Raw genomic sequence first — 53,416 nt, forward strand, 5'->3', positions numbered from 1 at the left:
TAAGCCTGAGAGAGCAGCTCGGTCATCCCGTATTCGGAATGCACAGCATCCAGGTTAAAGGCATGCATCAGTGCTTCGTGTAATTCGCCGCGCACCATTTCCTTCCGGCGCCCTTTCATCCCTCCTGTCTCCATGACTGTGATGTTCCTTTCAAGGGACATGGGATGTTTTTCAGCCAGATCCAGCAAGGCAAAACTGACTCCCAGGAGCAGCGTGGGATGATGGTCATTGTTGCGTTTTTGCAGGATGGCCGACAATTCCTTCATTTGATCCAGGTAAAAGCCGCTATCGGAATGCTTCGACCAGCGGATCAGTTGATTCATCATATAGACCAGGGAGGAAGACTCCCGTTCCAGGTAGGAGGGCAGCAGGGCCAGGATGCATAGTTCTTCGGGGGAACCATAAGAGGCATTGAAGCTCCTTAAGAAGCTTTCCCGGTAGAGCCCGGTATCGGCTACATGATGCCTGGATGGCGACACACCTGAGGTCCCGCTGCTTTCAAAGATTACTTCTGCGTCCTTTCCTTCGGCAAGAACGGTATGAGATTTGAAGAATTCAATGGGAAGAAAGGGAATGTCTTCCGCTTTAATGATCTGGTAAGGATTTATCTTAAGTGCCGCCAGGTAATCCCTGTAAACAGGGGAATGCTTTGACTGGTAATGAAAAACCTCCAGGGCAGCGGCCCTGAAGGTCTCTTCATTATTAATCATAAATAGTCTTTCTCTTAAAGCCTGTTCCATTTCCTTTCTTCTCCAAATAGCACTTTGTGAGAAAATACCCCGGAGAAACCTGAGGAGTTTGTTAGCCCTTGATGGCTTTAATACCCGGCAGGATTTTGCCTTCAATATACTCCAGCATGGCTCCTCCGCCCGTGGAAACATAACTCACCTTATCGGCCAGTCCGAATTTATTTACAGCAGCCACAGAGTCACCTCCGCCCACCAGGCTGAAAGCTCCTTTGGCAGTCGATTCGGCAATGGACTGTGCAATGCTCACGGTTCCTTTCTGGAACTTGGGCATTTCAAAGACTCCCATGGGACCATTCCAGAGAATGGTGCGGGAGTTCATGATTACATCACTCAGTAATTTTACCGATTCAGGCCCGATATCAAGACCCATGAATCCAGCCTTTCCCTGGTCGATACCTGCCGCCTCTGTATGGGCATCATTGTCAAACTTATCTGCCAGCACCTGGTCAACCGGGAGGATCAGGTTCACCCCTTTTGCTTCAGCCTTTTTAACCAGCTCCATGGCTATATCCAGTTTGTCTTCTTCGCATAAGGAGTTTCCGATCTCACCGCCTCTTGCCTTGATAAAGGTGTAAGTCATGCCACCACCGATAATCAGGTTATCCACCTTGTCGAGCAGGTTCTCGATCACCAGTATCTTATCAGAAACTTTGGCTCCACCCATAATGGCTGTCATTGGTTTTTCGGCGTGATGCAGCACCTTGTCCATAGCTTCGATTTCTTTATTGATCAGAAACCCGAACATCCTGGATCCTTCATCGAAAAAATCGGCAATTACTGCTGTCGAGGCATGTGCCCGGTGCGCGGTACCAAAGGCATCATTCACATAGACATCGGCATAGGTGGAGAGTTTTTGTGCAAAAGCTCTGGTGGCAGCTATTTCATCGTCGGTCTTGACCTTGTTTTCAGCGGAGTAAAAACGCAGGTTTTCCAGCAGGAGGACTTCGCCTGGTTTCAGGGCATCCGATTTACGGACAGCTTCTTCACCGATACAATCGTTTGCAAACTGGATATCCACTCCCAGAAGATCAGAAAGTTCCGGAATAACATGTTTCAGGGAAAACTTCTCCTCGGGACCCGATTTGGGGCGACCGAGGTGTGACATCAGAATGGCTGCCCCGCCATCCTGAAGAACTCTTTTGATGGTGGCCAGCGCCCCGCGAATCCGGGTGTTGTCGGTCACTTCATACTGGGCACCCAGGGGCACGTTGAAATCAACCCGGATGATTGCTTTCTTTCCTGCAAAGTTATAATTATCAATTATTTGCATAGTAATAGATTTTAAGTAATAATATTCAGTTGAGGTAAGGAATCTCAAAGGTAAAAAAGAAATTCTACATTTACAGTTTGTAAGGACAATGTTGTTTAAAGAGATCATAGGGCAGGCGGAGGTTAAAAATAAACTTCTCAGATTGGTCAGGGAGGACCGTACCCCCCATGCTCTGATCCTGTTTGGGCCTGAAGGTACAGGCAAGTTGGCTCTGGCAATAGCCATGGCTCAATACCTGTCGTGTCTGGACAGGCGGGAAGATGATTCCTGCGGGGCCTGTCCTTCCTGCATCAAATTTAAAAAACTGGTTCATCCCGATCTCCATATGGTGGTTCCGGTGGTGAAAACGGGTAATATGACGACCCCTCCGGTGAGCGATGATTATGCCCAGTTATGGAGGGATACATTGCTTGCCGATTTTTATCTTACCGAAAACCAATGGTACGAATCCCTTGGAGCTGAGAATAAGCAGGGGATTATTAATGTCAGGGAGAGCGAAACCATCATCCGCAAACTGGGATTTAAGCCCTATGAGTCCGACTACCGGATGGTAGTGATCTGGTTGCCGGAGAAGATGAATCAGTCCGCGGCCAACAAGTTGCTGAAACTGATTGAGGAGCCACCGGGAAAAACATTGATCCTGATGGTCTCGGAACATACCGACAGAATCCTGGCGACCATCAGGAGCAGGGCACAGCTGTTTTTTGTTCCCCCACTTAGCGGCGAGGATATCCGGGGGGGCCTGATGCAAAAGGTAGTGGCAGATGAGCAGGCCATTGAAGATGCTGTGCTCAGGGCGAACGGGAACTTCAGCCTGGCTTTGCAAACCCTGCGTCAGGATGAGATTGAACTCCATCATTTTGAACTATTCACTGAAATGATGAGGCTCTGTTATGCCCGGGATATTATAAAGATCAATGCCTGGGTGGAACGTGTGGCAGTAATGGGCAGGGAGAGGCAGAAACAACTGATGGACTATTCCCTTCGTTTACTTCGGGAAAACTTCATGCTCCGTTTAGAGAACGATACGCTGAACTATATGTCTGTAAAGGAGTCTGAATTTTCAAAAAGGTTCAGCTCATTCATTCATGAAGGGAATGTACACGAATTAACAGAGAATTTTACACTTGCCGGAAATCATATAGAGGCTAATGGTAATCCAAGAATCATTTTAATGGATCTTTCCATCCATGTGATCAAATTGTTGATGCAGAAAGACCCGGCAGCTGGCTGAACCAGTTTTGTTTTAAGAAGCGAATCTCTATTTTTGCATTATGGAAAGCCTGAAAGCAAGAGGTTGTTGTAAAGAAAAGCAGTTGGAGATCAATGAAGATAATCTGGAGAGGATCGATTCCTATTTTGGGGGCTGTTCCAAGCTGGAATCCTACGACTGGTTAAGAGAAGTCACGGAACTGGATATCCCCGAAGTGCTTGAGGTGCGATTTAAAAATACCCGGAAGGGCTTTTACCGGAATGTCAATGAATTACGGCTGAAGCGAGGCGATATTGTAGCCGTTGAGGCTTCGCCCGGGCACGATATAGGGATTATTTCACTGGCCGGGGAGATTGTGGAAAAACAGCGGGAAAAGGCGAAATATTCCGGAAACAAGGAAGAGCTGAAAAAGGTTTACCGAAAGGCGAAGCAGGTGGATATTGATAAGTGGAGGGAAGCCATCAGCCAGGAGGATAATACCATGCTCCAGAGCCGGAAGATAGCTTCGGATCTGGGATTGAATATGAAGATTGGTGATGTGGAGTACCAGGGCGACAATACCAAAGCTATCTTCTACTATATTGCCGATGAACGTGTCGATTTCCGCGAACTGATCAAGGTGCTGGCTGAATCTTTCCGGATCCGTATTGAGATGAGACAGATCGGCGCCAGGCAGGAGGCTGGAAGGATCGGGGGGATCGGGACCTGCGGAAGGGAGCTTTGCTGCTCTACCTTTGTAACCAACTTTGTTTCTGTAAGCACCCACTCGGCCCGGGTACAGGAAGTGGCCCTGAATCCTCAGAAGCTTGCAGGACAGTGTGGCAAACTTAAATGCTGCCTGAATTACGAACTGGCCGGTTATGAGGATGCAAGAAAACATTTTCCGGATACGGGGATTCTCCTGAAAACAAAACAGGGAGATGCCTTTCACCTGAAAACGGATGTCTACCGTGGCATTATGTGGTACGGAACGGGAAGCGGAAGTGGACAGGCTCTGATACCTGTACCCACAGAGCGGGTTTTAGAGGTACAGGCAATGAACAGAAATGGAAATCTCCCTGATGGACTGATTGAGTTCACCATTTCAGACAGGCCGGAAAGACTGGAATATACAAACGGGGCCGGCCAGGGTTCTCTTACCCGTTTTGAAAAAGAGAAGCCGGTAAAGAAAAAGAATAAACAAAGATCCTCCAGGAATCACTCCAGGAAATGATGAGAGTTACCATCCTAATATCTACGATACTATTTCTTTTAATGGCTGTTTCGTGTGATTCTGAAATGGTCTACGACCAGTACCTGCATAATGAGAAAGGGATGTGGACCTGGAATGACGCCAAGGAGTTCAAAACGGAAATTTCCGACACCATATCGATGCACAACATCTACCTGCAGGTGCGCCATACAGTGGATTATCCACTAAGCAACCTCTACATGTTTGTCCATGTGAAAGGGCCTGGCGGACAGCATTTGACCGATACCATTCATATGATCCTGGCTGCCCCCGGAGGGGAGTGGACAGGTAAGGGAAACGGTCATATCAGGGAATTAATGTTGCTTTACCGCAAGCAGACCCGCTTTCAGAGACCTGGGACCTATACCTTTACCCTGGAACAGGCCATGAGGCACGAAAAACTCCCGGTAAGCGATCTGGGCATTCGAATCGAACGTATCAAGCCCTAAGTAACTTGGGAAAGAAGAAACTTGCCAGATTCGCTGATTTGGAGAGCCTTGAGAAGGTTTTTCAACCTTCTTTGGAAGAGATTTCAGACAGGGACTACCGCCTGAAAGGGAGGTGGAGTCCTGATGTTTTCGGGAATAACCGGCCATTGATCCTGGAGCTGGGTTGCGGGAAGGGTGAATATACCCTGGGACTGGCCAGGAAGTATCCGGACAGGAATTATATGGGGCTCGATATCAAAGGGGCACGCATATGGACGGGGGCAAAGGCTGCAGCGAATGAGAAAATGGAAAATGTGGCTTTTTTACGAACCAGGATTGATTTCATCAACTCCTTTTTTGCCAGGGATGAGATCGAGGAAATCTGGATCACCTTTCCCGATCCCCAGGGAAAGAGACGGAGGCGGAAAAAGCGGCTTACAGGAGTCTTTTTTCTGAATAAGTACCGAAGCTTCCTTAAAGACGAGGGCCTGGTTCATCTGAAAACCGATAATCGCCAGCTCTATCTGGATACCCTGGAGCTGCTCCGTTTTAATGAGTTGTCCGTGGAACTACACTCGACAGATATCTATAAGGAAAACTGGAGTGATGAGGTGGTTGGTATCCAGACCTATTACGAAAAGCGCTTTTTGGAAGAAGGAATGAAGATTAATTATCTCCGGTTCAGGCTTCCTTCCGGCAAGGAGATCAGGGATTAGATCGATGACTCAGAATAAGGGTTTCTTTGAACGTGTTTATGAAGTGACCAGGATGATCCCCTGTGGAAGGATTACCAGCTATGGGGCCATTGCCAGATACCTGGGTGCGCCTGGTGCTGCCAGGATGGTCGGCTGGGCCTTGAACCAGAGCCACAAAGCTCCCCGGTATATCCCTGCTCACCGGGTAGTAAACCGGGTGGGACTCCTGACAGGGAAGCACCATTTTGATGGTTCCACTCTCATGCAGGAATTGCTCGAAAATGAAGGCGCAATTATCGAGGAAAACCGCATCGTGAATATGGAAGATATGTTCTGGGATCCCATGGAAGAACGGGGTCTATAGCTACTTAATCTAAATAAAAAAAGCTATCTTTGAGCAAGAAAAAATTCAGTGAGTAATGGAGATACAGAAGGAGAAAATATTGGAAGTGCTGGAGAAAATCCGTCACCCGGAAACAAAAGAGAGTATTGTAGAATCTGGTATAGTGAATGAAGTGACTTACCGGGAAGGAGAATTATGGATCGGGTTGAAGTTTGGCCGGGCCAATGATCCTTTTATTCAGTCCCTTAAAAAAGCGTGCATGAGGGCCGTAAATGGCACCTTTGGTGATGATTCCCTGCAGAAAGGGCATATCCAGGTGCTGGTCCCCGACCCTCCGCCGAAGCGTGAGGTCCTCCCTGATGTGAAAAATATTGTTGCCGTGGCTTCCGGTAAGGGCGGGGTCGGGAAATCTACGGTGGCAGCCAACATGGCCGTGGCGCTGGCACAAACGGGAGCAAAGGTGGGCCTGATCGATGCAGATGTATATGGGCCTTCCATACCCAAGATGTTTGATGTGGAAGGCAAGCGGCCGTCGGCCCGTACAGAAGAGGGGGTGGAATGGATCATTCCCATTGAGAAGTACGGAGTGAAATTATTATCAGTTGGTTTCTTCGTGAAGCCGGAAGATGCGGTTGTCTGGCGTGGCCCCATGGCCACCAGCGCATTAAAACAACTGATTTCACAGGGCGACTGGGGTGAGCTGGACTATCTCCTTATCGATCTGCCTCCGGGCACAGGTGATGTACACCTGACTATGGTTCAGGAGGTTCCGGTTACAGGAGTGGTCATTGTCAGTACCCCCCAGGATGTGGCACTGGCCGATGTGGTTAAAGGAATTAATATGTTTGCCGGTGAGAAGATCAATGTGCCGGTCCTGGGCCTGGTAGAGAATATGTCCTGGTTTACTCCTGAGGAGCTGCCCGAAAACAAATACTACATTTTTGGAAAGGAAGGTTGTAAAAGACTGGCGGAGAAGATGGGAATTCCCCTGTTGGGACAGGTTCCCATTGTTCAGAGCATCAGGGAGTCGGGCGATTCCGGGAAACCGGTGGCCCTGTCAGAAAACCCCTCCGGGGAGGCCTTCCGTCTTCTCGCGGAAGAAGTAAAAAGCGCTCTGGTCAGGCGAAATGCCGAACAGGGCCCCACCCGGAAGGTAGAGATAAGCATAAAATAGGTATAAATAGCAAAGATATAATGGAAGCGATAAAAGAACGCGTCGAAAAAGCGCTGGAGAAAATAAGACCATACCTGGTCGCCGACGGCGGTGATATAGCTCTGGTGGATATCACCGATGATATGGTTCTCCTGGTGGAGTTGAAAGGGGCCTGTAATGGTTGTCCATTTAGTATGCAGACTCTGAAAGCCGGTGTGGAGATAGCGGTTAAAAAGGAGGTTCCCGAGATAAAAGAAGTAGTGGAGGTGAACAGTTAGGAGCTTTTTTACTCCGCTGATAAAATAACTTATATCAAAACCAGTTAATTATTTGTAAGAACCTGGCATTATACTGTAATAACTGGATTAAATTGCTTTCCCGGAAGACCATATATGGGGCGCTTTTGGCCCTGATTTCTGTTTACGGCCTGGTATCATGTTCCGTTGAAAAAAATACTTCACTGTCCAGGAACTATCACAATCTTACCTCACATTACAATGTCTATTTTAACGGGTATGAAAGTTATAAGCAGGGTATAGATAAGGCCAACAAGTCCATACAAAACAATTATAACCAGATTCTTGACTTGTTCCTTTATGAGAATGAGTCTGTGCATTCGGCAGCGTCAGGTGACATGAAGCGGGCCATTGACAAGGCTACCAAGGTCATCACAGTCCATTCCATCACTGCTAAACCCAAGGTTCAGCCGGGAAACCAATCTGCCAGGGACCGGGCATTTTACGATAAAAACGAGTACAATAAGTGGGCCGATGATTCATACCTCCTGATGGGAAAGGCCTATATGCACCAGGGCGAATTCTTTCTGGCTGCTGAAGCATTCAATCACATTCTGGTAACTTTTCCCGACGAAGAGATTCGTTACCTGGCCATGATCTGGCTGAGTCGCGCCTATCTGATGATTGATGAGGAGAGGGAGGCTGAACGGATTCTGACCGCCCTTTTGGATGAGGCCATTCTGCCCAGGGAGTATTTGTCGGCTTATTATACGACCAGAGCTCAGCTCCATCTTAAGAACCAGGAGTATTCGGCGGCGGCTGGGCAGCTTGAACTGGCATTGGGACAGAGGGGAGTCTCCAGGGAAGATAAAATCAGATATACCTATATTCTGGCGCAACTCTATGCATCCTCTGCACAGAATAATCTGGCCCTGGAAAAGTACAAACGGGTTACCAGGTACAATCCACCGTATGAAATGGCATTTAATGCCCGCGTAAGTATGGCCGAGGTGTTTGAATCGGGAGAGGTCGGCAGCGCCGATTTGAAAAAGTTGCTCGGGAAGATGCTCAAAGACAGTAAGAACCTGGAATATCAGGATCAGATTTATTTTGCACTGGGAAATATTTCCATGGAGGAGGGCGATCGGGAGAAAGCCATTGAGTATTACCGTTTGTCGGTCTCCGCCAGCTTACAGAACCAGTATCAGAAGGGTTATTCTTCCCTGACTCTGGCAGAAATCTTTTACGAAGAACCCGATTATCTGCAATCTGCAGCATACTACGATTCTGCTGTCACATTCCTGGACAGGGATTATCCCGGGTATGCCGGACTGGCATCACTTTCGGCCAGTCTTGATAACCTGGTGTATAACGTCAGCTCCTACGAGCTGGAAGACAGTGTACAGATGCTGGCCGCTCTTCCCGATGAGCAACGCCTGGCTGTTATTGACGGGATTATTGAAGAGCTGAGAAAGCAGGAGGAAGAGGAGCGGCTGGCAGAGCAGGAAGCCATGCAGGAGCAGGCTTTTAACCAGTCGATGTTATATGGGAATGATCAGAGATCCGGAGGAAGGTTTAACCAGCCGGGCGTTCAGACGGGCGGACAGTGGTATTTTTATAACCTGAATGCCAAAAGCTTTGGCCAGCCCGAGTTCAGAATGAAATGGGGAGAACGTGTACTGGAGGACAACTGGAGGAGAAAAAGCAAGCGCACACAATCGGAAATGAATCCGGAACAGGGGGCCGAAGCAGATACCCTGCTGGGAAATGGCGGCACTCCGGTTCTGGACAATAAAAGCAGGGAGTTCTACCTGATCAACATCCCGCTGACCGACTCAGCGAAGGAGCTGTCCCACCAAAGACTGGAAGAGGCGCTTTATAACATGGGAGTGATTTATAAGGAGCAACTGCTCGATTATGAAGAAGCCCTGGCGGTCTTTAAAGAATTAATCAGACGATATCCGGACACTGAAAACGGTCCTTCGGTGTACTATTATCTTTATGAATTAAGTAATAACCTTCAGAAACCCACGGAGGCACAATTCTATGCCAACCAGCTTTCGCTAAGCTATCCCGATTCGCATTTTGCCAAATTGTTAAACAATCCAAACTACCCGGCGGAGCTGCAGGAGGAGGAGATGAGGGTCGTACGTTTCTATGAAGGGATATACAGGCTCTATCAGGAGAAAGACTACGGTGGAGTGATTGCCGGCGCAGACAGCGCCCTGGTACTTTTTGAAGAAGATCCGCTCCTGCCCAAATTTAAGTATATACGAGCGATGGCCCTGGGAGCCGTGGGAGGAAAGGAAGTGATGAAAGTGGCGCTTGACTCGCTGATTGCACAGCATCCTTCCGCGGAAGAGAGCCTGCAGGCCAGGGAGATCGTAGAATATATGTATGTGGAGTTCCCGGAAATCATGGAAGCAGATCAGGCTGCTGAGGCTGAAGAGGTTTACGGAGCGATCGACTCTGCCGGGGAACACTACGTACTTCTTGCAGTCCATTCCAGTCAGAATGTGAACCAGGTGAGTTTCGATCTGCTGAACCACAACCTGGATTATTATAACCAGTATGATCTCTCCATTGAGCAAGTCCAGATGGCCGATTCCTATATCGTATTGCTTGTAAAGCCATTTCTAAATGCGGAGGCTGCATCCAGGTACCTGGCCGACATAGAGAAGAACAGGGAGGTAATACTTAAGGGAATTGCATTCCCGCAATACCGGATGATGATCATATCCCGGGATAATTTTGAAATCCTTTCTGAAAAGAAAGAGCTGGTACCTTACTACTTGTTTTTCCAAAAGCACTATTATCCATAATAATATGGGCAGGCAGATACATATACTATGGACCGATGATGAAATTGACCTGCTGAAGCCCTATATCCTTTTTCTGGAGGAAAGGGATTACAGGGTGACCACGGCGGCCAATGGAAACGATGCCCTGAACCTGGTAGAGCTTAACGACTTTGATCTGATCTTTCTGGATGAAAATATGCCTGGATTATCAGGGCTGGAGACCCTGGAAAGAATCAAGATTCTTACTCCTTCCACCCCGGTGGTCATGATTACCAAGAGTGAGGAGGAGGATATCATGGATGAGGCTCTGGGGGGTAAGATATCGGACTATCTGATTAAACCGGTAAATCCCAAGCAGATCCTGCTATCCATTAAAAAGAATATTGACACAAAAAGACTGGTTACCCAGAAAACCACTTCCGGATACCAGTCTCAGTTCGGCCGGATCGGTATGCAGATCAATTCGGCCTCTACCTTCGGGGACTGGACAGACATCTATACACGGCTTGTTTACTGGGAAAGGGAATTTGATGCCAGTGGGGCCGGGGGCATGGAAGAGGTGCTGCAAATGCAAAAGTCGGAAGCCAACAAGGAATTCTCCAGGTTTATCCGGAAGCACTATGAGGGTTGGTTTTCCGGGGATCAAGATGACAAGCCCCTGCTCTCACCGGGGGTCTTCAGAAAAAAGGTCTTCCCTCTGCTCCAGCAAGGAAAAGTGATGGTGGTTCTTATCGACAACCTTCGCTATGATCAGTGGAAAATCATAGAGCAGGAGATGAATGATCTCTACCGGACCGATGAAGAGCTTATCTTTTCAAGCATCTTGCCAACGGCCACCCAGTATGCCAGGAATGCCATGTTTGCCGGAATGATGCCAGGTGAAATTCAGCGTCAACATCCCGGTCTTTGGGTGGATGAAAATGAGGAAGGCAGTAAAAATGCTTACGAGGAGGAGTTGTGCAGGAAGCAGATGCAGAGACTTGGATTGGGAGCATCGTTCAATTATGAAAAGATCAGTAATCAGCGGGCAGGGAAGAAACTGGTAGAGAATTACAGCGATCTGCTTAATTATGACCTGAATATCGTGGTCTATAATTTTGTCGATATGCTCTCTCATGCCAGAACGGAGATAGAAATGATCCGCGAGTTGGCCTATGATGAGTCATCCTATCGTTCGCTGGTCCAAAGCTGGTTTCAGCATTCCTACCTCTTCGATCTGCTGAAAGAGATGAACCAGCATGATATTACCCTGGTCATTACAACCGATCACGGTGCGGTAAGGGTAAGCAATCCCGTTAAAGTGATTGGCGACCGGCAAACATCGGTCAATCTGAGGTACAAACAGGGTAAGAACCTGAACTATCCTCCAAAGGAAGTTTTTGATGTGGTTCAGCCAGAACTGGTCCAACTGCCCAGGAACCATATGACCACCAGTTACATTTTTGCCATGAACAATGACTATCTGGTTTATCCCAATAACTACAACCATTTTGTGAACCTCTACAGGAACACTTTCCAGCACGGAGGAATTTCCATGGAGGAGATGCTGATCCCTCTGTCCATTTTATCACCGGTACGTTGATATGAAAACCATTACCATTTCATCACTGAAGGAGATTGATACGGCTGCCGGGAGTTTCCTGGAAGCAGCCGGAGAGCATACTGTCATTGCCTTTTCAGGAGAACTGGGAGCCGGGAAGACCACTTTTATCCAGGCCATTTGCCGGAATCTGGGGATCGAGGTGGAAGTGAACAGCCCCACCTTTTCCCTGGTCAATGAATATTTTACTCCAAAGGGGGATTCGATTTATCATTTTGATCTGTACAGAATTGAATCTGCCGGGGAGCTTTTTGATATGGGATATGAAGAATATTTTTATTCAGGATCACTCTGCCTGATCGAATGGCCGGAAAAGGCCTCTGTACTGATTCCGCATGATGCGCTCAGGGTGAACATTTTGACAGGCGAAAATGAGACCCGGATCCTGCAATTCTGACGGTCATTTCGTGTAAAAATTGACATTCCTGACGAATTATCTTATTTTAGGCTATCCCAATAACAGGAGGAGAAATGGAAAAAAAAGGATCATCCGCATTTAATATCCATAAGGAGGGATTGATGCCCCAGGAGGAGATGCTGGAAATAGGGAACAAACACAATAGTCTGATCATTGGGATTCCTTCGGAAGACCATCAGGTGGAGAGCCGGGTGCCGTTGACCCCTGAAGCTGTGGAAATACTTACCGGTTACGGACATCAGGTGATCCTGGAACGAGGAGCAGGGAAGGCCGCGAACTATCTGGATACCGACTACTCCGAACGGGGTGGGTTTATCAGTGAGAACAGGAAAAATGTATTCAGTGAGAGTGATGTCATTTTAAAAATCAACCCTCCTACCGTAGAAGAGATCGATTGGATGAAGGAACGACAGATTTTACTCTCCTCTTTCCAGGTTTTTACCCATTGCAAGGATACTTACATCAGGGGCCTGATGAGAAAAAAGGTAACGGCCATTGCCTTTGAAAAGATCCAGGATGAACACAACTGTTATCCGGCAGTAAGAAGCATGAGTGCTATCGCAGGAACCACCAGTATACTCATTGCGGCTGAATATCTGAGTAACCAGAGGGGAGGTAAAGGTGTTATGCTGGGAGGATTAACAGGAATTACTCCCACCGAAGTGGTTATCCTGGGAGCGGGAACAGTTGCCGAATATGCTGTCAGGGCTGCAAGGGGAGTGGGCTCTGAAGTAAAGGTATTTGATAACTCCCTGCACCGTTTGCAAAGACTGCAGGGTGCCGTTGGATTTACAGTTCCAACTTCCATTTTCCATCCTAAGGTAATCTTAAAGGCCCTCAGGTCCGCCGATGTTGTAATTGGTGCAATTCGCAGGGAAGAGGGACAGCCGGAATTTTTTATCACCGAAGAAATGGTGAAAGAGATGAAGAAGGGATCGGTGATCATTGATATCAGTATTGACCGCGGGGGCTCTATTGAGACTTCTGAACTGCGCACCCAGGTGGATCCCGTATTTACGAAGCATGGCGTGATCCATTACTGCGTTCCCAATATCGCATCCAGGGTGGCCCGGACTGCTTCCATTGCCATCAGCAATGTTTTCACACCCCTGATACTGGGATTGGGGGGACTGGGTTCTACGGCCAGGCATCTGAAAGATAATGTGGGACTCAGGCATGGAGTCTATATATATAATGGCATTTTAACCAATGAGGCCATCGGTGACCGGCTGGGGATTTCTTCCAAGGACATTGATCTGCTGATGGCTGCGTTTTAATGGACAGAAAAGGAGGAAGAGATGAGGTACAGATTTGTGTTGTTGGTGGTCTTGGCCCTTACTCCGGCAGGATGCAAGATGTTTCTCGGGCCTGACAGAACCGGGGAATTTCACCTGAGTTCGGAGAAGTATCTGGCAGAGAGTTACTACTTGTTCGGGTACTCCTACGAAGACAGTGAGTTTTACAGATATCCTTTTGAAAAGAATCCCCTCCCCGATATCATCAATGAAGGCTTCCGCGTGCTGCAGGGAGATGAGACCATTGAGTTGCCCGGATTTAACACCCCCGGCCGCACAAACGGATTCGCCCTGGTGGGTGAGTTTGACAACCTGGATGATGCACGGGATTTCTACAGGGGATATACGAAGGTGGATGAAGAACTCCAGTTTTCTGTGGAAAGCGATATTGTAGAAGCGTTCCAGGTATGGATACAGAAGACCTCTGAGGGTAATTATGCGAAACTTCTGATCAGGGAGGCTGAATCCATGGAGGGGGAAGAGGGAAATAAATTCAGTGAAGTACTTATTGAATATACCTACCAGCCCAAGGGAACCAGGGATTTTCTCGATTGATCTCCCATGTTTTTTCTATATTAGGGCATGAATTTCGCCCTCTTCGGTTTTATGTTTTATCTGGTGGTGATCCTGGTGGTAGGATTCATCACCTACAACATAAACAAATCACATAAAGACTTCTTTATCGCCGGCCGGAAACTAAATCCCTGGGTGGTCGCTTTTTCGGAACGGGCTTCGGGCGAAAGTGCCTGGCTATTGCTCGGTCTGCCCGGAGCGGCCTTTGCTTCCGGCTTGCTGGAGTTCTGGACGGCGCTTGGTTGTGTGTCGGGAATCATTTTTTACTGGTTCTTTATTGCCAGGGCCCTGCGGGTGGAGACCGAAAAGCTGGAAGCCATCACCCTGCCCACTTTTCTGGCAGCCAGATTTGAAAAGGGTCAGCCTGCCATCCGGATCATAGCCACATTCATCATTATCTTTTTCTTTATTTTTTATCTTTCTGCACAGTTCAACGGTGCGGGAAAAATACTCAATGTCACTTTTGGACTGAAACAATCCACCGGGATGATCATCGGAGCCCTGGTCATCATCTTTTATACCATGATGGGAGGTTTTTTTGCAGTGGCCTGGACCGATATGGTCCAGGGCATTATTATGATCGGAACTTTGGTGGTGTTGCCGCTGGTTGGACTGGCAGAACTGAAAGAGATTCATCAGGGGACTCGTCCCCTTGCTGAATTGACCGCCATGGAAGGGCACCGGCTTCTTTCCTGGACAGGCGGCCAAACAGGATGGAGCGCTTTCGCTTTGATTATAAGCGGATTAAGCTGGGCCCTGGGGTATATGGGACAACCCCATCTGCTAACCCGCTTTATGGCTATCAAAAGTCCTGAGCAGATCAGGATCTCACGGCGCATTGCCATTGCCTGGGTGATTCCTGCTTTTACCGGAGCCTTGGTTATGGGGATTGTCGGAGCGGGACTCTATGAACAGGGAATGTTTGATGATATTGAGAAAGTCATGCCCCACCTGGCCAATGAGCTGCTGCCCGCCTGGCTGGCCGGCATCTTTGTGAGCGGTGCGATTGCGGCCATGATGTCGACCGCCGACAGTCAGCTGCTGGTTATCAGCTCCTCCATCATCGAGGACCTGTTTCACCGGACCCTGGGCTGGGATGTGGGCGATAAGGCCCTGCTGAAAGGCAGCCGGTGGATTACCATCGTGGTGGGACTGATCGGATTTGTAATTGCCCTGACCTCCGATAAACTAATATTCTCCATGGTCTCTTATGCCTGGGCAGGGCTGGGATCATCCTTTGGTCCCCTGATTTTGTTAATGCTAACCTGGAAAAGGGTGACCTGGCAGGGCACCATCGCCGGACTGCTTACCGGCTTTGTGACTACCGTGGTCTGGTCCGAGCTGACCATGCTCGACGCGGTGATCAGTGTCCGCTTTGTTTCCTGGGTGATCGCTTTTCTTGCGGTTTGGCTGGTGAGTCTTTATACTGGAAAACAAGTGTAAGTAATCTTCATGACTTTACTCTATAATATAGGGATCCGGATTTACTGGCTGATGGCCCTGATCGTCTCCCCCTGGAACCGGAAGGCCAAATTATGGGTAAGGGGCAGGAGACAGTGGTATGAAAAACTGAAAAAGGCCATGGATGGCGATCAGAAGATGATCTGGTTCCACTGTGCTTCACTGGGAGAATTTGAACAGGGCCGTCCGGTGATGGAAGAGATGCGGAAGAGACGGCCTTCCCATAAGATCCTGCTCACCTTTTTTTCTCCTTCGGGTTATGAAAAACGAAAAGACTATGCCGGGGCCGATTACGTTATGTACCTGCCGCTGGATACCAGGCGCAATGCAAAAAAGATGCTGGACCTTCTTCAGCTGGAGATGGTCTTCTTCATTAAGTACGAGTTCTGGTATCACTTTCTGCAGGGCATAAGAAAAAAGGAGGTTCCACTCTACCTGGCCTCGGGGAATTTTCGACCCGGTCAGTTATTCTTCAGAAGATACGGAGGATGGTACCGGAAATTCCTGTTTCTTTTCACCCACATTTTTGTGCAGAACAACGAGTCCGGGGAGCTGCTTTCTGGAATAGGACTGCACCGCTTCACCGTGGCTGGCGATACCCGCTTCGACCGTGTGTATGAATTGCTGAAGGATCCTTTCAGGCATCCGGCACTGGAGCGCTTTGCCCGGGAGAAGCCGGTGATCGTTGCGGGCAGTACCTGGGAGAAGGACGAACAGTACCTGGCTCAGGCTTTCGGGGAGCTTTCCGATGAACTGAGATGGGTCATTGCCCCGCACGAGTTATCGGAGAGTCATATTCGCAGCCTGCAGGAACGTTTTCCCGGCAGCGTACTCTACACGGAACTGGGAGAGATGATCCCGGAAGGAACCAGGGTCATCCTGGTAAACACCATAGGCACACTCTCCTATCTGTACAGATACGGAACCCTTGCATATATCGGGGGCGGTTTTGGCCGTGGAATTCACAATATTCTGGAAGCGGCTACCTACGGGCTCCCGGTGATATTCGGGCCGGAATATGGGAAATTTTCCGAAGCCCTTGAACTCAGTTCCCTGGGGGGAGCCTTTCCCATCGCGAATGAAGCCGGATTGTTATTCACAATTCGTCAACAACTGGAAAATCCAAAGCTGTTGAAAACCACTTCGCAAATCGCCGCAAACTATGTATCAGAGCGGGTTGGGGCGACTTCCGTTATTCTTGAAAAGTGTGTATAAATAGCGAAACGAATCTGCTTTAAAGTATCGTTTGGTGCTGTGATTTCTTTCTATTTTCGGGGTACCAAAATTGAAGTGGGTAATCTCAACAAAAGCTTAACCGTTTTTTAATGAGAATATCATTGTAATCACATAAATTCGCATTCCATATTTAAAACTAAAATCTATGAAACAAATGAAACGATTGTTATTTTCAATGGCAGTGGTATCCATGTCTGTGGCTATCATGGGTCAGGGAGTACTCAGGGGAACTGTATTGGAGGAAGAATCGGGAGGTCCTCTGCCCGGGGCAAATATTATTGAAGCAGGGACCACCAATGGTGCGATTACCAATGCGGAAGGGACCTTTGAGCTGAATACCACCTCCCAGTCAGGCCAGATAGTCATCTCCTTTCTGGGATATAAGCCTCAGACCATAAACTTTAACCTGGCCACTGCAACCGGCATTGGTGAGGTGACCATGACGATTGATGCCACCTCCATGGACGAAGTGGTGGTGACCGGTTACGGAGTCATTGACGTGGCCAAGGACCGGGAAACCCCGGTAGCTGTATCTACCATAAAGCTTCCCGAAATCGTAGCGAAGAGCGGTAACCTGGAATTTCCAGAGATCATGAAGAACACTCCTTCGGTCTACGTGGCCAGCCAGGCAGGTGGTTACGGAGACTCCCGGATCAATATCAGGGGGTTTTCCCAGGAGAACCTGGCCCTGCTTTTTAACGGTCAGCCCGTTAACGGGATGGAAGACGGCAAGGTATACTGGTCCAACTGGCAGGGACTCTCCGAGATTGCCACCGCTGTTCAGATCCAGCGGGGACTTGGTTCCTCCAAACTGGCCATTTCATCGGTTGGTGCGACCATCAACGTGGTTACCAAGGCGACCGATATGGTGGCAGGCGGGCGTGTCAGTGCCATGATGGGGAATGATAAGTATATGAAATATGTAGCCAGCTACTCAACCGGGCTGAATGAAAATGGCTGGGGAGCCAGTATCCTCTTGTCTCACTGGCAGGGTGATGGTTACAACGACGGAAATAACGGACAGGGGCAAACCTATTTCTTTTCTTTAGGTTACAAACCTTCCGATAAGCATCAGTTTAACTTCTCCATGACCGGTGCTCCCCAGTGGCACTATCAGAACTATACCAAGAACCTGAGTGCTTATGACCGAAACGGAGATGGTGAGATCAGCAACGACGAACAGCGCTACAACAGCAACTGGGGCTACAGAAACGGCGAGGTTTATTCATTCCGTGAGAACTTTTACCATAAGCCTGTTGCTAACCTGAACTGGGATTGGAACATGGGTAAAAAGTCCTCGCTTTCCACCGTGCTTTACGGATCGATCGGACAGGGTGGCGGTACCGGAAATTATGGCAGCAGCAGAAACATGTACCTCTTTGATGCGGACGGACAAATTGATTTTGATCAGATTATAGCCAATAACAGGGCCATTGTCAATGATGGATCCGAAGACTGGCATATTCCCGGAAAAACAATCGGTTCATATGGCGATGCTGCTATTCGCAGGGCTTCCATGAACATGCACCGCTGGCTGGGAGCTGTAATAAACTTCAACCATGAGATCAGTGATAAACTCTCCTTCAATCTGGGTACCGACTTCAGGACTTACTATGGCGAGCACTTCAGGCTGGTGGACGACCTCTGGGGACTGGACGGATACTGGGATAACAACTACAACGGGGCCGGATTCCAGGAACAATATCCCGGGGGCGTTGTGTACACCCAGGAACACCCTTCCAGCCCATATATGTTCTGGAGTGAAAGAAATGGGGTGAATTATGACAAGCTCGATTATTACAACAACGAGCGGATTTCCTACATGGGTGCCTTCGGACAGCTGGAATATAAGACACAGAAGCTTTCCACCTTTATTCAGGCAGCTGCCTCTACCCAGTCCTATACCCGTTTCGACTACCATTCCTACTCCGATCCCGATGATCAGATCTCTGAAACCCTCCATCATCCCGGATACAATGTGAAGGCAGGGGCCAACTACAACCTCACCGACAAGCACAATGTTTTTGTCAACGCCGGTTACTATTCGCGTCAGCCCTTCTTTGACGATCTTTTCCTGAACTATCTGAATGTTGTAAACGAGGATGTTGGAAATGAAGGTGTACTGGGACTGGAAGCCGGTTATGGTTTCAGGAGCCAGTACCTGGATGTGGACCTGAATGCCTATTATACCAAGTGGAGCGATCGTCAGATTCGCCAGGGTGGAGACTTTGACGGGGATGGCAATTACGATGATGTGGCCCTGTTTGAAAATGTGGCCGAGGTTCACAGTGGAGTGGAACTTGAATTCGAATCCAAACCCATCAGGAACCTGAGCATCCGTGGTTTTGCTTCCATCGGGAACTGGGTCTATGCCGGTGATGTGGATGCCAATATCTGGGACGAGGACCGCAATCCCATTGGAAGCGCCGACAACACCCTTTACCTGGACGGTGTAAAAGTGGGAGATGCTGCCCAGACCAGCTTCGGCCTGCTGGGAACCTATAAGATCATCAAAGGGCTCTCCGTGGACCTGGACTACCGTTTTTATGACAGGCTTTATGCAGCCATTGATCCGGAAAGCTTCGATGCAGAAGATAACGAAGGCTCCCTGGAGCTGCCCTCATTTGGCCTTCTGGACGGAGGGGTTTCCTACAATATTTACTTCAAACAGCAGAGAAGCCTGAGATTCAGGTTTAATGCCAACAACATTCTGAACAAGCAGTTTATCTCTCAATCGGATACCAACATTCATCCCGCTGCCGGCGATGATGAATGGAATGGAGTAAATATGAACAACCGGGTCTATTTCGGAAACGGATTTACCTGGAACTTCAGCATTGCCTATAAGTTTTAAAGGCCTATAGAAATTAGATTAAATCCGGGGGCGCTCCATCATCGTATGGGGTGCCCTTTTTAGTGGCCGGAAATTTGCCCCGAAAGGTTTTTTTCAGAGTCTGCAGGGTGATCAGCAATCCCGCGTGAACAGGGGGATTGCGAAAATAAACCCAGGGTGCGAAAATGCCACAATAATCAGTATATCAAGCAGATAAACCGATTTGCCTGACATGTATTTTTATCATTTTCTCATCTGTCTGCCATTCATGGAGTTAGCCCGAACGTTAATTTCTTGTTGATAAATGGAAATGAATTCGGTCCTTCCGCACTCGATTTCTTTATAATTTCATTTCCCGAAATCTGTATCAATTTAGGACCCCGTTTTCATTAGCTGTATTGTAAAGGAATTAAGTGATTCTTTTATCGTGAAAATGAGGATTTTTTCCCTCATTTTTTTGAGGACATTTTCATAATAATCAGATTTTAAATAGATTACGCGTTTGTTAATAGCTTTTAATAACTATGGATTGATAAGCGCAAACCCATTGACTAAATTGTGTGTTAAAGCAAGGCACAAGCCCTGAAGATTAAAACAAAAGAAGAGAATGGCAGAAAAGGCAGTACCACAAAAGAACCTGATGTTTGTTGATCAAGCGCTCAAAGGTGAGAAAGAGACCGTGAAAGCTGATGGAGCAAAGTTCAAACAAACCTTTGGTTTTGATGATGCCTTTAAAGCCTCTCTGGAGTATTTCAAGGGGGATGAACTTGCTGCACGAGTATGGGTCAACAAATATGCCCTGAAGGATTCCCAGGGACTTCTTTACGAACGTACTCCTGATGACATGCACAGAAGGCTGGCTTCGGAAATTGGGCGGATCGAGAAAAAATATCCCAATCCCCTTTTGGAAGAGGAGCTTTTCGAGCTGATGCAGGGATTCAAATACATTGTTCCCCAGGGTTCGCCCATGACAGGGATCGGGAATAATTTCCAGATTGCGAGTCTCTCCAACTGTTTTGTGATCGGACATGAAGGGAACGCCGATTCCTACGGAGGGATTTTGAAAATTGACCAGGAACAGGTCCAGTTGATGAAAAGGCGGGGTGGCGTGGGCCATGATCTGAGTCATATCCGGCCATCGGGCAGTCCCGTTTTAAACAGTGCGCTTTCATCTACCGGGGTGGTCCCGTTTATGGAGCGCTACTCCAATTCAACCAGGGAGGTGGCCCAGGATGGCAGAAGAGGGGCCCTGATGCTTAGCATCTCGGTGAAACACCCCGATGCCGAACATTTTATTGATGCCAAAATGGAATCGGGTAAGGTGACCGGTGCCAATGTTTCGGTGAAGATCAATGATGAGTTTATGAATGCGGTGGTTGAGGGAAGCACCTACACCCAGCAGTATCCCATCGATTCGGATGAACCCACCCACATCAATAAGATCGATGCCCGGACACTCTGGCAAAAAATTGTCCACAACGCCTGGAAATCGGCCGAACCGGGGATTCTTTTCTGGGATACGGTAAGCCGTGAATCGGTGGCCGACAGTTACTCCGAACAGGGGTTTAAAAGCGTTTCCACCAATCCCTGCGGGGAGATACCTCTTTGTCCTTACGACAGTTGCCGGCTGCTGGCCATCAACCTGTACAGCTATGTGGAAGAGCCCTTTACGGCAGAAGCCCGGTTCAACTGGGAAAAATTCCGCAAACATGTGGGCCTGGCCCAGCGTGTGATGGATGATATCATTGATCTGGAACTGGAGAAGGTGGAAGCCATCCTGGAGAAAATTTACGGAGATCCCGAGGATGAAGAGATCAAAAGAGTGGAGATCAACCTGTGGAAGAATATCAGGAAAAAAGCGCTGGAAGGCAGAAGGACGGGTGTTGGGATCACTGCAGAAGGGGATATGCTGGCCGGACTGGGCCTGCAGTATGGAAGCGAGAATGCCATTGACTTTTCTGTAGAAGTGCATAAGACCATCGCCCTGGAAGCCTACCGTTCCTCGGTGAATCTGGCCAGGGAGAGAGGACCCTTCGAAGTGTTTGATTATATTAAGGAAAAGGATAATCCGTTTATAAAGCGGCTGGGAAAAGAGGATCCCGAACTTCTGGAAGAGATGAAGCAGCATGGAAGACGTAATATCTCCCTGCTGACCATCGCTCCGACGGGGACCACCAGTCTCATGACACAGACCACCTCAGGAATCGAACCGGTATTTCTTCCGGCATACAAGCGTCGCAGAAAGGTGAATCCCAACGATAAAGATGCTAAAGTGAGCTTTGTGGACGAGGTGGGTGACAGCTGGGAGGAGTACAATGTGTTCCATCACAACTTCCTGACCTGGCTGAAGGTAAACGGGATGGACCCCGAAGAAGTCAAGAGTTTCAGTGACAGGGATGTGGAGGAGCTGGTCAAACAAAGCCCTTATCACAAGGCCACTTCCAACGATGTGGACTGGATGAAGAAAGTGAAGATGCAGGGAGCCATACAGAAGTGGGTGGATCACTCGATCAGCGTGACCATCAATCTTCCTTCGGATGTGAAGGAGGAGCTGGTGGGTGAACTCTATGTGAAAGCCTGGGAGAGTGGTTGCAAGGGAGTCACTGTTTATCGCGACGGTTCCAGATCCGGGGTGCTGGTGGCCAACGACAAGAAGAAAGAGGAAGAAACCCAGTTTCCCATTAAACGTCCTGCTGAACTGGAGGCGGAGATTCTGAGGTTTAAAAATAACGAAGAGGACTGGATTGCATTTATCGGTCTGCTCGATGGGAAACCCTATGAGATTTTTACCGGCCGTAAGGAAGAAGATACCTTCCCGATCCCCTCGAAGGTTAAGAAAGGTAAAATCCTGAAAATCAAGGGAGAGGACGGATCCAAGCGCTACGACTTCCAGTATGTGGATAAGTACGGGTACAAGGTGACCATGGGGGGTTTGTCGCACCAGTTTAACAGTGAATTCTGGAATTATGCCAAACTGATTTCCGGGGTCCTCAGGCATGGAATGCCCGTGGTGGATGCCATTAACCTGATCTCATCGCTTCGGCTGGATAATGAATCCATAAATACCTGGAGTACAGGGGTGGTGCGCTCACTTAAAAAATACATTCCCGATGGTACCAAAGCCAAACCGGGACAACAGTGTGAAGAATGTAATTCAAATAATCTCATTTACCAGGAGGGCTGTCTGATCTGTACAGACTGCGGGCACTCCAAATGTGGATAGATTTAAGCGCATTTGTGGAAAGAGGGAGGCTGTATCAAAAGGTACGGCCTCTTACATTTGTACCCGCTCGTCGCTTAAAATCTTTATTGCGTAAATATTTGTAGGCTTCCTCACGGGTATAACTTTCAAAGAGGCGCTTTTGTACAGCCTGTTTTTTAGTTTATGCTTACTTTCCAGACCTCTTGCCGGCCATCCGAAAAGGTGACCTGCAGGAGATAAATCCCATGGCTCAGATGGCTGACATCTATAGCATTTTGAGTATTACCCAACTGTCTCAGAATCACCCTTCCTCCCGGATCCATCAGGGAAATGGATACCACCGAAAGCCCCTCCCCGATTTTGATATGGATCCAATCAGAAGCAGGATTGGGATAAAGCTCCATCTGTATATGACAGGGGCCGGCAGTTTTATGTCCCTCATTCGAAACCAGGATCTTCCCGTTTCGGAAGCGTGGCATAAACTCCTGGTAATAGGCATTGGCAACGCCCTGGTCGTGGATGATCAGGGTGTTTTCATCATTCCTCAGTTCCGCTGAAGAGCTCCAGTTATGGGATCCGGTAAGCAGGAGCGGATCCGAAGCGGCAAAAGCCTGGTCCACGATCATGTATTTGTGGTGCATGATCCCGGGCTCCCCTTTCAGTCTCACATCCTCGCCCAGGTTCGATTTCAGGGCATTCATGATGGGCTCTCCGTACTGATCGTAATCATTGAGCAGGACCCTGGTATCCACACCCTGGTTCGATGACAGGATGAGTGTCTCTCCCAGGTCTTCCCTGGTAATCAGCATGGTAGCCACATAGAGCGAGTGCTCCGCCGTTCCCATACTGTTCAGAATCTGCTGATGGGTTCCGTCGGAGGGACTGAAATAACATTCCACCCGTTTGCCCCCGATCAAAAACTCGTGGGGGGTATTGTCCGTTTTATCCGGTCCGAAAAGAGCCCGGGAAGGGTCGGGCCGGGGACCGCTGCTTCCAAACATTTCATTAAACTCCAGGCGATAGGCTCTGGCCAGACTCTGGTCCTGGATGACCAGCACGTTATTTGGATCGGTATTTACCTGGTTGTAGGAGAAATTCGTGGAACCGGTCCATACCAGGGGCTTCAATGGATCTGAGGCGTCGGCGTCAATGATCACAAATTTATTATGCATGATGCCGTAATGGGGGTAATCGGAAGGGGGACTGGCAAGTTTGCCAATGTCTGCATGGAGGCTCTGCATGCCTGTGGCATTCACATCTCCATCGTATACAGCCCTGACGGTCACTCCCCTTTGATAAGCACGGTTCAACGCAGCACTGATATCAGAGATCCCCGAATTGTCCAGATTGTAAAGGGCCAGGTCAATGCTCTCTTCGGCCCGGTCGATATAAGCGATAAGTTCCTCATCCAGCTCCTCCGGGTAGTATTCCGCATCCAGGAGACCCAGGGACAAAGACTGATCCACGGGCCGGTTAAAAAGAGTCCGGATGCTTCCTGCCGATTCCGACCTGGTGATCAATACCTGGAGGGGAGCTTTGGCCGTGTCGGTTTCATGTACCGAAAAAGCCTGCATATAAAAGAGTTGCGCAGGGCTCAATCCATCAATCTCCACGGAATGGCTCGTGGTGGTTCCACTTTCTTTGACCGGGTCAAGTTCAAGTGCGGGAGTAAAACCGATAAGAGCCTCCGTGCTTCCCTCCACATCGCTGCCCCATTCCACGGTGAAGCCCCCGGTGGAGAGATGGGTCAGGATGGGCAGCCGGCTTATCCGGATGCTGCTGGAACTTGCCGTGGTATCCTCGATAATGCGGATGCTTCCAAGCTCTTCTCCATGGGTGATGATTCCGCTAATGGTCACACTGGCACCACTTCCCCTCTCCCTGGCACCGGCCATATCCTGCTGAGCGGAGAGGTGGATAAAACCGGCCAGGGCCAGTCCTGCGATCAGTCCAGTTTTCTTCATAGGATTTCTTATGATCACAAAATTGGCCAATTCCTTCAGAAAAAAAAGGGGTTTAATAAAAAAAGGCCCCCTTTGCAGAGAGGGTCATCAGAGGTTTGGAACCAGGCGGGAGATGCTTATTTCTCTTCCGCTTTTTTAGCGATCAGGAAGGCAGAAAACAGGCCGGCTCCTCCGAAGAACAGGGCTGAGGCAAAATAGGCCGGCTCTTCCTGGATGTTGGTATAGGTTTCCAGGACACTTCCGATGAACAGTCCGAATCCAACACCTGCCAGTAAAAGGGCCCATTTGAGGATGCCATAGGAATTGGGCCGGCGATCGGTCAAAAAATCCTTTGGATTTACTCCTTTTTCTATCATGGCCATTCGCTCGCGGTTCCTGGCAGAGGCAACTACGAAAACAATCCCGAAAATGGCGGCGAAAATAATCAGTACGATAAATACATCTTCATTCATAACAGTTGGAATTTGTGAAACATCTGTTTGTTGCATCTTTGACGCCGCATGAAGTCATCATGTTACATTTTAATTCCATATTTTTATTCTGAAGTTGTATGGCAATACGGCAGAGGCATAGAAAAGTGGTGAAAAACTGTAACGTTTTCATCCACCAGGCGTCTTATAGCTTGCATGGATATCCAAATGGAGAAATATTTGATTGAACGTGTGAAAGCAGGAGACAGGGAGGCTTTTGCCGGCCTGGTCGACTCCTACAAGGATATGGTCTATACCGTTTGCCTGAGAATGCTCAGAAATGAAGCAGATGCCGGGGAGGCGGCTCAGGATGTGTTTATGAAAGCATTTCGTTCCATAGGAAGTTTCCAGGCAAAATCAAAGTTCTCGACATGGTTGTACCGGATTACCTATAACAACTGCATCTCTGTGATCCGGAAAAAGGTGAAGATGATCGATTTGGTGGATGAGATTCCCGATGGCGAGGTGGATCAGAGCGAGATGAACGGACTGGAAAGCCTCTCTGCACAGGAACGGAGCAGATATCTCAACATGGCCATTGAGTCTCTTGCAGAAACCGATGCCGTGGTGGTTACCCTCTTTTATTTTGATGAACTCTCGCTGGAAGAGATTGCCGGGATCACCGGTCTTAGCAGCAGTAACATCCGGATAAAACTTCACCGGTCCAGGAAAAAGATGTACCAGGTCATCTGCGAAAAATTAAATTCCGAAGTATCCTCAATTTTATAGTATGAGACGAGATCCGAATATATCAAAGCTTATCAGGGAATCAGGGGTGTTTTCCGTGCCGGAAGACTTTACCGCGTCAGTGATGGATAAGATCAGGGCTGTTCCGGCCAGGAAATCTTATAAACCATTGATTGGCAGGGGTGGCCGCATTTTGATCATTCTTTTTTTCCTTGTAGTGATTATCTTTGCGGCGCTCTATACCGATCCTGCCGGGGAACTGTTCAGAATTTCCGTTGAATTGCCTCAGGTGGAGCGGCAATGGCCTCAATTAAATTTCAATCTGGAGTTCCTCCGCGGGATTAAAGTCTCTACCGGGGTGGTTTCAGCCCTGGTGGCACTCTTTATATTGGTCTTATCTGATGCGGGACTAAGCCGCCGCAGGTTTACTCAATAACTCCCAGTGCTTTTCCCACTTTTGTAAATCCTTCAATGGCACGGTCCAGATGCTCCCGGCTATGGGCAGCTGAGAGCTGGACCCGGATACGTGCCTGGTCGCGCGGAACGACCGGAAAGTAGAAACCGATTACATAGATTCCTTCCTTCAGCAGCCTGGAGGCAAACTCCTGGCTTAGTTTGGCATCGTAGAGCATGACCGCACAAATGGCCGATTGGGTCGGTTTTATATCAAAACCGGCCGACTGCATCTTCTCCAAAAAGTAGCGGGTATTCTGGTGGAGACGCTCCTGCAATTCGGAAGTCTCGTCCATCATGTCGAACATGCGGATCCCTGCTCCAACAACGGCTGGCGGAATGGAATTCGAGAAAAGATAGGGCCTCGATCGTTGGCGGAGCATTTCTATGATCTCTTTTCTTCCGGTGGTAAATCCACCAATGGCCCCCCCGAAGGCTTTCCCAAGCGTACCGGTGATAATATCTACCTGTCCCCGGATGTTAAAGAGTTCGGTGACTCCCCTGCCGGTTTCTCCAACCACTCCGGCCGAGTGACACTCATCGACCATGACCAGGGCATCGTATTTTCCGGCCAGTTCGCAGATCCGGTCCACCGGTGCCACATTTCCGTCCATGGAGAAAACCCCATCGGTCACGATAATACGAAAGCGCTGAGCCTGTGCCTCTTTCAGCTGCTGTTCCAGGTCCTCCATATCGGCATTTTTATACCGGTAGCGCTGCGCTTTGCAGAGTCTGACCCCATCGATTATCGAAGCATGGTTCAGGGTATCGGAGATAATGGCATCCTCCTCGGTCAGCAGGGGTTCGAACACTCCTCCGTTGGCATCAAAGCAGGCGGCATAGAGGATGGTGTCTTCTGTTCCGAAGAAGGAGGCGATCTTTTGTTCCATGCTAAGATGCAGGTCCTGTGTTCCGCAAATGAAGCGCACCGAAGACATTCCGAATCCATGGCTGTCCAGGGCATCTTTGGCTGCCTTTATCAGCTCGGGGTGATTGGACAACCCCAGGTAGTTATTGGCACAGAAATTCAACACCCTTTCGCCGCTCTCCAGTTCAATTTCTGCCTGCTGGGAGGAGGAAATAATGCGTTCTGCCTTGAAGAGGCCGGCATCTGCGATTTGCTTCAGTTCCCGGGCCAGGTGCTCTTTGATCTTACCGTACATATTTTTTTAATTAAGCTTGTTACGTATCTCCTTTAGCATAATCCCGGTCATTTTGGCCAGGTCGTAATTCTGTTTGAATCCCCAGTCTTCAATAGCCAGGGAATCGTCCACGCTTTGTGGCCAGGTAACGGCAATGGCCTGCCGGAAATCGGGATTATAAGTAATGGTGAAGTCAGGAATCTCCTTCCTGATTTCGCTGCAGACCTGGTCGGGTGTGATACTCATCCCCCCCAGATTGTATGAACTGTGAATGGAGAGTCTGGATCTTTCAGCCTCCATCAGCGATATGGTGGCCTGGATGGCGTCTGGCATAAACAGCATGGGAAGTGCCGTATTCCCGTTCAGGAAACAATCGTAACTACCCTTGCGGATGGCTTCGTAATAAATCTCCACCGCATAATCGGTAGTTCCGCCGCCAGCTTCGGTTTTATAACTGATCAGGCCGGGATAACGTATGCTTCTGACATCCACACCGTACTTATTGAAGTAATAGTCGCACCATCGTTCACCGGCCAGCTTGCTGATGCCATAGACAGTGACTGGTTCCATAACCGCCAGCTGAGGGGTGTTGATCCGTGGGGTGGTGGGACCAAAAACAGCGATGGAGCTTGGCCAGAAAACCTTCTTGACCTCTTCCACCATCCTGGCAACTTCCAGGATATTCATCAGGCTGTCCATGTTGATGTTCCAGGCCTGTATGGGGAGTTTTTCCGCATTACCAGAAAGCACTGCTGCCAGGTGATAAATCTGCGTGATTTTGTGTCGTATGATGAAGTGGATCAACTGCTTGTCATCCATGACGTCTAATATCTGAAAGGGCCCCCCTTCGGTCACATCCCTGGCTGCCACCTTAATATCAGTGGCAAAGACATGCTCATTCCCGTATAGTTTCCTTAATTCAACCACCAGCTCCGAGCCGATCTGCCCGGCAGCACCAATCACCAGAATATTGTCCATAGATAGCAGTATTCGTGTTTGCTTGCGAAATTAGCTCTTTCTGTCCCCCAAAAAAAATGATAAAAAACATCATTTCACCTATATTTGTGCAAATTGTTCAGCATAAAGTAATAAGCACTGTATGAATCAGAATGTCAGAGTCAGATTTGCCCCCAGTCCCACGGGCCCCCTCCATATCGGCGGTTTACGTACGGCTCTTTTCAATTATCTCTTCGCCAGGAAACATGGTGGTGTGTTTATCCTCCGCATTGAAGATACGGATCAAACCAGGTTTGTGGAGGGCGCCGAGGATTATATCGTGGAGTCGCTGGAGTGGTGTGGATTGTCACCGGATGAAGGCCCCCGCCAGGGCGGAGGGTTTGGGCCCTACAGACAATCGGAGCGAAAGAGCCAGTACGAAAAGTATGCCATGCAGCTAATTAAGAGCGGGCATGCTTATTACGCTTTTGATACGCCCGGGGAGCTGGACCACCTTCGCAGGGAATATGAAACACGCGGGGAAACTTTTGTATATGATGCCCGGGTCCGCAACTCCCTCCGCAACTCCCTCCATATGCAGTCCGGGGAGGTGGACGACATGATTGCCTCCGGCACACCTTACGTGATCAGGTTCCGGTTTGAACCCGGCGAAGAGATCATTATGCAGGACATGGTCCGGGGCGAAGTGTTGGTCAACAGCTCTACCCTGGATGATAAGATACTCTTCAAATCGGACGGCATGCCCACCTATCACCTGGCCAATGTGGTGGATGATAACCTGATGGCTATCTCTCATGTGATCCGTGGTGAAGAGTGGCTTCCTTCTCTTCCGCTTCATGTATCTCTCTATCGTGCATTTGGATGGGAACACCTGATGCCGCTGTTTGCCCATCTGCCCCTTATTCTTAAACCCACCGGAAAAGGTAAACTGAGTAAGCGAGACGGCGAAAAGGGAGGCTTCCCTGTCTTCCCGCTGGAGTGGAAAGATCCGCAAACCGGAGAGCACTCTCCCGGCTACAGGGAAGAGGGTTATCTTCCCGGGGCTTGCATCAATATGCTGGCTTTGCTGGGATGGAATCCCGGGAGCGAGCAGGAGTTATTCTCTCTGGAAGAGCTGATCAGGGAGTTTCAGCTGGAGAAGGTGGGAAAATCGGGATCCAGGTTTGATCCCGAGAAGACAAAATGGTTCAATCATCAGCACATTCAGCGGATGTCTGACCAGAAGCTGATCCCGTTGTTTCAGTCTGAATTGAGAGCCAGGGGAGTAGATGCCGGTAACAGCCGGATAGCTCTGCTTGTTCCGGTTATCAAAGCCAGGATCAATTTCCTTCATGAATTGTGGGAGGAGAGCTGGTTCTTTTTTCATGCGCCCGCAGATTATGATGAAAATGTGGTCAAAAAACGCTGGAAAGAGGCTACCCCCGGACAGATGGAGCAGCTGATTAAGGTCCTGGAGCAGTGTGAGCCATTTACGGCAGAATCTCTGGAAAATATAGTTAAGGAGGCCGTCAACAGGGAGGAGTGGGGCCTCGGTGCCGTTATGAATGTTTGGAGACTGTTGCTGGTGGGTGCCGCAAAAGGCCCCGGACTATTTGATCTGGCGGCATTCCTTGGGAAGGAGGAGGTCATTCACAGGATGCAAAAGGGAATCAGTGACATTCAGAAATCACATTAAGTAGGTGAAAATATATGGGAACAAATCAGAAAAGATATATCAATATTCACGGACACAGGCAGTCAAATTCTATGGAGGAGTGGGTGATGCAAAACCTGATGGCAAAAGATTTTCATCCCGATGATATTGAGAATGGTTACTATTCAGTGGGCTTCCACCCCTACAACATAGGCAAAGTGGACGAGCACGAAACCCTGGAGAAGGTCCGGTTGGCTCTGGATCACCCCCGTGTGCTGGCCCTGGGTGAAATTGGACTGGATAAATCACTGAAAATGAGCCTGGAGGAACAGCGAAAGATTTTTGAAATACAGGTGGAACTTGCGGAATCGGCCGGACTTCCGGTGATATTGCATGTGGTCAGAGCGTTCAACGAGATGCTCGGCTTTATGAAAGCAAATCAGCCAGTGGTTCCCATGATCATACATGGTTATAACGGGAGTGCTCAGATGGTTGAAGAGTTGGTAAAGGCCGGATTCCTGATTTCATTCGGGGAGGCTATTACCAGGGAGCATTCTAAGATAATTGAGGCCCTGCAGAAGGTTCCGGTGGAGATGATGTTCCTGGAGACCGATGAGGGCGATATGGATATCCGGGAGATCTACCAGTTCGCGGCGGAGGTAAAAGGAGTCTCCGTGGATCACCTCCGTGTCCAGATTTTTGAAAATGCCAGGATCCATCTTTCCAGGTTAAGCAACTTCATTTAACCTATTCTCTGATGATCCGAACCGGACCACATCCCGGGTGGCAGGAACGCAGCATTCTACTTTATGGAACGGAGAAATATGCCCGGCTTCAAGAGGCAAATATTCTGGTTGCCGGACTGGGAGGGGTAGGATCCGTAGCAGCTGAAATGATTTGTCGCAGTGGTGTGGGCAAAATGACCATTCTAGATGGAGATACGGTTCAGCCCGGAAACATAAACAGGCAAATCCAGGCAACACACAACAACCTGGGCAGAGAGAAGGCTGTTGTAATGGGCGAGCGCCTGAAAGATATCAATCCGGGTCTGGAATTAACAGTGATCAACGAATTTATCCGCGAAGAAAGGATCCCGGAGATTCTACAGAAACCCTATGATTATGTGGTAGATGCCATTGATACACTTTCCCCCAAGATCTATCTGATCTACCATACGGTAAAGAGTGGACTGAAGCTGGCCAGTTCCATGGGATCGGGAGGAAAGGTGGACCCCTCCCAGATCCGGGTGGCAGATTTTGGGGACACTTATAACTGCAGGCTGGCCTATATACTTCGTAAGAAACTCCGGAAACTCGATGTTCACGGAGGATTCAAAGTGGTCTTTTCCAGCGAACAGGTTCCCAGGGAACTGATTATCCCGGTGGAGGATGAAGCAAACAAGAAATCGACTGTCGGAACTAACTCCTATATTCCGGCCATTTTTGGATGCACTCTGGCATCCATTGTGATCCGGGAACTGACCGGTAAATAACTTTTTCCGGACTTTGTGCAACTCTTGAGGCTGTTTTACCGTTAAACAGCTAGAAAATGAGTTCAACCAAAATCAGATAATTATGAAAAAGCTGCTTTTAGTTTTTATAGCATCCATATTTATTTTCAGCGTGTCAAACGCCCAATTGTTCAATTACGGGATCAAAGCGGGAATTGGATTCTCCTCCCTGAAATTTGATGATATTACCGGTATTATCGACGGGGGGGATGTCTACGATCTGATCACCGGGGACGGAGTGACGGGTTACCACGTGGGTTTGCAGACCCGTATCAAAGTGGCCATGCTGGTCATTCAGCCTGAACTATATTTCAATGCGGGTGGTGGAACTCTGCAGCAGGTGGTTGACGGGGGTGCGAATGAGATATTAAATGTGAAATTTAGCCGGATAGATTTACCGCTGTTGGTGGGGGTTAAGCTGGGACCGGCAAGAATCAATGCCGGACCTGTGGGTTCTTTTGTAATAAGCGAAAACACCGATCTGTCGGAGATTGAACCGGATTTTGAGTTATTTTCCAATTCCATGACCTGGGGGTTCCAGGCCGGACTTGGATTGGATATAAGTAAATTGTCTCTGGATGTCAGGTACGAGGGTTCCCTGAGCCAGCTTGGAGAGTCATTTACGGTGGGAGGCACCGACTTCGCCCTCGATGCACGTCCCAGCCAATGGATCATCTCATTGGGTTTCTGGTTTAGATAAAACCAATTAGCAAAGACCTGGAAAAGAGGGTGTCTCAAAAGGGCACCCTTTTTCTATGGGGTGTTTTATCGTGAAGTGGTTATTGCTTCGCAAAAATCCCAGTTCACTTTCAAAACACCCCACAGAAGGGAGCCCTTTTATGAGGCCCCTCTGTAGGCTTTCTCACGGGTATAACTTTCAAAGAGGCACTTTTGCACCCTCTATTTTGTTCTATTCGAAAATGTTGGTTTTATGTATCCCCTTGATAGTGCGCCTTCGCAGGATAAGAAACAGGATCAGATGAAGAATCAGGAATCCACTCCAGATCAGCAGAGTGATGTGAACGATCCGGATGCTTTCATAGGCCGAATGAAATCCCAGGAGGAACCAGGCTTCAGAAGTGATTCCCCAGACGATAAAGGTGGTCAGGTTCCACCTGAACCCGGCGTCAAACAGAAAGTTATTTATTCCATCCCGCTTTCCCGTCATCCAGGCGCTTACAAAGATGATGGCTCCATAGGCAACGGAGATGAAAATAACCCAGATCCAGCGTTCAACGGCGAGCAGGCTGCTCAGTCCGAATCGAAAGAGCACCGTGTAAATGAATAACAGGAGCGCATACAGCAGCAGGTTGCGAGATACTATTTTCATGGTATTTATTTTTTAGTGGTTGTAGCTTTATCGGTTAAAAGTTCCTTCAGCGGTTCTTGAAAAAAGAGCAGGATATTTCTTTCCACAAAGGAGTGAAGCAGGGACTCCCCCAGGGGGGTAAGGTGATAGTATTTCCGGTCGGGACCTTTATGACCTTTCCCGGCACTGAAATCGACCATTTTCAGGTGATAGTATTTCCGCAGTGTTCGGTAGAGGCTCTGTTCCTCTGCATGTATGGTCCCATTCGAAAAGCGCTGAATAGACTCCTGCAATCCGGAGACATATTTGGGGCCTTCTTTCAGCGACAGGAAGATCCAGAGGGTTAGCTGGCCCTTTTTGTAAGTCTCTTCCCATGCACTTAGAAGCTCTTTGTGCATTTCATAATCGTTTTTCATATGGAGCAATTGGTATTAAACAAGATGTATAGTACAAATGTAATACTATTTTCCAATCCCGGGCAAATTTTTCAGGATTATTTTTTCATATACGAATTTATCATGCAGGAAAAGAGACCCTTAAAGCACCCACTTTTTTTCAGGAGTGGTGTAATCCAGCACTCTTATCTGCAGGGTATTTCCCAGGCGGAGCGCTTCTTCACTCATCTTTTTCAGGGACCCACTGCAGATCCCAATATACCGTTGCTCCCCCTCCACTACCAGGTTTACCTTGTAGGCCCTGGCCCCTTGTTTATCCTGGGGAACCACGAAGGGAGAGGGTCCGGTACGCCTGCTGGCCAGACTGATCCGTACCACGGTAACATACGAGGGGGGCGGGAGGGGCTTCCATGCGCCGATTCTTATCTTCAGAAAGCGATCATACTTCAGGTAGCGCCGGTTCGCCAGATCGATAAGCACCCCCTGATAAGAGAAGGCTGAAAGGCCTCCCAGCAACAGGCAGATGGATCCGCCTGTGTATGTTTCATGAACCAGGAAAGTAAAGCCCATCAGGGCCAGCAGGGGTGTGATTACCTTGAAGGAATACTTTTCGAACTGGTAGAACGGCGAAGGATTCATGGAATCAAGTTAGCAAATATTGGGTTATATTTAAGTCGGTAAAAACAACGCATATGAAACGTCTTATATCCATGAGTATCCTCCTGATCCTCCTGGCTTTTTCAAGCCTGACGCAGTACGCTCAGACTTCCGGAGCAGCACTCACGCTGGAAGATATTTATAAAAATGAGACCTATCCCACCCGTTCCTACAGGTCGGTTCGTTGGCTGGACGATTCCAGGTACTATACCACCCTGGAAAGAAACAGGGAAAAAGCCTGTTCAGAGATTGTCCGCTACCATGCCGGGACCGGAGAAAGAGTTGTTCTGGTGGGAGCGGGACAGCTGATTCCGGAGCAGGGCGTGGATCCATTGGATATCAGGGACTATCACTGGTCGGCAGACAACAACAGATTATTGCTCTTCACCAATACCCGCAGGGTATGGAGGTACCATACCCGGGGCGACTACTGGGTGCTGGACCTTATTTCCGGAAAGCTGCAACAACTGGGAGCTTCCCTGAAACCAGCCTCCCTGATGTTTGCAAAATTTTCGCCCGACGGCACCCGGGTGGCCTATGTGAGTGAGCACAATATTTTTGTGGAGGAGCTTGGGGATGGTGCGATTAATCCACTTACAAGTGACGGAGGAGAACGCTTTGTGAACGGTACCTTCGACTGGCTTTATGAGGAGGAATTCAGCTGCCGGGATGGATTCCGGTGGAGCAATGACGGGGAAAAGATTATTTTCTGGCATTCCGATACAGACGGGACCGGGACCTTCTATCTGATCAACAATCTCGATTCCCTTTATTCTGTTCCGTTGCCCTTCCCCTATCCCAAGGTGGGGACTGCCAATTCGGCCGTGAAGATAGGGGTGGTTTCCTCCAGCGGAGGTGTTATAAAATGGTTCGATGTTCCGGGTGATCCCAGAAATCATTACCTGGTGAGGATGGAGGTGGTTCCTGGAAAGGACCAGGTGATTTTACAGCAACTGAACCGTCTCCAGAACACCAACCGTGTCTGGATCGGAGATCTGGAAACCATGGAGATAGAGAACATCCTTACGGAAACCGATGAAGCCTTCCTGGATGTGCATGACGATCTGGTATGGCTCGAAGGGAACCGCTATTTTACCTGGACCAGTGAACGTGACGGCTGGAGGCATCTGTACAGGATTTCGCTGGATGGAAAGGAGATCAGGCAGGTGACCAGCGGGGCATTTGATGTGATATCACTGGAATGCGTTCATCCACGGTCCGGATTTGTGTACTACATCGCATCCCCGGATAATCCTACGCAGCGATATCTCTATCGCAGCCGGCTTAATGGAAAGGGGGATCCCGAAAAAATATCTCCGGCTGAACAGCAGGGACAGCACCACTATTTAATATCAGGCGATGCAAGCCTGGCGCTTCATACCTATGAGAGTGCTCAGACTCCGCCCGTAATTTCACTGGTGGAACTTGGGTCTCACCGGACAGTCAGGGTGTTGGAAGATAACCGGGAGGTCAGGGAGAAATATGCCGGGCTGAATCTGACTCCCAAAGAGTTTTTCAGAATAGATATCGGGGAGGTTTTGCTGGACGCGTGGATGATAAAACCTGCTGATTTTGACCCGGCAGGGAAATACCCGCTTATTTTCCATGTATATGGTGAACCGGCTGGATCCACGGTGCAGGACAGCTGGGGAGGAGGGGATTTGTGGCATCAGTACCTGGCGCAGCTTGGATATGTGGTGATCTCCGTGGATAACCGGGGAACGGCTGCTCCAAGAGGAAAGGCATGGAGAAACTCCATTTATGAACAGATCGGGATCCTGGCTGCCAGAGACCAGGCCGCAGCTGCGAAAAAGATTCTGGCTGCCTATTCCTTCCTGGATAGTGAGCGGGTGGGCATATGGGGCTGGAGCGGAGGAGGTTCCATGACCCTCAACGGCATGTTCCGCTATCCGGATATATACAAAACCGGTATAGCCATTGCTTTTGTATCTCACCAGAAGCTGTATGATACGGCTTACCAGGAACGTTATATGGGCCTCCCCGGAAAAAATGCGGAGGGCTACCTGCTGGGTTCACCCATTACCCATGCCGCAAAGCTGGAAGGGAAGCTGCTTCTGATTCACGGAACCGCAGATGATAATGTTCACTATCAGAGTTTTGAGCTGTTGGTCGATGAACTGGTCAAACAGGATAAGTTGTTCGACATGTTCTCTTATCCCATGCGGACCCATGCCATTCGGGAACGGGAAAACACCAGTCTCCATCTGCGCCGCACCATGGCGAGGTACTGGCTGGAGAACCTTTAAACAGAAGGAGAAAAGAAGTGACAAGTCATATTCCCAGCATATTCAATGATGTAGTTGGCCCGGTTATGCGGGGGCCATCCAGTTCTCACAGTGCAGCGGCACTTCGGATAGGGCGGATTTGTCGGGAGCTGATGCAGGGCGATCCCGGACGTGTGATAGTAAGCTATGATGCCAGGGATGCCCTGGCCACCACTCACAAGAGTCAGGGATCTGATATGGGTATTAAGGGAGGATTGTTAGGTTTCGAAGCCGATGATGAGCGTTTGAGGGATCCCGATCCTTACCTGGCAGAGGCAGGGATCGATCTTAGTTTCAGGGTGACCGATACCGGTTTTGGCCTTCCCAACCTCTACCTGGTTCACATGCAGCAAGGGGGTTTAAAAATGGAAGTGGTTGCCCTTTCCACCGGTGGAGGGATGATCGAAATCATCCGGATCAACCAGGTTCCTGTCTCCATTAAAGGGGACCGGCAGGTGGAGCTATGGTTTGCAGAAAGCGGCAAACTCCTTCTGCAGGGCCCGCCCCCCGAGGGAGCTGCAAAACGAGTGATTGCTCCTGTTTTGCCCCTTGCTTCTTTTGATCCTATAGGGGTACCCTTCAGCACCTGCCAGGAGATGATGCAATACAACGCCGAAAGAAATCTGCCTGCCTGGGAACTCGCTGCCGATTATGAATCCATGCAGGGAAAAATCACGGATGTGGAGGTCTTTCAGAAGATGCGGGAACTATACAGGGTGATGCGCGGTTCCATCAATGCGGGATTGAGAGGGACCAGCTATCAGGACCGGATTTTAGGGGCACAGTCGGCTGCCTACCAGAAAAGCCTGGAGTCGGGGATCCTGGCAGGAGGTGAAGCCCTGCATAACATCACTCTTTATGTATCAGCCATCATGGAAGTCAAGAGCTCCATGGGAACCATTGTGGCTGCTCCTACAGCCGGATCATGCGGAACCTTTCCCGGTGCGGTGATTGGAGTGGCCGACTCCCTGGGCCTGGATGAGGAGCGGATCGTCAAGGCTTTGCTGGCCGGGAGTCTGACAGGTATATTTATAGCTGCCGCATCTACCTTTTCAGCCGAGATCGGGGGGTGCCAGGCGGAGTGTGGATCGGGTTCCGGTATGGCCGCCTCAGCAATTGCCTGGATATTGGGAGGCAGTGTGGAACAGTGTATGGCAGCTGCCTCCATGGCCCTTCAGAATTCACTGGGGATGATATGCGATCCAATTGCTGCCCGGGTGGAAGCTCCGTGCCTGGGAAAGAACATCAGCTCGGCTGTTAACGGACTCACAAGTGCGAATATGGCAGTGGCCGGATATGATCCTCTGATCCCGCTGGATGAGGTAATTGAGACCATGGATAGGGTGGGCCGGAGCCTCCCCCGCGAACTACGTTGTACCGCTCTGGGCGGACTCTCTACAACGCCGACGGCCATGGAAATTGAGAAACGGCTGGAAATAAATGAAAATCAGGGGAATGCATCTGCCTAAGAATCACCTGTGGCTGGGCCTGGAGTTCATACTCCTGTTTTTCGGAATCCCCTTGATTATCTACCTGGATGAGAATTTTATCCACCCCAGCATCATCATCCTGCCGGTCCTGCTGTTTATCTTCCTTCTGCTGAGGCGCAATCCCGAATTCAGATGGAGAGAACTGGTCGCCTGGTCGGTTCCCCGGAAAATGCTGGCTGTAAACGGACTTGTGATTATTTCTTCTGCCTTGCTGGTGTGGGCCTATGTCTACTTTTTTGACCGGGAGAAGCTGTTTAACCTTCCCAGGACCAATCCTTGGATTTATCTGGCCCTGTGTGTTTTTTATCCGGTGTTTTCGGCCTATGGGCAGGAGATTATCTACCGGACCTTTCTTTCAAGGCGATATTCGGCGATCTTCCGGAAGAGCTGGCAATATCTGTTGGCCAGTGCCATCAGCTTTTCATTTGTGCACATCGTTTATTATAATCCGGTATCCATGATACTTACCTTTATCGGCGGACTTTATTTTGCAAGGATGTATCAGCGGACTCGAAGCGTACTTTTTACCGCTGTATTACACGGTATTTTCGGAATCATATTTTTTGGCATGGGTATGGGCCAGTATTTCTGGCTGGACATGCCCGCATAAACTTATCAAAACGGAGGTTATATGAAGGGTACAAACTGGAATCATATGTTACGGGCTGTTATCGCAGCTTGTTTCTGCCTTTGGGCAGCAGGTGTGAGGGCACAGGAGCCCGTGGAACTGATAAGCTACAACATCCGGATGAATACTTCCGGCGACGGGGAGCACGCCTGGCCCCACAGGAAGGAAAATGTGGCCGCTCTTTTCAGGTTCCACAGGGCCGATATTTTCTGTGTTCAGGAAGCCTTGCCTGAGCAGATGGACGATCTGGATGCGGCTTTCCCTGGTTTTACCTACGAAGGGCTTGGTAGGGATGACGGGAAGAGGAAAGGGGAGTTTTCGGCTGTCTTCTATAATCGCGATCGTTTTAAAAAGCTTGACGGGGGTACTTTCTGGCTTTCCGAGACTCCGGGTGAATGCAGCTTTGGATGGGATGCGGCCTGCCGCAGGGTTTGCAGCTGGGTAAAGCTGGAAGATAAGCTTACCGGCGAATCGCTGCATGTATTTAATACCCATTTCGATCACCGGGGAGAAGTGGCCCGCAGCCAATCGGCCCGGCTGATCCTGGATAAGATCGAGGAAATATCAAAAGGGGCGGGAGCGATCGTGTTGTGCGGCGATTTTAACCTTCCTCCTGCTTCCGCACCCATTTCGCTTATCAGGACGAAACTCAGGGATGCATTCCGGGTATCGGAGCAGCCTCCTTATGCTTCGGTGGCAACCTTTCACGGATTCACCTATGATGATCCGCCCGGAGAGAGGATCGATTATGTCTTTGTTTCAGGCGATCTGAAAGTCCTGCGCTACGGAGGGCTGACCGATTCCAGGGACCGCTCCTTTTTCTCGGACCATCTTCCGGTGCTGGTAACTCTGCAGTTGGTCAAATGACAGCAGACATTCCAGTAAAATTCGGAGGTTATTTACCAAAAGCTGGGCTCGGCTTATACACAGATTATCAGCTACTCTTATCAATGTCAATAACTGGTATTTAGTACCTCCCCTTGCTGCAGCTCTAACCGGCCTTCTGCTTCCTGCTCATCTTTATTCCTACCGATTTGATAGGACCTCCCATGGGGGGATTCAGCTTCCGGATCCTGATCGTGGCTTTCTTAACACCATCCATCTCTGCAAAGAGTGCATCCAGTATGCGCTTCCCGATGTTTTCCAGGAGCTTTGATTTGGTCCGCCGCATCTCATTTTTAATGATCGCGTACGCCTGCTGGTAATTCACCGCATCCTGGAGCTTATCAGAGTCAGCCGGTAAGGCCAGGTCGGCATCCATCTCCAGGTCAACCAGGAACCGGTTGCCAACAATTTGTTCCTCCTGGTAATGGCCATGGAAAGCGTAGAATTCCATCTCTTCTATGATTACTTTACCCATAAATCAAAATTAGCAATAAATAACTTTTAAATCTCAGGCGCATGCCATACTTTTAGGCATGTTTAAAAGTCTTGTTAAGAACGCATTCCGGAACATCACCAACAAGTTTGGTTACAGTTTTCTGAATATAATGGGGATGACCCTGGGGATTACCAGTGCCCTTTTCCTGATTCTCTATGTTAGCGATGAGCTCAGTTTTGACCAGTACCATGAAAAAAGCGACCGGATTTACCGGGTCCAGTCGCATATTACTGAAACCGATGATGAGTTCACATGGATCGTTGCCCAGATTCCCTTTGCCCCACAGGTGGATGAAGACTACCCGGAGGTAGAGAGTGTTACCCGGCTTTTCAATTTTCAGCAGGCACTTTTTAAGAACGGGGATATCGAATTCACCGAGGAGGAGGTTTATTATGCCGACTCTACCTTTTTTGACATTTTCACCTATAAGACCCTGGAGGGGGGGACCGGCGATGCTCTGGATAAACCCAACTCCATCGTATTAACCGAAACCATGGCGGACCGATATTTCAGCGGGGAACCTGCCGTTGGATCCACCCTGAAGGTGGGAGAAGAGATCTATACCGTCACGGCGGTTATCGAGGACGTACCCAGGAACTCTCATGTCCTGTTCGATGCACTGGTTTCCCGGAACAGCCTGCCTGCCCAGATGGGAAGCTGGGGCAACTTCGGGGTTTTTACCTACCTGCTCCTCCAGGAGGGTGAAGACGCCGCTCAGCTGCAGGATAAGATGAAGGAGATGTACGACCGCTATATGTCCACCATCTTCGAAAGTATGGGTATTAGCATCGAGTACGAGTTAATGAAGGTGACCGATATTCACCTGCATTCTGAAAATGCCGGTGAACCGCAGCCCACAGGGAGTATTCAATATGTGATTATTTTCAGTATTGTTGCTTTTTTCCTCTTATTGATAGCGACCCTGAACTATATCAGCCTGGCAACAGCCAGGTCTGCCAAGCGTGCCAGGGAGATCAGCCTGCGTAAGGTGATCGGGTCGAGCAGGCGTCTGCTGATTACCCAGTTCCTGGCTGAATCCACCCTGCTCACCTTCTTTTCCCTGGTGCTTAGCATCGGTCTTATCATGCTTTTGCTACCCCAGCTGAATATGCTCTCCGGCAAGGATTTTACTCTGGAAGTCCTGGGCAGGCCCGTGGCCATACTCAGTCTTCTTGCCGGTACCCTGGTGGTCATCCAGCAGCTCAATTACATGCAGAACAAGGATCAGGGCTGGAGCATGGAGGGGGTTGTTTCCATGCAGTTGCCGGATAATGAACCCATAAGCAACATGCGCCTGCTTAAGGAGAAACTGATTGAAAGTCCGCAGATTGAGCATGCAGCATTAACCAACACCAGGATCGGAAGTGGTTCCGGAAAAGTGATTTTCCAGATGGAGACTTCCAATGGGATGGAAACACGTGGAATCAATTTTGCCGTGGTCGATCACGATTTCGTGGAGACCATGGGTATACAGATGGTGGAAGGACGCGATTTTTCCAAAGACTTTATCGGGGATACCCTGACAGGTGTTCTGGTGAACCAGACTCTGGCTGCACGACTCAACTGGGAGGAGCCTCTGGGTAAGCGGGTCCAGCTTGGGGATGGAGCGCAAATCATGGGCCGGGTCATCGGGGTTTTGAAAGATTACCATCAGACTGGCATGTATAATGAGGTGGAGTCTCTGATGCTGCTGTATCGTTTGGATAGCCCCATCCTGTACATCAGGATGGCCCGGGAAAACGGGGAGGGCACCCTGGGATTTATCCAGGAGAACTGGGAGGAAATCTTTCCCGGCAAACCCTTCAACTATTCTTTTCTGGAGGATGACTTTATGGACCAGTTCAGTAACGACAGGAACCGCAGGGCCGTCTTTGCAGCATTTACCATCCTGGTTATTATCATTGCCTGCCTGGGCCTTTTTGGACTGGCCACCTATACCACAGAACGGCGTGCTCCTGAGATAGGAGTCAGGAAGGTATTCGGAGCCAGCATTGAAAGAGTCCTGCGAATGGTTCTCTGGGAATTCATGCTGCTGGTCCTGGTTTCCTATGCGATTTCCATCCCGGCCGTATGGTTTATGATGAACAACTGGCTCGAGAATTACGTATACCGAATCGAGATCAGCCCGCTTATCTTCCTGTGGTCCGTGCTGCTGATCCTGGTGCCGACCATACTGACCGCGAGCTACCAGTCTTACAAGGCGGCCACTGCCAATCCGGCCGATTCCATATTTCAGGAATAAAATTCCCGCAGCCCTGCCGGATTCCTTTTAGTTCGTCAGAATTACTAATTTTGTGAACTTTAAGAGGAAGAAAAATGACAGAGCATAAAGAAGATACCGGAGAAAAGAAGAGCCTGAACTTTATCGAGGCTATGGTGGAGGCGGATATCCGCAGCGGAAGGGATAATGGCAGGGTGCATACGCGTTTTCCGCCGGAACCCAACGGTTACCTCCATATCGGTCACGCCAAGGCCATTTGTCTCGATTTCGGGATCGCTGAAAAATACGGCGGGAAATGCAACCTCCGCTTCGATGATACCAATCCCACCAAGGAGGATGTGGAATATGTGGACTCCATCAAGGAGGACATTCACTGGCTTGGATTTGACTGGGAGGACCGGGAGTATTTTGCCTCTGATTACTTTGGGAAGCTCTACGATTTTGCCATTGAACTGATTAAAAAGGGGCTGGCTTATGTGGACGACCAGTCGTCCGTGGAGATCGCGGGCCAGAAAGGCACACCCAGCGAACCGGGAACAAACAGTCCTTTTCGGGATCGATCCTTGGAGGAGAACCTGGACCTGTTCATGCGGATGAATACCGGGGAGTTTCCCGAAGGTTCCCGGGTGCTGCGGGCAAAAATTGATATGGCCTCTCCCAATATGCATATGCGCGACCCGGTGATCTACCGGATCCTCTTTCATCCCCATCATCGTACCGGCGAGGCCTGGAAGGTATACCCCATGTATGATTTTGCCCATGGGCAATCCGACTACTTTGAGGGTGTAACCCATTCCTTATGCACCCTCGAGTTTGAAGTCCACCGGCCGCTTTATGACTGGCTCGTGGAGCATCTGAAAACGGGCGATTACAGGCCCCGTCAAACGGAATTCAACCGGCTGAACCTGAGTTATACCGTGTTGAGCAAGCGAGTTCTGCTGAATCTGGTCAGGGAAGGGCATGTGAAGGGCTGGGACGATCCGCGGATGCCAACACTTACCGGATTGCGCCGGCGGGGATATACCCCGGAATCGATCCGGAACTTCAACGACAGCATCGGCTACACCAAGGTAATGGCCCAGAACGATGTGGGACTGCTGGAGTTTGCAGTCAGGGAGGACCTGAATAAGAGGGCTCCCAGGGTCATGGCCGTCCTGAATCCCCTGAAGCTGATCATTAGCAATTACCCCGAAGAGAAGACCGAGGAAATGGAGACGATCAATAACCCGGAAGATGAATCCAGGGGCAGCCGTACCATTCCTTTTTCCAGGGAAATATACATTGAGCGGGAGGATTTTTTGGAAGACCCCCCCGGCAAGTTTTTCCGCCTGGGTCCCGGGCGGGAAGTCAGATTGAAATCGGCCTACATCATTAAATGCGAAGGGTTTAAAAAAGATGAAAACGGGGAGATTTCAGAGGTTTACTGCAGCTACGATGAAGCGACCCGAAGCGGAGGTCCCGAGGCTGACCGGAAGGTAAAGGGAACTCTGCACTGGGTATCGGCCCGGCACGCAGTGGAAGCCGAGGTGAGGCTTTACGACCGCCTCTTCAGCGATCCCGATCCGGCCGGACACAAAGACAAGAACCCGGTCGATTTCCTGAACCCCGATTCGCTGAAGGTGATCACCGGCTACGTGGAGCCCTCCCTGAAAGAGGCCGGGCCCCTGGATCAATTTCAGTTCCAGAGGCTGGGTTATTTCAATGTGGATCCCGATACGACTCCGGACAGGCTGGTGTTTAATCGTACGGTCACCCTGCGGGACAACTGGACAAAGAAAACCTGAAAAGCATTCCAGCTATAACACAGATAGGATCAATGTACCGTAAAAGGCTCCCTTATATCCTTCTTTTTCTTTGTTTCATTCCGCACTTGCTACTGGCACAAACGGAATCGCCGGTCCGGCCCAAAATCGGGTATGTGCTTAGTGGCGGGGGTGCCAAGGGGATGGCCCATGTGGGAGTGCTGAAAGTACTTGAAGAGCTTGGGCTGGAGCCCGATTATATTACCGGCACCAGCATGGGAAGCATCATGGGGGGGCTCTATGCCATCGGTTATTCAGCCGATGAGATTGCGCATATCATTGAGACCATTGACTGGAGCACTGTGCTGACCAACGAGATCCCGTCCAGCGAGGTAATCATGCGCAGAAAACATGAGTATGGCCGCTATATACTGGAAATACCCATTTATGATGGAAAACCCGAACTTCCAGCCGGACTGATCGAGGGGCAAAAGCTTTCTGAGCTTTTTTCCGAACTCTCCTGGAGAGTGGCCGGTGTGAATGATTTTCATGACTTTCCCTATCCCTTTACCGGCATTGGCACTGATATTCTCAGGGGGGAGAAGGTGCTGATGAGAAGCGGGGACCTGTCATCCGCCATGCGTGCCAGCATGGCCATTCCCAGTGTATTTACCGCTGTAGTAAGGGATTCCGTGCACATCCTGGTGGATGGAGGGGTGATGCGCAATTTCCCGGTCCAGGAGGCCATCGACATGGGAGCCGATATTATCATCGGTGTTTATGTGGGCTTTGACAGTCAGATGGAAGCCAGACAACTTCGCTCCTTAACCAGCGTGATCACACGCACCTCCTTGTTATCCGGGGCCCAGGATGTGGCATCGCAGGTTCCTCTGGTGGATTACATGATCGTGCCCGACCTGGAGGGATACTCCCCCGCCAGCTTTGGCAGCGGGGTGGAGATCATGAACAGGGGGGAGGAGGCTGCCAGGGCCCGGATCGGTCTCCTGAAGGCACTGGCCGATTCGGTTAACAACCTGGGGGTTCCACCCAAAAGGAGACAACTTCCGGCCAATGATTCTGTTTTTATAGGAGACATAAAGGTATTATCAGTGAGTCCGGCTCTTGAAAGCTTTGTTGTATCCCGTTCGGGGATTGAGACCGGCCAATGGATCCATCCGGATCTCTTAAACAAAGGGATTGATAAACTGTTTGGCACGCTCTTTTTCGAAAAAATCGAGTATTATTTTGAAAAGATGCAAGAGGGATACCGTTTGGTCTTCAGGATCAAAGAGAAAGCACATTCTTCCATCGGGGCAGCCCTGCATTATGACAACACCTTTGGCCCCGGCCTGATTCTGAATTATACCCTGATCAACTCGCTGGTGGAGGGATCCAGGCTGGGTCTTAGTATGGATATCAGCGAGAATATGCAGCTGAAGGCTTATTATGATCTGCACCTGGGCAAAAAGAGGAATTTCATAGCCTCTCTCTTTGTCACCTCGGAAAGAGAGGTACTTCCCTTTTTTTCCAATGATGTGGATATCGGGAACTATCATCACGGCCTGACCAGGGCAGGGCTTGGTCTCAGGCAGAGCCTGGGTATTAACAGCCATCTTGGTACCGATTTTTATTATCGTTATTCCAACCTGAAACTTTCCAGGAACATTAAGGAGGTTAAACCAGAACTGGAGTTTCTGGATAATTTTATTTTCCGGGGCCCGGAACTGGCCTTGTTTTACCAGTTAAATACCTTTGATAACAACCTCTATCCCACCAGGGGCAGCAGGATGTATATTACTTACAGACAGGCATATAGCACACAATTTATCACGAAACTTGATTTTCCGGACAGCCTGGATATTCAAAACAGAAACACCAGTTCCAGGGATCCTTACTGGCACCTGACCGTCGATTTGGAAAGTTTTATTCCATTGGGAAAGAAAATGTCGTTCAACTCGGAGTTTGCCATTGGATTATCCGCCAATGATAAACCCTTTCCCGATAACTATTATGTGGGGGGCTATCGCTATAACCAGAGAAGCAGCCAGGTGGCCTTCGTGGGTCTGCAAAGTCACGAATTACTGCAGGGCAATTATGTGAAAGAAAAATTCGCCCTCCAGGTTGAGGCCATTCCAAACCTTTTCTTATCCGCACTATATAACCTTGTTTTTGTCTCCAATGACCATACGACCTTCCTGGATGACATTATATCCTGGAACAACGAGGCACGTTATATGGGTGTTGGAGCAGGATTCACCTATAAGACTCCTATTGGTCCCGTTTCGGTCTTCCTGGGGTCGCGAACCGATCTCTGGAATCCCGCCTGGTATACCAATATCGGATTTACCTTCTAGAAAAGAAAGCTCCGGAAAACAGAATGGGACCACCCTGTTAAGGTGATCCCATTCAAAGGTTTAGCACATTATGCTAACCTTTGTGATTGTAGAGATGCACATCCTGCTGCGGGAAGGGGATGGAGATACTGGCACCATCAAACTGCTTTTTCACGTTTTCGGTAATATCAAAGAAGAGACTCCAGTAATCCTCCGATTTTACCCAGGTCCTCAGCTTCAGGTTTACGGAGCTGTCGGCAAGCGCTTCGACCATGACCTCAGGTGGATTTTCCTCCTTCAGAACGCGTTCATCCTTTTGTGCCATTTTCAACAGAATATCCTTGGCCTTATCAATATCGTCCCCGTATCCAATTCCAAACGAGAAGTCGATGCGCCGGGTGGGCATGGCTGAAAAGTTGGTAATGGACCCAGTGGCCAGGGGGGAATTGGGAATGATCACCTTACGGTTATCGGGGGTAGCTAATACCGTGGTGAAGATCTGTATCTCCTTAACAGTACCCATAAATCCCTGTGCTTCGATGAAATGTCCCACTTCGTAGGGTTTGAAAAGCAGGATCATTACGCCACCGGCAAAGTTCTGAAGCGTTCCCTGAAGAGCCAGACCCACTGCCAGACCGGCCGCACCCAGTACGGCAATAAAAGAGGTCATCTGGATTCCCACCATACCCATGACACTGATTACCAGCATCACCTTCAGCAGGATATTGATGGATGTTTTCAGGAAGGGGATCAATGATTCGTTCACCCTTCCCTTCCTCATGCCTCGGATCAGGGCCTTGGTGATCCACCTGATTACAATAAGGCCTACGATCAGGACCACAATGGCCATGAAAAATTTCATTCCGTAGGTGACGGCCAATTCATAAATCTGCGCAAGAATTTCCTGGAATTTTTCCATAGTTGATTATTTAGGGTTAAAAATGTTTCATTAACAGGCTCAATGGGTAATTGTTGAAAACAAGGTAGAAATTCTGAGCTGAATTTTAAAATGAAAAACCAAGCCTCTGTAAGCCCGCAGCTATTTCAGGAGCAGACATAAAGAGCTCCCACAGCAATCCGGACCGGTAATTTTCGATCATAACCACAATGGGCCCCTGGTCGATGGCCAGGTAAGAATCGGCCCACCAGTTCTCGGTCTGGTTAAAGGCATCGTGGAACCCATACACACCCCACAGCTTATGGCCCAGCTCATAATAGAAGTGTCTGATGGCAGAGAGGGAGTGTTCAGGGGTGTAGGGGATGGATGAAATGGCAGCTGTGGGAGTGATGACTCCCAGGTCGTTGGTGGGCGAGTGTGCATTGTAAAACTGGTGGTTATCACTCGCGGTAAGCCCCCAGCACTGGGCACTGTACCCTTTGTAATTCTTTGGATTCTCTATGCAATACTGACGGTTGATCAAAGTGTGGTTCATATTCTGCTGCCAGTAACTGGCATACTGGTCCTTCAGGTTCCTTGGATCGAGCCCCAGGAAGGAATAGTGTGAGAAAAAAAGCGGGCCGCCCAGCTCTTCCCCCAGGGGAAGTTTGATGCCATAATATTCGGAGCCATTCACGATGTCCCCGGCCCGGGCATATCCATTGTGGTAGGCCATGGAATCTATCGGATGTGTCGGTGAGGAAGCCGCCAGCACATAAGTAATCAGGGTTTCATTATGTCCCCGGATGGCATGATTCATCTCCCAGCCAAAGTCGGGCGACCAGTGCCAGTAAAGCACCTCCTCCCCTCCCCGGGTAAACCAGTCCCACTCCACCGACTGCCAGAGGGTATCAATGCGGTTTTTTAACGCCTTCTCTCTGGCATCCGTTTTAAACAGATACTCTCTCATGGTGAGCAGGCCCTGCACCAGAAAAGCGGTTTCCACCAGATCGGCCCCATTATCTTTTTCGCTGAAGGGGATCACTTTTCCGGAGGATCCGCTGAGCCAGTGTGGCCATACTCCGTGGAACCGGTCGCAGCTTTCCAGGAAGTCCAGAATTTTTTCCAGATGGGCGATCCCCTCCTGGCGTGTCACAAATCCCCGTTCCATTCCCACAACCAGGGCCATGATTCCGAATCCGGTGCCTCCGGAAGTCACTGTATCCAGAGAACTGTTTCGCTCCCTGGCCATCCCGGAAGCCGGATCAGCAAAATCGTAAAAGTATTTGAAGGTCTGATGTTGTACCAGATCAAGCAGTTTTTCATCGGTCAGCTGAAGCTCAATTTCCGGTTTGCATCCTGTGCCGGGACCGGCCACCAGCGCGGTCCCCACTATCGTCCAAAAAAGAATTTTTTTCATAGCAATAAAGTTAAACAATGAGCGATAGAAAACCTATGTTCTATATGAATTGTTACAGGGATATCATCAGAACTTAATCAAATGTCTAAACACCCAATAAATAGCATGGTCCGATTGCAGGCGGAAGCAGTCGCCCTGGCAACTTTTGCTTTTTGGGGCTATCACCAATCAGATACGAATCTGAGGATCTTTCTGGCGGTCCTTCTCCCACTGCTGTTCGCCATTCTGTGGGGTGTCTTTGCAGTCAGGGGAGACCCCAGCCGTTCCGGTAAAACAGTTGTTCAAACCCCGGGGATCGTAAGGCTTTTGCTGGAGCTTGGATTATTCGGGGCAGCAATATGGATGATGCTGGACCTGGATCACTCCCTGATCGCTTTGGTTTTTGGATTGGCTGTAGCGATACACTATTTCATCTCCTTCGACCGTATTGCCTGGCTGCTGAAACAAAAATGAGAATTTTTACTAATTTTGCCGTGAAATCCGCAGCGGATTTGACAAGATTGAAATTAAATTATGGTCGGTTTGCCGAGTGGCTAGGCGCTGGTCTGCAAAACCAGTTACAGCGGTTCGAACCGAGCCGCTACCTGCGGCGAGCTCACCGAACGCAGTGAGGTAATCCGCAGCGGATTTGACAAGATTGAAATTAAATTATGGTCGGTTTGCCGAGTGGCTAGGCGCTGGTCTGCAAAACCAGTTACAGCGGTTCGAATCCGCTACCGACCTCACTATAAAAACCGAACTTTCTGATAATAAAGAGGTTCGGTTTTTTGTTTGCCCTGTTTTGGCGTACAGTTGGCGTATTCTCATTTCACCAATTCATAATTCGTACTTCTCCCACCTGCAGCTTCTTTTCGTAAAATGTTTTTATTGATCAAGTCATTAATGTCTCTGATCGCAGTATCCTTTGAACATTTGGCAATTTTCGCCCATTTAGATGAAGTCAGTTTCCCGTCAAATCCATCTAATAGTTTGTTGATCTGCTTTCGCTGCCTTTCATTTATAATGGTCTTCGAGTGTTTATTCCAAAAATCAGCTTTGAACAATACTTGCCTGAGTATTGAATCAGTGGATTTTAGTGCAATTATCAGGCAGTTCAAAAACCATGTTATCCATTCAGTGATATCAAGATTACCCTTTTGTGTTTTTTCGAGTATCTCATAATATCCTCTCCGTTCTTTTCGGATTTGGGCTGACATACTATAGAATCGTTGATTACTTTTGTCTGCCCTTGCTAAAATCATATCCGACAGTGCCCTTGTTATTCTTCCATTTCCATCTTCAAAAGGATGAATGGTTACAAACCAAAGGTGGGCAATCGCAGCTTTTATTACCAGATCTGTTTTATCGTCACTATTGAACCAATTCAGGAAACGAAGCATTTCATTATCTACTAATCCAGAATCTGGTGCCTGGAAATGCACTTTTTCTTTTCCCATAGCTCCTGATACCACTTGCATGGGACCTGTTGTATCCTTTCTCCAATCTGCAACCCTAATCTTATACATTCCACTTCTGCCTGTTGGAAATAATGCTGCATGCCAATCAAAAAACCTTTCTGCTGATAGAGGTTCGAAGCAGTTTTGTGTGGCATCAAACATCATTTCAACTATTCCATCAACATTTCTATCAGATTCGATTGAACCTGCAATATCCATTCCTAATTTCCTGGCGATGGATGAGCGAACCTGGTCCGGATTTAGAATTTCTCCTTCGATTTCTGACGATTTTAAAACATCCAATGTTAAGGTATCCAGGAGTGCCTCATTTCTCAGATCAAATCCCAATAACTCCATTTTACCTATCAGGCGACCCTGAAGATTTCTTGCCTCACTAAGCAGACTGATAATTAGATCTGTATTCCAGGTAAAGTGTGGCCAGTTATCTTTTTGATATATATAGACGCTCATTCGTCGCATAATATACAACGAAAATACGCCTTATTCGTTGCATCTCAAAATTTTCCGTTGCAAATATTGCATCAAATAATTAGTTTATTCGTTGCATCATGGCTCAATAGGTCTTTTTTACTGACAAGTAAATTGGGCGTACAGTTGGCGTATAATATTTGTTTTTGGTTGGGTTTACTTACTTCTACCTGGGTTGAAAAAGTTTGTAATTCTCTGCAGGAGATATGATTAAGGATAAAAGGGAGTAATAAGAATTGACTGAATCCAAACGCTACCGACCTCAATGAAATCCCCTTTCGCGAAGCGATTGGGGATTGCTTGAAAGGCCCCCTCTCCTGGATCATGAGTCGCATCCACAGTGCGATGAATATCCCGCTACCGACCTCAAAAAATCACTGAATATCAAGGGAATATAAGTTTTGCCGTTATCTCATTCTTGTCACATTTTTGAGAATATGCAGATTTTGATTTCCATTGCTTCTTATATGGTTTCAACGATAACACAGAATAGGCTCGATTTGCAAAACTTACCATATGTGAGGTATTGCAACTCATCAGCATGGCATCATTTGATCGAACATCAATTTGTACCTAAAATGGGAATGCAGCATACCGGAATATCAGTCAATAAAAATAGTTCCTAATTCTGGCTATGTCTCATCTCAAAAGAAAAATAAGGAGTACAACGACCAGGCATCGTACCCCTGAGGAAATTCTGTAGTAGATTCTCTATTATTTTTCCGGCAGGAAATTCTCAAGCACCCATAATTCGGAATCAGTTGAGGCTCCTCCTCTGCCCGCGAAGGCGAGTTTTCGCCCGTCAGGACTGATCGTAAGGTTATATATGCCCCAGCTTTTTTGCAGTCCGGTCTTCTCGGGTTTGCCACCCTCTACAGGCACCCGCCACAGATCAAAGTTCCTCATATCATTCAGATCAGGTGCGGCAAACAGGATATATCGTCCATCCGGTGACCATGCTTGATGAATTCCGGGCGTTCCCCATTTTATTTCTCCGAAACTCCATATCTCCTTTACTTCTCCACCAGAGGCCGGCATGATATTCAGCGACCTTATCCCACCCCAGCCTGCATTTGAAAAGCAGAGCCAGTGAGCATCCGGAGATAGCGCAATTCTGATTCCTCTTTCAACCTGCGGATAACGAAACAGTTCCTTCTCTTCACCGGACCGAAGGTCACGAACGACGATTTGGGAGATGCCGGCATCTAATTTAGCACGTGCAAAGAAACACTTCTCATCAGGGCCGTATGCCCCTCCCGTAAGACGCTCATCCGGGCCGCAGAGATAAACCCGGTTGATCTCACCTGTTTTCAGTTCGATACGGTATATACTAAAACCCGAAATACCTGTTGAACCCCCGAAGGTTATAAATCTGCCATCAGGGGACCAGTCAGGCCCACCAATATATCTGAGCCCAAGCCGCCAGATCTCTCTGTAGAAAACCTGCTCCTTTCCTGTATCGAGTGATCGAATGCACAGGGCATTGCCAACGTTGGTAGGATATGGGGAGTTGCCGCGTCTGGATACATAGGCCAGATATTTCCCATCGGGGGAGAAGGATGGGGTAAAATTGCCTCCTTCATAGGACTCTACGAACTTCCTGGGAGGGCTGGTGACATTGCACGTTGTGGGATCGAGGTCGACAGCAAAGACGTCTTCCGTTACCCTGACCACGCCATAGTACAGAGCTCCTTCGTGTGTTAAGCTTACGGGTTGAATGCGTTCAATACCAGGCTTGATGAGGGTCGGTTCATTCTGGATTTCTGTGCCGGAGAGCTCACCAACCCACAGGCTGAGATCACCCGTCCTGTCACTGGCAAAAATGAGCCATTGGCCATCCATGGAACAGCCGAGAAGATAATCGTCAGCGGGATGTTTTATCAGCGATGTTTCCTGGCCTGTTTCAATGTTCATCACGAAGATGTCTCGCTCAGGATTCAGATGATCGGTAAGCCGGTCGTAGATGATATGGCGGCTGTCTGATGAGAAGCGAAGAGTTGTAGGATATATCTGTCGTCTAAGCTCGGAGAGAATACGGATTGATCCATTCTTAGTGGAAACCAGCACGATCTGATCCGGCTCATTTTTTTGAGAAACCAAGGCTGCAATGTGCCTCCCGTCGGGAGACCAGGACAAGCTCCACATTTCATTGGCTTTAGCGATCTGAGTAATCACTCTTGGTTTGCCACCCTCGAGCCCAACCATCTCGATCTGATCGGGATAAGTGTTAACCAGCTGGGTGAAATATTCAGTGGCTTTTTGTTTGCCCATTTTCTCATTGATCAATCCGAGATGGTAAAGTGCTTTTGCAGCCACCGGTCGGTCATCCGGGTAGTTCTCAAGAATATCCAGGCAGAGTTCAGCTGCTTTTTCAAGGTCGCCCGTTACTTCTTCTTCATATATAGCTGCTGTTAATGCTACCGATGCCTTGTTTTCCTGTGCGGATAGGGAACAGGTCAGAAATCCTAAAAAGATCATCAATAAAATCCGTGTTTTCATGGTTCTAAGTCTTTTGTGTACAAAAGTACCATGGGTCAGTGTTAAGCCGCTGAAGCTGCCGTTAAGTTTGGTTAAGACCGGGTGAAGAACCATGGGTATTGAATCTATATCCCACCCCCCGAATGCCTGTTATCCAGTGCGACTGATCCGGATCATCTTCTATCTTCCTGCGCAGATTGGCAATATGTGTATCCACGGTCCTGGATGTAACATAAATATCATCGCCCCAGATGCTGCTGAGAATATTATCGCGTTTGAGTACATGTCCCGCATGCTGCATCAGCATTTTCAAGAGGGCGAATTCGATAGTAGTGAGCTGAACAGGTACGCCATTTTTTGTGAATTCATATTTCGAAGGATCCAGTTCAAACGGACCAACCTGGATTGTTTTAGCAGCGGTCTGCTGATCCCTGATCTCCGACCGGCGCAGTAAGGCTTTTACACGGGCATGAAGCTCGAAGGTACTGAATGGTTTAGTTATATAATCGTCTGCCCCGAGCTCAAGGCCCAGCACCTTGTCGAATTCCTGGCTCTTGGCCGTCAACATGATGATCGGAGTTCCGATATTTCGCCGCCGTAATTCCTTGCATATCTCCAGGCCATCGAGCTCCGGCAGCATGAGGTCGAGGATGATGATACCCAGGTTCAAATCCAATGCTTTTTCAAGTCCTTCCGGACCCGTGGAAGCAGTTTCCACCCTG

The 53,416-nt window shown here is 48.9% G+C and carries 45 protein-coding genes and 1 tRNA gene (1 of these 46 only partly in view); 31 read left to right on the top strand and 15 right to left on the bottom strand.

What is annotated here, in order from left to right:
• Both P1P86_01970 and P1P86_01975 read right to left on the bottom strand, forming a co-directional pair.
• Nucleotides 1-710 carry the 5' portion of an acyltransferase gene (locus tag P1P86_01970; GenBank protein MDF1573946.1) on the bottom strand. It extends 250 nt beyond the left edge of the window, so the window shows 710 of its 960 coding nt (coding positions 1-710); the start codon lies at nucleotides 708-710; the stop codon falls past the left edge of the window.
• Nucleotides 711-801: 91 nt separating this feature from the next.
• The gene (locus P1P86_01975) at nucleotides 802-2,019 is read right to left on the bottom strand and encodes a phosphoglycerate kinase (GenBank protein MDF1573947.1); all 1,218 of its coding nucleotides are present in this window, start codon (nucleotides 2,017-2,019) and stop codon (nucleotides 802-804) included.
• 88 nt (nucleotides 2,020-2,107) lie between these two features.
• Here P1P86_01975 and P1P86_01980 point away from each other — a divergent pair, with 88 nt between their 5' ends.
• From P1P86_01980 to P1P86_02055, 16 genes are all read left to right on the top strand, one after another.
• Nucleotides 2,108-3,253, top strand: a complete 1,146-nt coding sequence (locus P1P86_01980; protein ID MDF1573948.1) for a DNA polymerase III subunit delta — start codon at nucleotides 2,108-2,110, stop codon at nucleotides 3,251-3,253.
• Between the two features lie 40 nt (nucleotides 3,254-3,293).
• Entirely contained in the window at nucleotides 3,294-4,445 is a 1,152-nt protein-coding gene (ricT, locus tag P1P86_01985) for a regulatory iron-sulfur-containing complex subunit RicT (protein MDF1573949.1), read from the top strand.
• Nucleotides 4,445-4,912, top strand: coding sequence for a gliding motility lipoprotein GldH (locus P1P86_01990; GenBank protein ID MDF1573950.1), 468 nt, complete (start codon nucleotides 4,445-4,447; stop codon nucleotides 4,910-4,912). Before ricT ends, P1P86_01990 begins: the two co-directional genes overlap by 1 nt.
• A gap of 5 nt (nucleotides 4,913-4,917) precedes the next feature.
• Nucleotides 4,918-5,607 carry a tRNA (guanosine(46)-N7)-methyltransferase TrmB gene (trmB, locus tag P1P86_01995; protein ID MDF1573951.1) on the top strand — a complete coding sequence of 230 codons (690 nt, stop codon included), beginning with the start codon at nucleotides 4,918-4,920 and terminating at the stop codon, nucleotides 5,605-5,607.
• A 4-nt stretch (nucleotides 5,608-5,611) separates the two neighbouring features.
• Nucleotides 5,612-5,950 (top strand): MGMT family protein, encoded by a 339-nt coding sequence (locus tag P1P86_02000; protein MDF1573952.1) that lies wholly within the window; start codon nucleotides 5,612-5,614, stop codon nucleotides 5,948-5,950.
• Between the two features lie 55 nt (nucleotides 5,951-6,005).
• On the top strand, nucleotides 6,006-7,103 hold the full coding sequence (locus P1P86_02005; protein ID MDF1573953.1) for an Mrp/NBP35 family ATP-binding protein: 1,098 nt from the start codon (nucleotides 6,006-6,008) through the stop codon (nucleotides 7,101-7,103).
• Nucleotides 7,104-7,123: 20 nt separating this feature from the next.
• Nucleotides 7,124-7,360, top strand: a complete 237-nt coding sequence (locus P1P86_02010; GenBank protein ID MDF1573954.1) for a NifU family protein — start codon at nucleotides 7,124-7,126, stop codon at nucleotides 7,358-7,360.
• 92 nt (nucleotides 7,361-7,452) lie between these two features.
• Nucleotides 7,453-10,140: a tetratricopeptide repeat protein gene (locus tag P1P86_02015; GenBank protein MDF1573955.1), complete on the top strand. Its 2,688-nt coding sequence runs from the start codon at nucleotides 7,453-7,455 to the stop codon at nucleotides 10,138-10,140.
• A 4-nt stretch (nucleotides 10,141-10,144) separates the two neighbouring features.
• Nucleotides 10,145-11,701, top strand: a complete 1,557-nt coding sequence (locus tag P1P86_02020; protein ID MDF1573956.1) for a bifunctional response regulator/alkaline phosphatase family protein — start codon at nucleotides 10,145-10,147, stop codon at nucleotides 11,699-11,701.
• A gap of 1 nt (nucleotide 11,702) precedes the next feature.
• Nucleotides 11,703-12,116, top strand: coding sequence for a tRNA (adenosine(37)-N6)-threonylcarbamoyltransferase complex ATPase subunit type 1 TsaE (tsaE, locus tag P1P86_02025; protein MDF1573957.1), 414 nt, complete (start codon nucleotides 11,703-11,705; stop codon nucleotides 12,114-12,116).
• A gap of 74 nt (nucleotides 12,117-12,190) precedes the next feature.
• Entirely contained in the window at nucleotides 12,191-13,414 is a 1,224-nt protein-coding gene (locus P1P86_02030) for an alanine dehydrogenase (protein MDF1573958.1), read from the top strand.
• 21 nt (nucleotides 13,415-13,435) lie between these two features.
• Nucleotides 13,436-13,987, top strand: a complete 552-nt coding sequence (locus P1P86_02035) for a hypothetical protein (protein ID MDF1573959.1) — start codon at nucleotides 13,436-13,438, stop codon at nucleotides 13,985-13,987.
• A gap of 27 nt (nucleotides 13,988-14,014) precedes the next feature.
• Entirely contained in the window at nucleotides 14,015-15,448 is a 1,434-nt protein-coding gene (locus P1P86_02040) for a sodium/proline symporter (GenBank protein MDF1573960.1), read from the top strand.
• 9 nt (nucleotides 15,449-15,457) lie between these two features.
• On the top strand, nucleotides 15,458-16,681 hold the full coding sequence (locus P1P86_02045; protein MDF1573961.1) for a glycosyltransferase N-terminal domain-containing protein: 1,224 nt from the start codon (nucleotides 15,458-15,460) through the stop codon (nucleotides 16,679-16,681).
• Between the two features lie 175 nt (nucleotides 16,682-16,856).
• Nucleotides 16,857-19,556 (top strand): TonB-dependent receptor, encoded by a 2,700-nt coding sequence (locus P1P86_02050; protein MDF1573962.1) that lies wholly within the window; start codon nucleotides 16,857-16,859, stop codon nucleotides 19,554-19,556.
• 586 nt (nucleotides 19,557-20,142) lie between these two features.
• Nucleotides 20,143-22,758 (top strand): adenosylcobalamin-dependent ribonucleoside-diphosphate reductase, encoded by a 2,616-nt coding sequence (locus P1P86_02055; protein ID MDF1573963.1) that lies wholly within the window; start codon nucleotides 20,143-20,145, stop codon nucleotides 22,756-22,758.
• A 155-nt stretch (nucleotides 22,759-22,913) separates the two neighbouring features.
• Here the strand turns inward: P1P86_02055 and P1P86_02060 are convergent, their stop codons facing one another.
• Nucleotides 22,914-24,701, bottom strand: a complete 1,788-nt coding sequence (locus P1P86_02060; GenBank protein MDF1573964.1) for a phospholipase D-like domain-containing protein — start codon at nucleotides 24,699-24,701, stop codon at nucleotides 22,914-22,916.
• Between the two features lie 116 nt (nucleotides 24,702-24,817).
• The gene (locus P1P86_02065; GenBank protein MDF1573965.1) at nucleotides 24,818-25,153 is read right to left on the bottom strand and encodes a hypothetical protein; all 336 of its coding nucleotides are present in this window, start codon (nucleotides 25,151-25,153) and stop codon (nucleotides 24,818-24,820) included.
• 186 nt (nucleotides 25,154-25,339) lie between these two features.
• Between P1P86_02065 and P1P86_02070 the strand changes: the two genes are divergently transcribed.
• Nucleotides 25,340-25,900 (top strand): sigma-70 family RNA polymerase sigma factor, encoded by a 561-nt coding sequence (locus P1P86_02070; GenBank protein ID MDF1573966.1) that lies wholly within the window; start codon nucleotides 25,340-25,342, stop codon nucleotides 25,898-25,900.
• 1 nt (nucleotide 25,901) lies between these two features.
• Nucleotides 25,902-26,294, top strand: a complete 393-nt coding sequence (locus tag P1P86_02075; GenBank protein ID MDF1573967.1) for a hypothetical protein — start codon at nucleotides 25,902-25,904, stop codon at nucleotides 26,292-26,294.
• Here the strand turns inward: P1P86_02075 and kbl are convergent.
• Both kbl and P1P86_02085 read right to left on the bottom strand, forming a co-directional pair.
• Nucleotides 26,284-27,474 (bottom strand): glycine C-acetyltransferase, encoded by a 1,191-nt coding sequence (kbl, locus tag P1P86_02080; GenBank protein MDF1573968.1) that lies wholly within the window; start codon nucleotides 27,472-27,474, stop codon nucleotides 26,284-26,286. The two genes, P1P86_02075 and kbl, sit on opposite strands and share 11 nt — an antisense overlap.
• 6 nt (nucleotides 27,475-27,480) lie before the next feature.
• The gene (locus tag P1P86_02085; protein ID MDF1573969.1) at nucleotides 27,481-28,431 is read right to left on the bottom strand and encodes an NAD-dependent epimerase/dehydratase family protein; all 951 of its coding nucleotides are present in this window, start codon (nucleotides 28,429-28,431) and stop codon (nucleotides 27,481-27,483) included.
• A 121-nt stretch (nucleotides 28,432-28,552) separates the two neighbouring features.
• Between P1P86_02085 and gltX the strand changes: the two genes are divergently transcribed.
• The 4 genes from gltX to P1P86_02105 all read left to right on the top strand — a co-directional run bounded on the left by gltX (nucleotide 28,553) and on the right by P1P86_02105 (nucleotide 32,253).
• Nucleotides 28,553-30,085: a glutamate--tRNA ligase gene (gene gltX / locus P1P86_02090; protein ID MDF1573970.1), complete on the top strand. Its 1,533-nt coding sequence runs from the start codon at nucleotides 28,553-28,555 to the stop codon at nucleotides 30,083-30,085.
• Nucleotides 30,086-30,099: 14 nt separating this feature from the next.
• Nucleotides 30,100-30,789, top strand: a complete 690-nt coding sequence (locus P1P86_02095) for a TatD family hydrolase (protein MDF1573971.1) — start codon at nucleotides 30,100-30,102, stop codon at nucleotides 30,787-30,789.
• Nucleotides 30,790-30,800: 11 nt separating this feature from the next.
• On the top strand, nucleotides 30,801-31,535 hold the full coding sequence (locus P1P86_02100; protein ID MDF1573972.1) for a tRNA threonylcarbamoyladenosine dehydratase: 735 nt from the start codon (nucleotides 30,801-30,803) through the stop codon (nucleotides 31,533-31,535).
• 82 nt (nucleotides 31,536-31,617) lie between these two features.
• Nucleotides 31,618-32,253: a porin family protein gene (locus P1P86_02105; protein MDF1573973.1), complete on the top strand. Its 636-nt coding sequence runs from the start codon at nucleotides 31,618-31,620 to the stop codon at nucleotides 32,251-32,253.
• Nucleotides 32,254-32,463: 210 nt separating this feature from the next.
• Here the strand turns inward: P1P86_02105 and P1P86_02110 are convergent, their stop codons facing one another.
• The 3 genes from P1P86_02110 to P1P86_02120 form a co-directional block, all read right to left on the bottom strand.
• A complete protein-coding gene (locus P1P86_02110; GenBank protein ID MDF1573974.1) occupies nucleotides 32,464-32,883 on the bottom strand; it encodes a hypothetical protein in 420 nt (139 codons plus the stop codon).
• A gap of 5 nt (nucleotides 32,884-32,888) precedes the next feature.
• Nucleotides 32,889-33,278 (bottom strand): PadR family transcriptional regulator, encoded by a 390-nt coding sequence (locus P1P86_02115; protein ID MDF1573975.1) that lies wholly within the window; start codon nucleotides 33,276-33,278, stop codon nucleotides 32,889-32,891.
• A 120-nt stretch (nucleotides 33,279-33,398) separates the two neighbouring features.
• Entirely contained in the window at nucleotides 33,399-33,896 is a 498-nt protein-coding gene (locus P1P86_02120; protein ID MDF1573976.1) for a hypothetical protein, read from the bottom strand.
• A 53-nt stretch (nucleotides 33,897-33,949) separates the two neighbouring features.
• On the opposite strand from P1P86_02120, the gene P1P86_02125 reads away from it, so the two are divergent.
• From P1P86_02125 to P1P86_02140, 4 genes are read left to right on the top strand one after another with little or no spacing between them, the layout of a single operon-like run.
• Nucleotides 33,950-36,181, top strand: coding sequence for a S9 family peptidase (locus P1P86_02125; protein ID MDF1573977.1), 2,232 nt, complete (start codon nucleotides 33,950-33,952; stop codon nucleotides 36,179-36,181).
• 17 nt (nucleotides 36,182-36,198) lie between these two features.
• Nucleotides 36,199-37,668, top strand: coding sequence for an L-serine ammonia-lyase, iron-sulfur-dependent, subunit alpha (locus P1P86_02130; GenBank protein MDF1573978.1), 1,470 nt, complete (start codon nucleotides 36,199-36,201; stop codon nucleotides 37,666-37,668).
• Nucleotides 37,655-38,299, top strand: coding sequence for a CPBP family intramembrane metalloprotease (locus P1P86_02135; protein ID MDF1573979.1), 645 nt, complete (start codon nucleotides 37,655-37,657; stop codon nucleotides 38,297-38,299). Before P1P86_02130 ends, P1P86_02135 begins: the two co-directional genes overlap by 14 nt.
• Nucleotides 38,300-38,344: 45 nt before the next feature.
• Entirely contained in the window at nucleotides 38,345-39,184 is an 840-nt protein-coding gene (locus tag P1P86_02140; protein MDF1573980.1) for an endonuclease/exonuclease/phosphatase family protein, read from the top strand.
• Nucleotides 39,185-39,308: 124 nt separating this feature from the next.
• On the opposite strand, the gene folB is transcribed toward P1P86_02140, so the two are convergent.
• On the bottom strand, nucleotides 39,309-39,677 hold the full coding sequence (folB, locus tag P1P86_02145) for a dihydroneopterin aldolase (GenBank protein ID MDF1573981.1): 369 nt from the start codon (nucleotides 39,675-39,677) through the stop codon (nucleotides 39,309-39,311).
• Between the two features lie 58 nt (nucleotides 39,678-39,735).
• On the opposite strand from folB, the gene P1P86_02150 reads away from it, so the two are divergent.
• From P1P86_02150 to P1P86_02160, 3 genes are all read left to right on the top strand, one after another.
• The gene (locus P1P86_02150; protein MDF1573982.1) at nucleotides 39,736-41,940 is read left to right on the top strand and encodes an ABC transporter permease; all 2,205 of its coding nucleotides are present in this window, start codon (nucleotides 39,736-39,738) and stop codon (nucleotides 41,938-41,940) included.
• Nucleotides 41,941-42,014: 74 nt separating this feature from the next.
• Nucleotides 42,015-43,703: a glutamine--tRNA ligase/YqeY domain fusion protein gene (locus P1P86_02155; GenBank protein MDF1573983.1), complete on the top strand. Its 1,689-nt coding sequence runs from the start codon at nucleotides 42,015-42,017 to the stop codon at nucleotides 43,701-43,703.
• A 32-nt stretch (nucleotides 43,704-43,735) separates the two neighbouring features.
• A complete protein-coding gene (locus tag P1P86_02160; protein ID MDF1573984.1) occupies nucleotides 43,736-46,015 on the top strand; it encodes a patatin-like phospholipase family protein in 2,280 nt (759 codons plus the stop codon).
• A gap of 73 nt (nucleotides 46,016-46,088) precedes the next feature.
• On the opposite strand, the gene P1P86_02165 is transcribed toward P1P86_02160, so the two are convergent.
• Together P1P86_02165 and P1P86_02170 are read right to left on the bottom strand one after the other, a co-directional pair.
• A complete protein-coding gene (locus tag P1P86_02165) occupies nucleotides 46,089-46,913 on the bottom strand; it encodes a mechanosensitive ion channel (GenBank protein MDF1573985.1) in 825 nt (274 codons plus the stop codon).
• Nucleotides 46,914-46,998: 85 nt separating this feature from the next.
• On the bottom strand, nucleotides 46,999-48,291 hold the full coding sequence (locus tag P1P86_02170; protein ID MDF1573986.1) for a glucoamylase family protein: 1,293 nt from the start codon (nucleotides 48,289-48,291) through the stop codon (nucleotides 46,999-47,001).
• A gap of 105 nt (nucleotides 48,292-48,396) precedes the next feature.
• Between P1P86_02170 and P1P86_02175 the strand changes: the two genes are divergently transcribed.
• The gene (locus tag P1P86_02175) at nucleotides 48,397-48,744 is read left to right on the top strand and encodes a DUF2568 domain-containing protein (protein ID MDF1573987.1); all 348 of its coding nucleotides are present in this window, start codon (nucleotides 48,397-48,399) and stop codon (nucleotides 48,742-48,744) included.
• Between the two features lie 199 nt (nucleotides 48,745-48,943).
• A tRNA-Cys gene (locus P1P86_02180) sits at nucleotides 48,944-49,014 on the top strand.
• Nucleotides 49,015-49,094: 80 nt separating this feature from the next.
• On the opposite strand, the gene P1P86_02185 is transcribed toward P1P86_02180, so the two are convergent.
• The 3 genes from P1P86_02185 to P1P86_02195 form a co-directional block, all read right to left on the bottom strand.
• Nucleotides 49,095-50,198 carry a Fic family protein gene (locus P1P86_02185; protein MDF1573988.1) on the bottom strand — a complete coding sequence of 368 codons (1,104 nt, stop codon included), beginning with the start codon at nucleotides 50,196-50,198 and terminating at the stop codon, nucleotides 49,095-49,097.
• 732 nt (nucleotides 50,199-50,930) lie between these two features.
• Complete coding sequence (locus P1P86_02190; protein ID MDF1573989.1) at nucleotides 50,931-52,715, bottom strand: tetratricopeptide repeat protein; 1,785 nt, start codon at nucleotides 52,713-52,715, stop codon at nucleotides 50,931-50,933.
• Nucleotides 52,716-52,776: 61 nt separating this feature from the next.
• On the bottom strand, nucleotides 52,777-53,416 hold a 640-nt coding region (locus P1P86_02195; GenBank protein MDF1573990.1), incomplete at its 5' end, for a response regulator transcription factor.

The organism is Bacteroidales bacterium, from assembly GCA_029210725.1.
GTDB lineage: Bacteria > Bacteroidota > Bacteroidia > Bacteroidales.

Bases quoted from the DNA above. Each gene is read 5' to 3' on its own strand.
- P1P86_01975 (MDF1573947.1), bottom strand. From the start codon at position 2,019: ATGCAAATAATTGATAATTATAACTTTGCAGGAAAGAAAGCAATCATC.
- P1P86_01980 (MDF1573948.1), top strand. From the start codon at position 2,108: ATGTTGTTTAAAGAGATCATAGGGCAGGCGGAGGTTAAAAATAAACTT.
- ricT (MDF1573949.1), top strand. From the start codon at position 3,294: ATGGAAAGCCTGAAAGCAAGAGGTTGTTGTAAAGAAAAGCAGTTGGAG.
- P1P86_01990 (MDF1573950.1), top strand. From the start codon at position 4,445: ATGAGAGTTACCATCCTAATATCTACGATACTATTTCTTTTAATGGCT.
- P1P86_02000 (MDF1573952.1), top strand. From the start codon at position 5,612: ATGACTCAGAATAAGGGTTTCTTTGAACGTGTTTATGAAGTGACCAGG.
- P1P86_02005 (MDF1573953.1), top strand. From the start codon at position 6,006: ATGGAGATACAGAAGGAGAAAATATTGGAAGTGCTGGAGAAAATCCGT.
- P1P86_02010 (MDF1573954.1), top strand. From the start codon at position 7,124: ATGGAAGCGATAAAAGAACGCGTCGAAAAAGCGCTGGAGAAAATAAGA.
- P1P86_02020 (MDF1573956.1), top strand. From the start codon at position 10,145: ATGGGCAGGCAGATACATATACTATGGACCGATGATGAAATTGACCTG.
- tsaE (MDF1573957.1), top strand. From the start codon at position 11,703: ATGAAAACCATTACCATTTCATCACTGAAGGAGATTGATACGGCTGCC.
- P1P86_02030 (MDF1573958.1), top strand. From the start codon at position 12,191: ATGGAAAAAAAAGGATCATCCGCATTTAATATCCATAAGGAGGGATTG.
- P1P86_02035 (MDF1573959.1), top strand. From the start codon at position 13,436: ATGAGGTACAGATTTGTGTTGTTGGTGGTCTTGGCCCTTACTCCGGCA.
- P1P86_02040 (MDF1573960.1), top strand. From the start codon at position 14,015: ATGAATTTCGCCCTCTTCGGTTTTATGTTTTATCTGGTGGTGATCCTG.
- P1P86_02045 (MDF1573961.1), top strand. From the start codon at position 15,458: ATGACTTTACTCTATAATATAGGGATCCGGATTTACTGGCTGATGGCC.
- P1P86_02050 (MDF1573962.1), top strand. From the start codon at position 16,857: ATGAAACGATTGTTATTTTCAATGGCAGTGGTATCCATGTCTGTGGCT.
- P1P86_02055 (MDF1573963.1), top strand. From the start codon at position 20,143: ATGGCAGAAAAGGCAGTACCACAAAAGAACCTGATGTTTGTTGATCAA.
- P1P86_02060 (MDF1573964.1), bottom strand. From the start codon at position 24,701: ATGAAGAAAACTGGACTGATCGCAGGACTGGCCCTGGCCGGTTTTATC.
- P1P86_02065 (MDF1573965.1), bottom strand. From the start codon at position 25,153: ATGAATGAAGATGTATTTATCGTACTGATTATTTTCGCCGCCATTTTC.
- P1P86_02070 (MDF1573966.1), top strand. From the start codon at position 25,340: ATGGAGAAATATTTGATTGAACGTGTGAAAGCAGGAGACAGGGAGGCT.
- P1P86_02075 (MDF1573967.1), top strand. From the start codon at position 25,902: ATGAGACGAGATCCGAATATATCAAAGCTTATCAGGGAATCAGGGGTG.
- kbl (MDF1573968.1), bottom strand. From the start codon at position 27,474: ATGTACGGTAAGATCAAAGAGCACCTGGCCCGGGAACTGAAGCAAATC.
- P1P86_02085 (MDF1573969.1), bottom strand. From the start codon at position 28,431: ATGGACAATATTCTGGTGATTGGTGCTGCCGGGCAGATCGGCTCGGAG.
- gltX (MDF1573970.1), top strand. From the start codon at position 28,553: ATGAATCAGAATGTCAGAGTCAGATTTGCCCCCAGTCCCACGGGCCCC.
- P1P86_02095 (MDF1573971.1), top strand. From the start codon at position 30,100: ATGGGAACAAATCAGAAAAGATATATCAATATTCACGGACACAGGCAG.
- P1P86_02100 (MDF1573972.1), top strand. From the start codon at position 30,801: ATGATCCGAACCGGACCACATCCCGGGTGGCAGGAACGCAGCATTCTA.
- P1P86_02105 (MDF1573973.1), top strand. From the start codon at position 31,618: ATGAAAAAGCTGCTTTTAGTTTTTATAGCATCCATATTTATTTTCAGC.
- P1P86_02110 (MDF1573974.1), bottom strand. From the start codon at position 32,883: ATGAAAATAGTATCTCGCAACCTGCTGCTGTATGCGCTCCTGTTATTC.
- P1P86_02115 (MDF1573975.1), bottom strand. From the start codon at position 33,278: ATGAAAAACGATTATGAAATGCACAAAGAGCTTCTAAGTGCATGGGAA.
- P1P86_02120 (MDF1573976.1), bottom strand. From the start codon at position 33,896: ATGAATCCTTCGCCGTTCTACCAGTTCGAAAAGTATTCCTTCAAGGTA.
- P1P86_02125 (MDF1573977.1), top strand. From the start codon at position 33,950: ATGAAACGTCTTATATCCATGAGTATCCTCCTGATCCTCCTGGCTTTT.
- P1P86_02135 (MDF1573979.1), top strand. From the start codon at position 37,655: ATGCATCTGCCTAAGAATCACCTGTGGCTGGGCCTGGAGTTCATACTC.
- P1P86_02140 (MDF1573980.1), top strand. From the start codon at position 38,345: ATGTTACGGGCTGTTATCGCAGCTTGTTTCTGCCTTTGGGCAGCAGGT.
- folB (MDF1573981.1), bottom strand. From the start codon at position 39,677: ATGGGTAAAGTAATCATAGAAGAGATGGAATTCTACGCTTTCCATGGC.
- P1P86_02150 (MDF1573982.1), top strand. From the start codon at position 39,736: ATGTTTAAAAGTCTTGTTAAGAACGCATTCCGGAACATCACCAACAAG.
- P1P86_02155 (MDF1573983.1), top strand. From the start codon at position 42,015: ATGACAGAGCATAAAGAAGATACCGGAGAAAAGAAGAGCCTGAACTTT.
- P1P86_02160 (MDF1573984.1), top strand. From the start codon at position 43,736: ATGTACCGTAAAAGGCTCCCTTATATCCTTCTTTTTCTTTGTTTCATT.
- P1P86_02165 (MDF1573985.1), bottom strand. From the start codon at position 46,913: ATGGAAAAATTCCAGGAAATTCTTGCGCAGATTTATGAATTGGCCGTC.
- P1P86_02170 (MDF1573986.1), bottom strand. From the start codon at position 48,291: ATGAAAAAAATTCTTTTTTGGACGATAGTGGGGACCGCGCTGGTGGCC.
- P1P86_02175 (MDF1573987.1), top strand. From the start codon at position 48,397: ATGGTCCGATTGCAGGCGGAAGCAGTCGCCCTGGCAACTTTTGCTTTT.
- P1P86_02185 (MDF1573988.1), bottom strand. From the start codon at position 50,198: ATGAGCGTCTATATATATCAAAAAGATAACTGGCCACACTTTACCTGG.
- P1P86_02190 (MDF1573989.1), bottom strand. From the start codon at position 52,715: ATGAAAACACGGATTTTATTGATGATCTTTTTAGGATTTCTGACCTGT.